This window comes from Amycolatopsis thermophila, assembly GCF_030814215.1.
Lineage (GTDB): Bacteria > Actinomycetota > Actinomycetes > Mycobacteriales > Pseudonocardiaceae > Amycolatopsis_E > Amycolatopsis_E thermophila.
Genome location: NZ_JAUSUT010000001.1, coordinates 3,040,501 through 3,095,433 on the forward strand (window position 1 = coordinate 3,040,501; position 54,933 = coordinate 3,095,433).

61 protein-coding genes, 2 tRNA genes and 3 pseudogenes (2 of these 66 cut by a window edge) are annotated in these 54,933 nt (G+C 68.9%); 40 read left to right on the plus strand and 26 right to left on the minus strand.

Features of this window, described 5'->3' with window-relative positions:
• Positions 1-598: the beginning of an RNA polymerase sigma factor gene (locus tag FB470_RS15110; protein ID WP_306999282.1), read on the minus strand. It extends 659 nt beyond the left edge of the window; 598 of the gene's 1,257 nt are visible here — the first part of the coding sequence; its start codon is at positions 596-598; its stop codon lies beyond the left edge, outside the window.
• 41 nt (positions 599-639) lie between these two features.
• Entirely contained in the window at positions 640-1,062 is a 423-nt protein-coding gene (locus FB470_RS15115; RefSeq protein ID WP_306992141.1) for a YciI family protein, read from the minus strand.
• Between the two features lie 124 nt (positions 1,063-1,186).
• Here FB470_RS15115 and FB470_RS15120 point away from each other — a divergent pair, with 124 nt between their 5' ends.
• Together FB470_RS15120 and FB470_RS15125 are read left to right on the plus strand one after the other, a co-directional pair.
• Positions 1,187-2,122, plus strand: a complete 936-nt coding sequence (locus FB470_RS15120) for a ribonuclease Z (protein ID WP_306992143.1) — start codon at positions 1,187-1,189, stop codon at positions 2,120-2,122.
• 366 nt (positions 2,123-2,488) lie between these two features.
• Entirely contained in the window at positions 2,489-3,337 is an 849-nt protein-coding gene (locus FB470_RS15125) for a mechanosensitive ion channel family protein (protein WP_306992145.1), read from the plus strand.
• 78 nt (positions 3,338-3,415) lie between these two features.
• On the opposite strand, the pseudogene FB470_RS15130 reads toward FB470_RS15125, so the two are convergent.
• Together FB470_RS15130 and FB470_RS15135 are read right to left on the minus strand one after the other, a co-directional pair.
• Positions 3,416-4,324, minus strand: a pseudogene (locus tag FB470_RS15130) (IS5 family transposase).
• A 35-nt stretch (positions 4,325-4,359) separates the two neighbouring features.
• A complete protein-coding gene (locus FB470_RS15135; protein WP_306992146.1) occupies positions 4,360-4,752 on the minus strand; it encodes a DUF6401 family natural product biosynthesis protein in 393 nt (130 codons plus the stop codon).
• 157 nt (positions 4,753-4,909) lie between these two features.
• On the opposite strand from FB470_RS15135, the gene FB470_RS15140 reads away from it, so the two are divergent.
• From FB470_RS15140 to FB470_RS15155, 4 genes are all read left to right on the plus strand, one after another.
• Positions 4,910-5,209: a hypothetical protein gene (locus tag FB470_RS15140; RefSeq protein WP_306992147.1), complete on the plus strand. Its 300-nt coding sequence runs from the start codon at positions 4,910-4,912 to the stop codon at positions 5,207-5,209.
• Entirely contained in the window at positions 5,206-6,081 is an 876-nt protein-coding gene (locus FB470_RS15145) for an alpha/beta fold hydrolase (protein ID WP_306992148.1), read from the plus strand. Before FB470_RS15140 ends, FB470_RS15145 begins: the two co-directional genes overlap by 4 nt.
• 177 nt (positions 6,082-6,258) lie before the next feature.
• A complete protein-coding gene (locus FB470_RS15150) occupies positions 6,259-7,440 on the plus strand; it encodes a sensor histidine kinase (protein WP_306992150.1) in 1,182 nt (393 codons plus the stop codon).
• A complete protein-coding gene (locus FB470_RS15155; RefSeq protein WP_306992151.1) occupies positions 7,431-8,090 on the plus strand; it encodes a response regulator transcription factor in 660 nt (219 codons plus the stop codon). The genes FB470_RS15150 and FB470_RS15155 overlap by 10 nt, the downstream gene beginning before the upstream one ends.
• A gap of 3 nt (positions 8,091-8,093) precedes the next feature.
• Here the strand turns inward: FB470_RS15155 and FB470_RS15160 are convergent, their stop codons facing one another.
• The 3 genes from FB470_RS15160 to FB470_RS15170 are packed head-to-tail and all read right to left on the minus strand — an operon-like array spanning position 8,094 to position 9,633.
• A complete protein-coding gene (locus tag FB470_RS15160) occupies positions 8,094-8,447 on the minus strand; it encodes a hypothetical protein (RefSeq protein ID WP_306992153.1) in 354 nt (117 codons plus the stop codon).
• Positions 8,448-8,496: 49 nt separating this feature from the next.
• Positions 8,497-8,940 (minus strand): hypothetical protein, encoded by a 444-nt coding sequence (locus FB470_RS15165; protein WP_306992155.1) that lies wholly within the window; start codon positions 8,938-8,940, stop codon positions 8,497-8,499.
• A 60-nt stretch (positions 8,941-9,000) separates the two neighbouring features.
• On the minus strand, positions 9,001-9,633 hold the full coding sequence (locus FB470_RS15170; RefSeq protein WP_306992157.1) for a TetR family transcriptional regulator: 633 nt from the start codon (positions 9,631-9,633) through the stop codon (positions 9,001-9,003).
• Between the two features lie 132 nt (positions 9,634-9,765).
• On the opposite strand from FB470_RS15170, the gene FB470_RS15175 reads away from it, so the two are divergent.
• The 3 genes from FB470_RS15175 to FB470_RS15185 are packed head-to-tail and all read left to right on the plus strand — an operon-like array spanning position 9,766 to position 12,163.
• On the plus strand, positions 9,766-10,818 hold the full coding sequence (locus FB470_RS15175) for a ferredoxin reductase (protein ID WP_306992159.1): 1,053 nt from the start codon (positions 9,766-9,768) through the stop codon (positions 10,816-10,818).
• 11 nt (positions 10,819-10,829) lie between these two features.
• Positions 10,830-11,957, plus strand: coding sequence for a fatty acid desaturase family protein (locus FB470_RS15180; protein ID WP_306992161.1), 1,128 nt, complete (start codon positions 10,830-10,832; stop codon positions 11,955-11,957).
• An 11-nt stretch (positions 11,958-11,968) separates the two neighbouring features.
• Entirely contained in the window at positions 11,969-12,163 is a 195-nt protein-coding gene (locus FB470_RS15185) for a hypothetical protein (protein WP_306992162.1), read from the plus strand.
• A gap of 27 nt (positions 12,164-12,190) precedes the next feature.
• Here FB470_RS15185 and FB470_RS15190 read toward each other — a convergent pair whose 3' ends face one another.
• Together FB470_RS15190 and FB470_RS15195 are read right to left on the minus strand one after the other, a co-directional pair.
• Positions 12,191-13,822 (minus strand): class I adenylate-forming enzyme family protein, encoded by a 1,632-nt coding sequence (locus tag FB470_RS15190; RefSeq protein WP_306992163.1) that lies wholly within the window; start codon positions 13,820-13,822, stop codon positions 12,191-12,193.
• Positions 13,823-13,880: 58 nt separating this feature from the next.
• Positions 13,881-14,702 (minus strand): hypothetical protein, encoded by an 822-nt coding sequence (locus FB470_RS15195; protein ID WP_306992164.1) that lies wholly within the window; start codon positions 14,700-14,702, stop codon positions 13,881-13,883.
• A gap of 353 nt (positions 14,703-15,055) precedes the next feature.
• On the opposite strand from FB470_RS15195, the pseudogene FB470_RS15200 reads away from it, so the two are divergent.
• The 3 genes and pseudogenes from FB470_RS15200 (at position 15,056) to FB470_RS15210 (ending at position 17,373) form a co-directional block, all read left to right on the plus strand.
• Positions 15,056-16,085, plus strand: a pseudogene (locus FB470_RS15200) (calcium:cation antiporter).
• Positions 16,086-16,198: 113 nt separating this feature from the next.
• Complete coding sequence (locus FB470_RS15205; protein WP_306992165.1) at positions 16,199-16,429, plus strand: hypothetical protein; 231 nt, start codon at positions 16,199-16,201, stop codon at positions 16,427-16,429.
• Between the two features lie 380 nt (positions 16,430-16,809).
• Positions 16,810-17,373: a GIY-YIG nuclease family protein gene (locus FB470_RS15210; RefSeq protein WP_370876473.1), complete on the plus strand. Its 564-nt coding sequence runs from the start codon at positions 16,810-16,812 to the stop codon at positions 17,371-17,373.
• Between the two features lie 73 nt (positions 17,374-17,446).
• On the opposite strand, the gene FB470_RS15215 is transcribed toward FB470_RS15210, so the two are convergent.
• Both FB470_RS15215 and FB470_RS15220 read right to left on the minus strand, forming a co-directional pair.
• Positions 17,447-17,896: a hypothetical protein gene (locus tag FB470_RS15215; protein WP_306992167.1), complete on the minus strand. Its 450-nt coding sequence runs from the start codon at positions 17,894-17,896 to the stop codon at positions 17,447-17,449.
• 227 nt (positions 17,897-18,123) lie between these two features.
• Complete coding sequence (locus FB470_RS15220; protein WP_306992169.1) at positions 18,124-18,423, minus strand: hypothetical protein; 300 nt, start codon at positions 18,421-18,423, stop codon at positions 18,124-18,126.
• 403 nt (positions 18,424-18,826) lie between these two features.
• On the opposite strand from FB470_RS15220, the gene FB470_RS15225 reads away from it, so the two are divergent.
• Positions 18,827-19,219 (plus strand): hypothetical protein, encoded by a 393-nt coding sequence (locus tag FB470_RS15225; protein WP_306992170.1) that lies wholly within the window; start codon positions 18,827-18,829, stop codon positions 19,217-19,219.
• Between the two features lie 403 nt (positions 19,220-19,622).
• On the opposite strand, the gene FB470_RS15230 is transcribed toward FB470_RS15225, so the two are convergent.
• Positions 19,623-20,120 carry a hypothetical protein gene (locus tag FB470_RS15230; RefSeq protein ID WP_306992171.1) on the minus strand — a complete coding sequence of 166 codons (498 nt, stop codon included), beginning with the start codon at positions 20,118-20,120 and terminating at the stop codon, positions 19,623-19,625.
• Between the two features lie 623 nt (positions 20,121-20,743).
• Here FB470_RS15230 and FB470_RS15235 point away from each other — a divergent pair.
• Together FB470_RS15235 and FB470_RS15240 are read left to right on the plus strand one after the other, a co-directional pair.
• Positions 20,744-21,421, plus strand: a complete 678-nt coding sequence (locus FB470_RS15235; protein ID WP_306992172.1) for a DUF5343 domain-containing protein — start codon at positions 20,744-20,746, stop codon at positions 21,419-21,421.
• Positions 21,418-22,005, plus strand: coding sequence for a Swt1 family HEPN domain-containing protein (locus FB470_RS15240; protein ID WP_306992173.1), 588 nt, complete (start codon positions 21,418-21,420; stop codon positions 22,003-22,005). Before FB470_RS15235 ends, FB470_RS15240 begins: the two co-directional genes overlap by 4 nt.
• Here the strand turns inward: FB470_RS15240 and FB470_RS15245 are convergent.
• Complete coding sequence (locus FB470_RS15245; protein ID WP_306992174.1) at positions 21,986-23,476, minus strand: helix-turn-helix domain-containing protein; 1,491 nt, start codon at positions 23,474-23,476, stop codon at positions 21,986-21,988. The two genes, FB470_RS15240 and FB470_RS15245, sit on opposite strands and share 20 nt — an antisense overlap.
• A 158-nt stretch (positions 23,477-23,634) precedes the next feature.
• On the opposite strand from FB470_RS15245, the gene FB470_RS15250 reads away from it, so the two are divergent.
• Complete coding sequence (locus FB470_RS15250; RefSeq protein WP_306992175.1) at positions 23,635-24,165, plus strand: winged helix-turn-helix domain-containing protein; 531 nt, start codon at positions 23,635-23,637, stop codon at positions 24,163-24,165.
• Positions 24,166-24,289: 124 nt separating this feature from the next.
• On the opposite strand, the gene FB470_RS15255 is transcribed toward FB470_RS15250, so the two are convergent.
• The 5 genes from FB470_RS15255 to FB470_RS15275 are packed head-to-tail and all read right to left on the minus strand — an operon-like array spanning position 24,290 to position 28,038.
• Positions 24,290-26,359: an FtsK/SpoIIIE domain-containing protein gene (locus tag FB470_RS15255; protein WP_306992176.1), complete on the minus strand. Its 2,070-nt coding sequence runs from the start codon at positions 26,357-26,359 to the stop codon at positions 24,290-24,292.
• A complete protein-coding gene (locus FB470_RS15260) occupies positions 26,356-27,045 on the minus strand; it encodes a hypothetical protein (RefSeq protein ID WP_306992177.1) in 690 nt (229 codons plus the stop codon). Before FB470_RS15260 ends, FB470_RS15255 begins: the two co-directional genes overlap by 4 nt.
• On the minus strand, positions 27,042-27,359 hold the full coding sequence (locus FB470_RS15265; RefSeq protein ID WP_306992178.1) for a hypothetical protein: 318 nt from the start codon (positions 27,357-27,359) through the stop codon (positions 27,042-27,044). Before FB470_RS15265 ends, FB470_RS15260 begins: the two co-directional genes overlap by 4 nt.
• Positions 27,356-27,721, minus strand: coding sequence for a WhiB family transcriptional regulator (locus tag FB470_RS15270; protein ID WP_306992179.1), 366 nt, complete (start codon positions 27,719-27,721; stop codon positions 27,356-27,358). The genes FB470_RS15265 and FB470_RS15270 overlap by 4 nt, the downstream gene beginning before the upstream one ends.
• A complete protein-coding gene (locus FB470_RS15275; protein ID WP_306992180.1) occupies positions 27,718-28,038 on the minus strand; it encodes a helix-turn-helix domain-containing protein in 321 nt (106 codons plus the stop codon). Before FB470_RS15275 ends, FB470_RS15270 begins: the two co-directional genes overlap by 4 nt.
• A gap of 295 nt (positions 28,039-28,333) precedes the next feature.
• Here FB470_RS15275 and FB470_RS15280 point away from each other — a divergent pair, with 295 nt between their 5' ends.
• The 4 genes from FB470_RS15280 to FB470_RS15295 are packed head-to-tail and all read left to right on the plus strand — an operon-like array spanning position 28,334 to position 31,521.
• Positions 28,334-28,702, plus strand: coding sequence for a helix-turn-helix domain-containing protein (locus FB470_RS15280; protein WP_306992181.1), 369 nt, complete (start codon positions 28,334-28,336; stop codon positions 28,700-28,702).
• A 3-nt stretch (positions 28,703-28,705) separates the two neighbouring features.
• The gene (locus tag FB470_RS15285; protein WP_306992182.1) at positions 28,706-30,289 is read left to right on the plus strand and encodes a transcriptional regulator; all 1,584 of its coding nucleotides are present in this window, start codon (positions 28,706-28,708) and stop codon (positions 30,287-30,289) included.
• The gene (locus FB470_RS15290) at positions 30,286-30,633 is read left to right on the plus strand and encodes a signal peptidase I (protein WP_306992183.1); all 348 of its coding nucleotides are present in this window, start codon (positions 30,286-30,288) and stop codon (positions 30,631-30,633) included. Before FB470_RS15285 ends, FB470_RS15290 begins: the two co-directional genes overlap by 4 nt.
• A gap of 24 nt (positions 30,634-30,657) precedes the next feature.
• Positions 30,658-31,521, plus strand: a complete 864-nt coding sequence (locus FB470_RS15295) for a hypothetical protein (RefSeq protein ID WP_306992184.1) — start codon at positions 30,658-30,660, stop codon at positions 31,519-31,521.
• Between the two features lie 16 nt (positions 31,522-31,537).
• Here FB470_RS15295 and FB470_RS15300 read toward each other — a convergent pair whose 3' ends face one another.
• Positions 31,538-33,103 carry a tyrosine-type recombinase/integrase gene (locus FB470_RS15300; protein ID WP_306992185.1) on the minus strand — a complete coding sequence of 522 codons (1,566 nt, stop codon included), beginning with the start codon at positions 33,101-33,103 and terminating at the stop codon, positions 31,538-31,540.
• 80 nt (positions 33,104-33,183) lie between these two features.
• Positions 33,184-33,256, minus strand: a tRNA-Arg gene (locus FB470_RS15305).
• Between the two features lie 186 nt (positions 33,257-33,442).
• On the opposite strand from FB470_RS15305, the gene FB470_RS15310 reads away from it, so the two are divergent.
• The 6 genes from FB470_RS15310 (at position 33,443) to FB470_RS15335 (ending at position 39,674) form a co-directional block, all read left to right on the plus strand.
• Entirely contained in the window at positions 33,443-34,096 is a 654-nt protein-coding gene (locus tag FB470_RS15310; protein WP_306992186.1) for a response regulator, read from the plus strand.
• 41 nt (positions 34,097-34,137) lie between these two features.
• Complete coding sequence (locus FB470_RS15315; RefSeq protein ID WP_306992187.1) at positions 34,138-34,830, plus strand: response regulator transcription factor; 693 nt, start codon at positions 34,138-34,140, stop codon at positions 34,828-34,830.
• 68 nt (positions 34,831-34,898) lie between these two features.
• The gene (locus FB470_RS15320) at positions 34,899-36,257 is read left to right on the plus strand and encodes a sensor histidine kinase (RefSeq protein ID WP_306999283.1); all 1,359 of its coding nucleotides are present in this window, start codon (positions 34,899-34,901) and stop codon (positions 36,255-36,257) included.
• A 64-nt stretch (positions 36,258-36,321) separates the two neighbouring features.
• A complete protein-coding gene (locus FB470_RS15325) occupies positions 36,322-37,128 on the plus strand; it encodes a DeoR/GlpR family DNA-binding transcription regulator (RefSeq protein ID WP_306999286.1) in 807 nt (268 codons plus the stop codon).
• The gene (gene galT, locus FB470_RS15330; protein ID WP_306992188.1) at positions 37,125-38,210 is read left to right on the plus strand and encodes a galactose-1-phosphate uridylyltransferase; all 1,086 of its coding nucleotides are present in this window, start codon (positions 37,125-37,127) and stop codon (positions 38,208-38,210) included. Before FB470_RS15325 ends, galT begins: the two co-directional genes overlap by 4 nt.
• A 75-nt stretch (positions 38,211-38,285) precedes the next feature.
• Positions 38,286-39,674, plus strand: coding sequence for a S1C family serine protease (locus tag FB470_RS15335; RefSeq protein WP_306992189.1), 1,389 nt, complete (start codon positions 38,286-38,288; stop codon positions 39,672-39,674).
• A gap of 458 nt (positions 39,675-40,132) precedes the next feature.
• Here the strand turns inward: FB470_RS15335 and FB470_RS15340 are convergent, their stop codons facing one another.
• Positions 40,133-40,714 carry a dihydrofolate reductase family protein gene (locus tag FB470_RS15340; protein WP_306992190.1) on the minus strand — a complete coding sequence of 194 codons (582 nt, stop codon included), beginning with the start codon at positions 40,712-40,714 and terminating at the stop codon, positions 40,133-40,135.
• Positions 40,715-40,886: 172 nt separating this feature from the next.
• On the opposite strand from FB470_RS15340, the gene FB470_RS15345 reads away from it, so the two are divergent.
• Both FB470_RS15345 and FB470_RS15350 read left to right on the plus strand, forming a co-directional pair.
• Complete coding sequence (locus tag FB470_RS15345) at positions 40,887-41,387, plus strand: MogA/MoaB family molybdenum cofactor biosynthesis protein (RefSeq protein WP_017984989.1); 501 nt, start codon at positions 40,887-40,889, stop codon at positions 41,385-41,387.
• Positions 41,387-41,563 carry a hypothetical protein gene (locus FB470_RS15350; protein ID WP_306992191.1) on the plus strand — a complete coding sequence of 59 codons (177 nt, stop codon included), beginning with the start codon at positions 41,387-41,389 and terminating at the stop codon, positions 41,561-41,563. The genes FB470_RS15345 and FB470_RS15350 overlap by 1 nt, the downstream gene beginning before the upstream one ends.
• Before the next feature lie 992 nt (positions 41,564-42,555).
• On the opposite strand, the gene mscL is transcribed toward FB470_RS15350, so the two are convergent.
• From mscL to FB470_RS15370, 4 genes are all read right to left on the minus strand, one after another.
• Positions 42,556-42,990 (minus strand): large-conductance mechanosensitive channel protein MscL, encoded by a 435-nt coding sequence (gene mscL, locus FB470_RS15355; protein ID WP_306992192.1) that lies wholly within the window; start codon positions 42,988-42,990, stop codon positions 42,556-42,558.
• 24 nt (positions 42,991-43,014) lie between these two features.
• The gene (locus tag FB470_RS15360; RefSeq protein ID WP_306992193.1) at positions 43,015-43,491 is read right to left on the minus strand and encodes a hypothetical protein; all 477 of its coding nucleotides are present in this window, start codon (positions 43,489-43,491) and stop codon (positions 43,015-43,017) included.
• Positions 43,492-43,627: 136 nt separating this feature from the next.
• A complete protein-coding gene (locus FB470_RS15365; RefSeq protein ID WP_306992194.1) occupies positions 43,628-43,942 on the minus strand; it encodes an FmdB family zinc ribbon protein in 315 nt (104 codons plus the stop codon).
• An 89-nt stretch (positions 43,943-44,031) separates the two neighbouring features.
• Positions 44,032-44,625 carry a 5-formyltetrahydrofolate cyclo-ligase gene (locus FB470_RS15370; protein ID WP_306992195.1) on the minus strand — a complete coding sequence of 198 codons (594 nt, stop codon included), beginning with the start codon at positions 44,623-44,625 and terminating at the stop codon, positions 44,032-44,034.
• 24 nt (positions 44,626-44,649) lie between these two features.
• Here FB470_RS15370 and FB470_RS15375 point away from each other — a divergent pair, with 24 nt between their 5' ends.
• The 11 genes and pseudogenes from FB470_RS15375 to FB470_RS15425 all read left to right on the plus strand — a co-directional run bounded on the left by FB470_RS15375 (position 44,650) and on the right by FB470_RS15425 (position 53,017).
• On the plus strand, positions 44,650-45,552 hold the full coding sequence (locus FB470_RS15375; protein ID WP_306992196.1) for a UTP--glucose-1-phosphate uridylyltransferase: 903 nt from the start codon (positions 44,650-44,652) through the stop codon (positions 45,550-45,552).
• Positions 45,552-46,817, plus strand: coding sequence for a molybdotransferase-like divisome protein Glp (gene glp / locus FB470_RS15380; RefSeq protein ID WP_306992197.1), 1,266 nt, complete (start codon positions 45,552-45,554; stop codon positions 46,815-46,817). The genes FB470_RS15375 and glp overlap by 1 nt, the downstream gene beginning before the upstream one ends.
• Before the next feature lie 9 nt (positions 46,818-46,826).
• Positions 46,827-47,486: a GNAT family N-acetyltransferase gene (locus tag FB470_RS15385; RefSeq protein ID WP_306992198.1), complete on the plus strand. Its 660-nt coding sequence runs from the start codon at positions 46,827-46,829 to the stop codon at positions 47,484-47,486.
• 142 nt (positions 47,487-47,628) lie between these two features.
• Positions 47,629-48,414, plus strand: a complete 786-nt coding sequence (gene sepX, locus FB470_RS15390) for a divisome protein SepX/GlpR (protein WP_306992199.1) — start codon at positions 47,629-47,631, stop codon at positions 48,412-48,414.
• Positions 48,415-48,480: 66 nt separating this feature from the next.
• Positions 48,481-48,556: transfer RNA gene (locus tag FB470_RS15395), tRNA-Ala, on the plus strand.
• 245 nt (positions 48,557-48,801) lie between these two features.
• Positions 48,802-49,019, plus strand: a pseudogene (locus tag FB470_RS15400) (metal-sensitive transcriptional regulator).
• A gap of 72 nt (positions 49,020-49,091) precedes the next feature.
• Positions 49,092-49,412: a rhodanese-like domain-containing protein gene (locus FB470_RS15405; protein ID WP_306992200.1), complete on the plus strand. Its 321-nt coding sequence runs from the start codon at positions 49,092-49,094 to the stop codon at positions 49,410-49,412.
• Positions 49,409-50,836 (plus strand): MBL fold metallo-hydrolase, encoded by a 1,428-nt coding sequence (locus FB470_RS15410; RefSeq protein ID WP_306992201.1) that lies wholly within the window; start codon positions 49,409-49,411, stop codon positions 50,834-50,836. The genes FB470_RS15405 and FB470_RS15410 overlap by 4 nt, the downstream gene beginning before the upstream one ends.
• On the plus strand, positions 50,836-51,444 hold the full coding sequence (locus tag FB470_RS15415) for a rhodanese-like domain-containing protein (protein WP_306992202.1): 609 nt from the start codon (positions 50,836-50,838) through the stop codon (positions 51,442-51,444). Before FB470_RS15410 ends, FB470_RS15415 begins: the two co-directional genes overlap by 1 nt.
• A gap of 40 nt (positions 51,445-51,484) precedes the next feature.
• Entirely contained in the window at positions 51,485-52,267 is a 783-nt protein-coding gene (locus FB470_RS15420; protein WP_306992203.1) for a sulfite exporter TauE/SafE family protein, read from the plus strand.
• Between the two features lie 96 nt (positions 52,268-52,363).
• Positions 52,364-53,017: a class I SAM-dependent methyltransferase gene (locus FB470_RS15425; protein ID WP_306992204.1), complete on the plus strand. Its 654-nt coding sequence runs from the start codon at positions 52,364-52,366 to the stop codon at positions 53,015-53,017.
• Positions 53,018-53,301: 284 nt separating this feature from the next.
• On the opposite strand, the gene FB470_RS15430 is transcribed toward FB470_RS15425, so the two are convergent.
• Entirely contained in the window at positions 53,302-54,132 is an 831-nt protein-coding gene (locus FB470_RS15430) for a DUF4097 family beta strand repeat-containing protein (protein WP_306992205.1), read from the minus strand.
• A 149-nt stretch (positions 54,133-54,281) separates the two neighbouring features.
• Between FB470_RS15430 and FB470_RS15435 the strand changes: the two genes are divergently transcribed.
• Positions 54,282-54,933 carry the 5' portion of an ATP-binding cassette domain-containing protein gene (locus tag FB470_RS15435; protein WP_306992206.1) on the plus strand. The gene runs 290 nt beyond the window's last position, so only the first 652 of its 942 coding nucleotides appear in the window; the start codon lies at positions 54,282-54,284; its stop codon lies beyond the right edge, outside the window.

Consider the following 54,933-nt stretch of genomic DNA (forward strand, 5'->3'; position numbering starts at 1 on the left):
AGTAGCCCTCGTTGAAGATCAGGTACACGACCTCGAGAACCGACCCCAGCCGCTCCGCCAGCTCGGCGCCGACCGGCACCTCGTACGGCACCTTCTTCTGCGCGAGCGTGCGCTTCGCCCGCACGATCCGTTGCGCCACAGTGGATTCCGGCACCAGGAACGCGCGGGCGATCTCGTCGGTGGTCAGTCCGCCGAGCAGCCGCAGCGTGAGTGCCACCCGCGCCTCGGTCTTGAGCACCGGGTGGCACGCCGTGAAGATCAGCCGCAGCAGGTCGTCGGGCACCTCGTCCGGCTCGACCGCGATCGCGTCCTGCGTGGTCTCCAGGTCGAGGCCCAGCTCCTCGTGCTTGCGCTCGGCCATCTTCAGGTGCCGGAAGTGGTCGATCGCGCGGCGCTTGGCGATCGTCATCAGCCACGCGCCCGGGTTCGACGGCACCCCCGCGGACGGCCACTGCTCGAGCGCGGCCACCAGCGCGTCCTGCGCCAGCTCCTCGGCCAGCCCGACGTCCCGCACCATGCGCACCAGCGCGGCGATCAGTTTGGCCGACTCGATGCGCCAGACGGCGTCGATCGTGCGATGTGCCTCGGTGACCGTCACGGTCACCGAGCACACCACCTCACCCCGCCGACGGCAAGGCCCTACCGGCCCTGCTGCTGCTCGACCTGCTGGCGCAGGCGCGCCTCGTGCTCCCGCAGCTCCGGAGTCATCGCGTCACCGAAGTCCTCCTCCGAGGCGACCTGCCGGATCTCGATCGTGGTGTTCTGGAACGGCGCGCGCTTCATCCATTCGATGACCTCTTCGCGGGAGGACACCTCGAGGATCCAGAATCCCGCGATCAGCTCCTTGGTCTCGGTGAACGGGCCGTCGAGCACGGTCGTGCCCTGGTCCGAGTAGCGCAGCCGCACGCCCTTCGAGCTGGGCAGCAGGCCCTCACCGGCGAGCATCACACCCGCCTTGACCAGCTCCTCGTTGAACTTGCCCATCTCCGCGAGATCCTGCTCGGTCGGCATCGCGCCGCCCTCGGTGTTCTCGTCCGCCTTGACCAGGACCATGAACTTCATGTCGTCTCCCTGCTTTCCGTGGTCGTCCCCGCGGGACTGTCACCATGGCATCGATCGGGCACCGGGCGTTTCGACAAGACGGGACAATTTTCTTTCGGGAATTCGCGGGCCGTAGGGTCGGCACGTGTCCGTGCGTGAGCTCGTCGTGCTGGGGACCGGGAGCCAGGTGCCGACCCGGACCCGCAACCACAACGGTTACCTGCTGCGGTGGGACGGCGAAGGACTGCTGTTCGACCCCGGCGAGGGCACGCAGCGGCAGATGCTGTTCGCCGGGGTCGCCGCCAGTGCGATCACGCGGATCTGCCTGAGCCACTTCCACGGCGACCACTGCCTCGGCGTGCCGGGCGTGGTGCAGCGGCTGTCCCTCGATGGTGTCCGGCACCCGGTGGTCGCGCACTTCCCGGCCTCGGGCGCGGAATTCTTCGCGCGGCTGCGGCACGCCAGCGTGTTCCACGAGACCGCGGAGCTGGTCGAAGCGCCGGTCGCGGAGCCGGGTGTGATCGCGACGGGTGTGTTCGGGCGGCTGGTGGCGCGGCGGCTGGAGCATCCGGTGGAGTCGTTCGGGTACCAGCTGGTCGAGCCGGACACCCGGCGGATGCTGCCGGAGCGGTTGGCCGCTCTCGGCGTTCAGGGACCGGTGGTGGGCCGGCTGCAGCGGGACGGCGCGGTCGACGTCGACGGGCGGCGCGTGGAGCTCGACGAGGTGAGCGCGCCGCGCCGGGGCCAACGGTTCGCGTTCGTGATGGACACCCGGCTGTGCGACGGGGTGTTCGAGCTGGCCGACCGTGCCGACATGCTGGTGGTCGAGTCGACCTTCCTGTCCGCGGACGCCGCGTTGGCCACCCGGTACGGGCACCTGACGGCCGCCCAGGCCGGGCGCGTGGCGGCCGAGTGCGGGGTGCGGAAGCTGGTGCTGACGCACTTCTCGCAGCGGTACGGCGACGCCGGCCTGTTCCGCGCCGAGGCGGCGGAGGCGTTCGGCGGGGAGATCGTGGTGGCGGAGGACATCAGCCGGATCGCGGTGCCGACGCGACGCGCGGCGCGGCTGGTGGCGGAGTAGCCGGCGCTGGGCTCGCCCCGGGAACCGTTCTTCGCCGGGTGTGCTGGTCGGCACGTCGTGATCCGGGCGGCGCGTGCACCGGCCGGCCCGGCAATCACCGGGTCCGCGTACCCGGCGGGCCCCCTGACCTGCGGAAGCAGCGGCGGTGGCCGTGTTCCCGGCTGTCGGCGCGGCCTTCTCGACGAGCGTGGAACCGCCGGTCGGCGACGGTCCGGGACGCCGGCCGGTGTGGGACCTGCATCACACATGTGGGGGATGTTCGCAGCTCACCAAGGTGTGGCTGCCGGAGGCGTGGGTAGCCACTTGGTCGAAAGCGCTTCAGAAACGGGGCGCATGGTGCTCCTGCAACGGAAGGGAGAAAGGCCAGTGGCAACATCCAACCTGGCGGCCGTCGACTTCGGCCAGGGTGTGTCCAACGCCTGGAGCGCGGTGGCGACATTCGTGCCGAAGTTCGTCGCGTTCCTGGTCATCCTGGTGATCGGCTGGTTGATCGCCAAAGCTCTGAGCAAGATCGTGGACAAGGTGCTCGAGAAGGTCGGGTTCGACCGGGTGGTCGAACGCGGCGGCATCAAACAGGCGCTCGCCAAGAGCAAGTACGACGCCTCCGACATCATCGCCAAGCTCGTGTACTACGCGGTGCTGCTGATCGCCCTGCAGTTCGCCTTCGGGGTGTGGGGTCCGAACCCGGTGAGCGGCCTGCTCACGGGCATCGTCGCGTGGCTGCCGCGGGCTGCGGTCGCGATCATCATCGTGGTGGTCGCCGGTGCCATCGCCCGCGCGGTGAAGGACCTGATCAGCGGGGCCCTCAGCGGGCTGTCCTACGGCAAGACGCTGGGCACGATCGCCGCGGTCTTCATCTGGGCGCTGGGCATCATCGCCGCCCTGAACCAGATCGGTGTCGCCACGACCGTCACCACGCCGGTGCTGGTCACCGTGCTCGCGATGGTCGCCGGTGTCGTCATCGTCGGTATGGGCGGCGGCCTGGTGAAGCCGATGCAGCAGCGCTGGGAGCGCTGGCTGGGCCGCGCCGAGGAGCAGATCCCGTCGGCCCGGGCGCACGCCGAGGCCTACCAGCGGGGTCGCGAGGACGCCACGCGCGCGAGCACGCCGAGCTCGCCGAGCTCGGAGGCGGCCACGCAGGAGATGCGCCGGCCGACCGGCAGCATGGGGTCGGAGACCGGCGCGACCATGCGTCCGCCGGAAAGCTTCCGGTGACGGGAGCACAGGGAGACACGGCCGGTCCGGAGACGGACCGGCCGTTCTCTGCGTCCTCCACGCCGGCGGCGAGGACGCCTAGGGCGTGTCTGACAATGTCTTGGTCCAGGTGATGACGTCGTGGATGAGGATGGCGGCGCGGTAGAGGGTGGCGAGTTTGTCGTAGCGGGTGGCGATGCCGCGCCAGTGCTTGAGCTGGTTGAAGCTGCGTTCGATGACGTTGCGGCCACGGTAGTCGTGGGTGTCGAAGGCGGGCGGTCGTCCACCACGGGAACCGCGGCGTTTGCGGTGCCCAGCCTGGTCGGCCGGTTCGGGAATGACCGCGCGGATTCCCCGCCGGCGGAGGTGTGTGCGGATGGCGCGGGAGGAGTAGGCCTTGTCGCCGCGCACCCGGTCGGGGCGGGTCCGTGCTCGCCCGCCGCCCAGGCGGGGCACCCGCAGGTGGGCCATCAACGGCTCGAACATCGGCGAGTCCCCGGCCTGGCCCGGTGTCAGCAGCGTGACCAGCCCATGCCCGTTCCCGTCGACCACACGGTGGATCTTGGTAGTCCAGCCGCCGCGCGAGCGGCCGATCGCGTGATCAGGCGGCTCGATCCCGGGTTTCGTGTAGTTCGATCCAGCCCCCTGTGTGGCGGGTGATGTTCGTGGCGTGCTGATGGGCCCGCGCGATGCTGGAATCCACCGAGACCGCCCAGTCGATCAGCCCCGCCGCGTCCGCGAAGGCCTGCAGGCGCTGCAGCACCACCTCCAAGTGCCCTCTCGCGCCAGCCGGCGGTGCCAGGTCCAGATGGTTTGCCAGGGCCCGAACACCGCCGGCACGTCCCGCCACGCGATCCCGCACCGATACCGGTAGATGATCCCCTCCACCATCGCCCGCGCATCCGAAAACGGCCGCCCCGGCCTGCCCGTACGCGCCGGCAACAAGTCCTCGATCAACGCCCACTGCTCATCCGAGAGCAACTCAAACCGCGACACAACCAGCAGCATCCCAGCCAACAAACGAGATCTTTGTCAGCCATGCCCTAGTTCAGTTCGAGCTGGAAGCCCTCGCGGTAGTGCGGGTCGTCCATCGAGCTGGCGAGCGAGCAGACGGCGAGCAGGCGGAAGGTGAGCCAGTCCACCGGGCCCGATTCCGGGCCGTGCGGCACGGTCAGCCGCCACCCTTCCTCGCGCGCGTGGTCGAGCAGGCCGCGCGCGTAGCCGGCGAGCAGCACGACACCCGCCACGGCGGCCGAGCCCTCCACCCCGGCGGCCAGGATGTCGCGCACCGCCGCCGAATGCTGGTCGACGACCGCGGCCAGCCCGGGCGCGGTCGCCACGGCGGCGACGAGCCCCGCGGCACCGAGCTGGCTGTGCAGGTGATTCAACGTCCGGCGGGACGCCCGTTCCGCCCAGACCGCGGCCAAACCCAACATGGCTCTACGGTAACTCCCGGCCGCCACGCCGTTCCCCCGATCGGTGCCGAAAGTCACTCTGTCTTTTGGTTTAGCCCACAAGATCGTATTTCCGGACGAGACCGGTTTTCGTCGGATCCCGGCGCTATCGTCGCATCAGATCACGAGGGGGACTGGGATGTTCGACGCAGTACGCGGTGCGCCCGTGGGGCGCTTTCCACGACACGCCAACGGTTTCGCGCGAACCTGCGCGCGGCCCGGCCGGGCCGGGCAGGCCGCCGGGCGCGCGGCGTCGCACGTCGGCCGGGCGCGCGGCGCGGGCGCCCACATCCGCTGGACGTCAGCACGCGGAACGGTTTCGGGGCGGTTCGGCGACGTCCGCACGCAGCAGGTCGGCGGTGGCACGGGCAAGCCCGTCCTCCTGCCGGTGCGGGCGGCCCTGATCGTGATCGCGACGTTCGTGACGGCCGGCCGATGAGGGCCCGCGTCGGTGGGTTCCGGTCGGCGGCCGGGCGGGCGCGGTACGACGCCGTGTACGACGAGGGGTTGCGCGCGATGCCCGAACCCGCCGCGGTGCACGACGTGCCGACCGCGTTCGGCCGGGTGCGCGTGTACCGGTTCGGCGCACGCGGAGATCCGCTCGTGCTGCTGCCCGGCCGCGGCGGCACCAGCGTCATGTTCCGTACCGGCATCCCGGCGCTGGCCGGGCACCACCGCGTCCACACCGTCGACCTGCTGGGCGAGCCCGGCCGCAGTGTCCAGAGCGCGCCGATCCGGGACGCCGCTGATCACGCGCGCTGGCTCGACGAGACCCTCGCCGGGCTCGGGCTCGACCGGGTGCACCTGTACGGCGTCTCGTTCGGCGGCTGGCTCGCGTGCAACCAGGCGGTCCGGCGGCCGGGCCGGGTCGCGTCGGTGACGCTCATCGATCCGGTGGCCACGTTCGCCCCGATGCCTCTCGGGCTGGTGCTGCGGGCGGTCCCCGTGCAACTGCCCTACGTCTCCAGCTGGGCCCGCCCGCGGTTCCTCGCCTGGATCGACGGTCAGCGCGACGCCGACCCGGCCGACCACGTCGAGGGCAGGCTGATCAGTGCCGGGCTGCAGCACTTCCGGATCGCGCTGCCCGTGCCCAGGCCGTTCCGGGACGACGAGCTGCGCGGGATCGCCGCCCCGGTGCTGGCGATCATCGCGGGCCGGAGCGTCGTGCACGATCCGTGGCGCGCGCTGGCCCGTGCTCGCTCGCTGCTGCCGAGGGGCGAGGCCGAGCTGTGGCCCGAGGCGACGCACGCCGTGCCCGGTCAGGCCGTCGGCGAGCGGGCGCTGCGCTTCCTCGCCGAGAACAGGGGGTGAGGATGGACGTCGTCATAGGTGGGTCCAGACCCACTCCGCGGCCGACCCGGGCGACTTCCCCCGTTCCGCGGTGCACAGTGGAATCCGGTCGAGCGGGTCGTGGAGAAGGGGAGGGCCGTGCGGCGGACGCGATCGTGGTTGGCGAGTGCCGGCGTGGGTTTCGGGCGGGCATGCGTCGTGGCGGTCGTCGCCATGCTGGTCCCGGCGGTGGGGGCGGCGGCCGTGCTGGTGTGGCTCTGGTGGGGTGGAACGGCGTGGTCGTGGATCGCGCCGGTCCTGTGGGCGGGCATCGGCACGCTCGCGCTGGCCCGCCCGGTCTGCCGGATGGTCCGCGCGCTCGTGGCACGGTGGACGGGCACCGTCATCCCGGGCGGGTACCGGCAGGCGGAGCCGGTGGTGCGGATGTCCACCGGGTACTGGTGGAACGGCCGCTCGTACGAGAAGAGCCGCCGCGACGCCCAGCAGGACCAGCGGCTGTGGCTGTGGTTCACCGACCCCGCCACCTGGCGGGACCTGCGGTTCACCGCGATCGCGCCGGTGACCGTGGGCGTGGTCGCGTGCGTCCCGCCCACCGGGTTCGCGGCTGCGGTGCTCGGGTTCGCCCGGTCGATGCCGCTCGTCGGGGTGCTCGGGCTGGTCGTGGCCGTGGCGACAGCTCCCTACGCCTGGCGGCCCGTCGAACCGGTCGCGACGCGGTTCCTGCGGGCGTCGCCGGCGATGGCGCTGGCCGAGCGGGTGGACGAGCTGACCGCGCAGCGGGCGGACGCCACGGTCGCGCAGGCGGCCGAGATCCGCCGGATCGAACGCGACCTGCACGACGGCGCGCAGGCACGACTGGTCGCGCTCGGGATGTCGCTGGCGACCGCGGAGAAGCTCATGGACGCCGATCCCGAGCGGGCGAAGGCCCTGCTGCGGGACGCGCGGGCGGGGGCGGCGACGTCGCTGACCGAGCTCCGGGAACTCGTCCGGGGCATCAACCCGCCGGTGCTGACCGAGCGCGGACTGGTCGACGCCGTGCGCGCGTTCGCCCTCGACTGCCCGTTGGAGGTGGCGGTCCGCGCCGGCGGGGTGCCCCGCCTGGACCCGCCGATTGAGTCCGCGGTGTACTTCGCGATCGCCGAACTGGTGACGAACGCGATCAAGCACGCGCACGCGAGCCGGGTGGACGTCACCATGGCCAAGGAGGACGGCGGCCTGGTGGCCGAGGTGACCGACGACGGCCGGGGCGGCGCCGCCGAGCGCGACGGTGGCGGGCTCGCGGGGGTGCGCCATCGGCTGGCGGTCTTCGACGGCACCTGCGAGATCACCAGCCCGTCGGGCGGTCCGACGCGGGTGAGGATGATGGTGCCGTGCGCGTAGTGGTCGCCGAGGACCTGTACCTGCTGCGGGACGGGATGGTCCGTCTCATCGAGGCCTACGGCCACGAGGTGGTGGCCACCGCGACCACCGGACCCGAAACCCTGGACGCGCTCCGGCGGCACCGGCCGGACGTGTCCGTGGTCGACGTCCGCATGCCGCCGGCCCAGTCGGACGAGGGCCTGCGGGCGGCGCTGGCCGCGCGCCGCGAAGTGCCGGGCCTGCCCGTGCTGATCCTGTCCCAGCACGTCGAGCAGCTCTACGCCCGCGAACTGCTGGCCGACGGTACCGGCGGCATCGGCTACCTGCTCAAGGAGAGCGTCTTCGACGCCGACCAGTTCATCGACGCACTGCACCGCGTCGCGGGCGGCGGCACGGCGATGGACCCGGCGGTCATCGCCAAGCTGCTCGCCGGCGGCCCCACGGACCGGCGGCTCGACCGGCTCACCGAGCGCGAGCACGACGTGCTCCGCCTCATGGCCGAGGGACTGTCCAATCAGGCCATTGCCGGCCGGCTCTTCCTCAGCGACAGCGCGATCAGCAAGTACACGACGTCGCTGTTCGGCAAGCTCGGCATCACCGACGACGGCAACACCAACCGCCGCGTGCTCGCCGTGCTCGCCTACCTCAACGGCCCGGCCCGCTCGGCCTGACCGTCACCGCCGCCGTCCCGGCGGGCGGGGTTCCTCCAGCAGCATGGCCCGCAGGAGTTCCCGCGCCTGGCGGCGGATCTGCACCGAGTCGCCGTGGCCGCCGATGGTCCACAGCAGCTCCGCCAGCGCGCAGCCGGCCGTCTTCTGCAGCGAGCCCAGGTACTGGGCCAGGTGCTGCGCCCACCGGCCGTGCAGGGTCACCAGCAGCTCGTCGCCGAACTGGTTGCGGAGCGTGATCGTGTCGCCCTCGCGCGCCTCCGTCCAGAACGGCAGTGCGCCCGCGAGCGAGCGCCACTGGTCCGCCAGCTCGGCGATCCGTTTCCGCTCCAGGCGGTCTTCCTCGTCCTGCCGGTTCATCGTGCACTCCCTACCCTCCGTGCACGACGCTAGAACAGGTGTTCGATGATCACAAGCTCGGGGTGGGGGCGGTCTCAGCGGCGGTTTCCGCCTCCGCGGGCCGCACCCGGACCTCGAAACCGTAGCCCGGCGACGGCGGGAAACCGGCCTCACCGATCGCTTGGATCGATACGCTGTCACCGGGGAAGAGGTATCCCGATCCCTTGACCGGACCGGGATTCGTGCCGCACGGGAACATCGCCGTGTGCCAGTCCTCGCGCGGCGAACGGTAGCGCACGCCCATTTTCGGCGTGCTCAGCATGTGCGCGGCCGGGCACGAGCCGGACAGGGTCAGTTCGATCGAGTACGCCTGGTCGCCGTCCTTGGTCACGCTGCCTTCGACCTGCAAACCCCAGCCGTTCCCGTAGTACGACGTCAGGAAGGCCGGCTCGGCGGCGGCGGGCGCGGAGGTCAGCAGGGACGCGGCTGCGGTCAGTGCGGCGATCTTTCGCATGAATCGACGGTGACAAGCACCCCCGGGGCGCGCAAACCGCAGGCGTCCCTCGAATGAGGGTCACCGCCAGTGCGCCGCACCCAGGGCGATCAGTTTGAGTCGTTTCTCCGCGGTGGCCAGAACGCGCTCGTCCGATTCCGGGTTGTGCGGCACCGTTTCGATGAGTTCGAGCGCGGTGGCCAAGAGCATCGTGACGATGAGGTCGGCCAGCATGCGCAGGTCCTCGTTGCGCCACGCGCGCAGGCAGTCGAACCGGGCGAGGTCGATCGCCAGTTCCCCGGCGAACAGCCGCAGCTCGGTGCGCGCGGCCTGCGGGACCGCGCCGGTGCCGCCGTGCCGCTCCCGGCTGAGGAAGCGGAAGTGGGCTTCGTGCCGGCGGGTGAACTCGTGCAGCGTCGTGACGACTGTGTGGGCGACGTCGTCGAGGTTGGTGCCCGACTCCCGCGCCGCGTCCAGCATCCGGCGCAGGACGTCCATCGCTTCGGCGAGCAGGACCAGGCCGAGCTCGTCCATCGAGGTGAAGTGCCGGTAGAACGCGGTCGGCACGATGTCGGCCTGCTTGGTCACCTCGCGCAGGCTCAGCACCGCGAACGGGCGGTCGGCGAGCTGGGCGAGCGCCGCGTCCAGCAGCGCCTGGCGGGTGCGCTGCTTGCGCTCCTGCCGGCTCACCGGCTTCACGGACTCTGCCGACACGTCCTCGATCTTAGATCCGGATCCGGATGCGACCTCCGTCACGCCCGCGCCTCCTCGGTTGACAGCGACCCCGCCTGCTACGCCACCATTGAGTGTACAAGTGTTCTCCGAAACGATTCCCGGGGAGGAACCATGCGGCTCGCCGCGTTCGCCGAGGCGCTGCTCACCCCGCACGGCATCGACCGCTACCTCGAACTCGTCCACCCGATGCTCGTGCGCCGCGAGGTCCGGGGCGAGATCACCGCGGTGGCGCACCAAACCCCCGACACGGTCACCCTGACCCTGCGCCCCAGCTCCGCGTGGCGCGGTTTCCGGGCGGGCCAGTACGTGCGGGTGTCGGTGGACATCGACGGCGTCCGGCGCACCCGCTGCTACTCGCCCGCCGGTTCGCAGCACCGGGACGGGCAGCTCGAGCTGACGGTCAAGGCCGATCCGCGCGGTCTGGTGTCCCGGCACCTGCAGCGCGCCCGGCCCGGTCAGGTGCTCGGGCTGTCCCAGGCCGACGGCGCGTTCACCCTGCCCGAGCCGCGGCCGAAGCGGTTGCTGCTGATCAGCGGCGGCAGTGGGATCACGCCGCTGATGTCGATGCTGCGCACGCTCGCCGACGAGGGGCACGACGGCGAGGTCGTGTTCCTGCACTACGCCAACACCCCCGATGACGTGCTCTACGCGGGGGAGCTGGCCCGGCAGGCGCCGAACGTGCGGGTCGTGCTCGCCTGCACCCACGCGGACGGCGGCGAGCTGAGCGGGTTCTTCTCGCGGGAGCACCTCGTTGCGGCCGCGCCCTGGTACGCGGACGCGCCCGCGTACGTGTGCGGTCCCGCGCCGTTGATGGACGCGGTGCGGGCCGTGTACGACGCGGAACAGTTGAGTGAACAGCTGGTCACCGAAGAGTTCACGCCGCCGGCGTTGGTGATCGACGAGTCCGCCGCCGAGGGCACCGTGCGGTTCCGGCACAGCGGCGTCGAGTTCCCCAACTCCGGCCGCCCGCTGCTGGACCAGGCCGAGGAGGCGGGGCTGCGGCCGGAACACGGCTGCCGCATGGGCATCTGCTACTCGTGCACGAAGGTCAAGGCACGCGGGCGGGTGCGCAACGCGAAGTCGGGCGAGGTGTCCGGCGAAGAGAACGAAGAGATCCAGCTCTGCATCTCCGTCCCCGCCGGGGACGTGGAGATCGACGCGTAGAGGAGACCCCCATGACCGGCCTGCAGGACCGGCTCACGCCGGAGCAGATCGAGGAGTTCGGCCGCGAGATGGACGCGATCCGCCGGCGGATCGTCGCCGACCTCGGCCAGGACGACGTCGACTACATCATGAACATCATCAGGACCCAGCGCGGTCTCGAGGTCGCTGGGCGCGCGCTGTTGTTCGCCGGCTTCTTCCCGCCGGCGTGGCTCGCCGGGGTGGGCGCGCTGTCGCTGGCCAAGATCCTGGACAACATGGAGATCGGCCACAACGTCATGCACGGCCAGTACGACTGGACGCGCATCCCGGAGCTGAGCTCGCAGAAGTTCGAATGGGACACGATGGCGCCCGCCGAAAACTGGCGGCACTCGCACAACTACATCCACCACACGTTCACCAACGTGCTGGACAAGGACCGCGACATCGGGTACGGCATCCTGCGCATCGACCCGGCGCAGAAGTGGCACCCGTACTACCTGGGCAACCCGGTGTACGCGACGGTGCTGGCGTTCGTCTTCCAGTGGGGCGTGATGCTGCACGACCTGGAGTTCGACCGGGTCGTGCGCGGCGAGCGGAAGTGGTCGGACCCGGAGCTCAAGGAGATGCGGGCCCGGATGGTGCCGAAGGCGGTGAAGCAGGTCGGCAAGGACTACGTCCTGTTCCCGCTGCTCACCGGCCCGTTCGCGCCGCTGACGTTCCTGGGCAACGCGACCGCGAACCTGACCCGCAACCTGTGGGCGTTCGCGATCATCTTCTGCGGCCACTTCCCGTCGGACGTGGAGAGTTTCACCGAGGAGGAGACCGAGAACGAGTCGCGGGGCCAGTGGTACCTGCGGCAGATCCTGGGTTCGGCGAACATCACCGGCGGGCCGCTGTTCCACATCCTGAGCGGGAACCTGTCGCACCAGATCGAGCACCACCTCTTCCCGGACCTCCCCGCGCGCCGCTACCCGCAGATCGCCGGCGAGGTGCGCGCGATCTGCGAAAAGTACGGGCTGCCGTACAACACCGGGCCGCTGCACAAGCAGCTGTGGTCGGTGGCGAAGAAGATCGTCAAGTTCGCGTTGCCGCCGCGGCCCCGGCGGGAGACCCCGGCGCCCGATACGCTGGCGGGTGACAGGTCTCGAGTGGCGGCGTGAAGGGCTGAGTGATGGTCGACCCCATCGAAAGCGGGAAGGACACCGTGCAGGTGCTGACCGAATCGGCAGCCACCCACATGGGCAACATCGCGACGATCATCACCGGCGCGGTGCGCGACATAGCCCGCGAGACCGGCGACTGGCTCACCGACCTGTTCGAAATGCGGGAAGCAGCCCGCCGGGCGCACGCCGACGAGCGGGAGTAGCGGTTCGGGCGACCGCGGTGCCAGGCCTCACGAACTCCGCAAGGCGCGGCGCAGCAACTTGCCCGACACCGTTTTCGGCAGCTCGTCCAAGAACTCCACCTGCCGCGGGTACTTGTACGCGGCCATCCGCGAGCGGCAGAAGGCGATCAGTTCCTCCGCCGTCACGGTGCGGCCGGGGCGCAGGCTCACGAACGCCTTGACCGTCTCGCCACGGTAGGGATCCGGCACGCCGACCACTGCCGCCTCGCGGACGGCTTCGTGTTCGTACAGCACGTCTTCGACCTCGCGCGGCCAGACCTTGTAGCCGCCCGCGTTGATCTGGTCCTTCTTGCGGTCCACGACGTAGAACCAGCCGTGGGCGTCCATGTACCCGACGTCCCCGGTGTGCAACCGGCCGCCGGGAAGCGCTTTCTCCGTCTCCGCCGGCTTCTCCCAGTACCCGGCGACCACCTGCGGGCCCGAGGTGACCAGTTCGCCCACCTCACCGACCGGCACCTCGGCCCCGTCCTCGTCCACGACCCGCACCACCGTGTCGTACACCGGCACCCCGACCGACAGCGCACCCGACGCCGGGTCGACGGGCGCCTCGGTGCCGAACGGCACCGCGTGCGACGGCGACGTCGTCTCCGTCAGGCCGTAGCAGTTGTGGATGTAGGTGCCGAACATCGCCTGGAACGCCTTGACCGTGCTCGGCGGGATCGGCGCTCCGCCCGAGTAGATCTTGGTCAGCGACGCCAGCGCATCCCGGTCGGCGCCCGGCACGTTCATCAACGCGATGAACACCGTGATCGACCCGACGGTGAACGTCGCCCGCTCGGCGCGCACCGTCTCGATCGTCGTCTCGGCGTCGAAGCGGTGCATCAGCACCAGCGGCGCGCCCGTCAACAGCGCCACCGCGATGTGCCCGATCAGCCCGGTGATGTGGAACAGCGGTGCGACACCGAGGATCACGTCGTCACCGCCCAGCCCCACCCAGTCCCGGTAGGTCTGGGCGTTGAAGACGACATTGCGATGTGTCGTCATGGCGCCTTTCGGCGGCCCGGTCGTGCCGGACGTGTAGGTCAGGAACGCGATGTCGTCCGGCCCGAGCGTCACCTCCGGCGCAGCCACGCCACGGAAGCGCGCGAGCATCCCGGCGAGATCGGTCGTTCCCGGACAGGAACCGGGTGGCGCGGGTGCGGCGCGGTACTCCAGCTCCGACGTCGTCAGCACGGTGCGCACCGTCGTGCCGGGCACGACTTCCGCGGCTACCTCGTCCCACAGCGACCGCAAGGTGACCAGCACCGTCGCGCCCGAGTCGGCGAGCAGCTGGCCCAGTTCGCGTTTCCGGTTCATCGGGTTGACCGGCACCGCGATCCCGCCGGCCTTCCAGGTGCCGACCTGTGCGATCACGAACTGGGGCACGTTCTGGGCGTAGATCGCGACCCGCTCACCCGGACCGAACCCGGCGTCGGTGATCCCGGCGGCGAAGGCGTCGGTCAGCTCGTCCAGCTCACGCAGCGAGATGCGGCCGCCGAAGTACCGGAGAGCGTCGCCGTCCGGGTTCCGCGCCACGGTGGCGCGGAACATCGCCAGCGCGCTGTCGTGCTCGACGGTGATCCCCGCCGGCTGTCCCGGCGCGTAGCGCGCCAGCCAGAGCTTGTCGTCGTAGACGCCCATCGACGCCGATGATCCGCCCCGCGCCGGGCGAGGTCAAGACGCGGTCCGGTGTGGACGGTCAGTGGCGGTGGCGGCCGTCGCGGTGGCCGCGATCGCGGTCCCGGTCCCACCGCGGCGGCTGGTAGTCCGGCAGATCGAACTCGGGCACCTGCGGCATCTGCACGCGCGGGACCTTCGGCTGCGGCGGCGTCTGCTTCGGCGCCGCCCGCTGCGTCGTCTTCTCGGTGGTCGAGGCCGCGGGCTTGGTCGTCGGCGGCGCGGCCTGCTTCGTCTCGGCGATCGGCAGGATCCCGCTGAACTGCCCCTCGGTGGCCAGCACCTCCGCCTGCTCGCCGGGCTCGCTCACCTCCGGCTCCTGCGGCGCGGCGTGGCCGCCCGCGAGGCTGACCGGCTCGGGTGCGCTGCCGGGTCCCGTGATCCACCCGCCGACGAGCATCGCGCCGGCCAGGGTGATGCCGGCGCCCGCGGTGGCCAGCACCAGCGGCCGGTGCCGTCGCGGCTTGACCGGGTTCGCGTCGGCGTCGACGGACACGATCAGCGGCGTCTCGTCGGGGGCCTCCTCGACCGTCTCGCCGGCCGGGCAGGCCTGGAAGACGATCGTGTCGGCGGGCGAGACGTCGGCGACGGGACCCTCGGCGGGCGGCGGCGGGACTGGGGTGTTCGCCAGCGCGGCCGGCGTGGCCTCGCCGCTCATCCGGCCGGGTGCGGTGGTCCGCCCGGCGCGCCCGCCCTGGTCGGTGCCGCGCAGCGTCGCGCCGACGGTCCCGGCCGAACCGAACGAGCCGGTCCCGAGCGCGCGCACACCGGCCGCGCTGGTCAGCGGCGGCCGTTCCAGGCGGCGCGGGGACTTCGAGTCGAGCACCGAGATCGCGGCGACCATGGTCGGCATCGTCGTCTCGGCGGGTGACGGCTCCGGAACGCGCGCCCGTGAGTGACGCGGCCGGACCGGGCGATCACTGCGAGCGAGCAGATCGGCGACGGTGGTCGTCCCGGTTCCGGTTCGCAAGCTGTGCGCACCCGTCGTCACAGGGCGTACCTTTCTCGTCACTCGTCCGGAGTCGATCTCGCGTGGCGCCTCGCGCTTTCTATCGACAGCGACACCAAGATCGGTACCTCGGTGTGACGCAGGTCGCTCTATCGCGTGATCAGGACTCCCCTGGGGGGACAGGGCACCACATCCCGCCGCCGCGCGCAAGCCCGGTTCGGGCCGGGCCGCTGTGGCGGGGTGAGGCCGTGGCTGCCCGCATTCGATCCTGGCTGACCGACTGGACCGTCCTGGGCCCGCTGCTGGCCATCGTCGCGCTTCTGCTCAGCTGGGGCCGGAGGCTGCCGTTGCCGCTCGTCATCGTCGTCGCGCTGGACCTGGCCGCGGCCGTGCTCGCCGCGGTGCACCACGCCGAGGTGGTGGCGCACCGCATCGGCGCACCGCTCGGGTCGCTCGTGCTGGCGGTCGCCGTCACGGTGATCGAGGTCGCGTTGATCGTCACCCTGATGGCCGATGGTGGTCCGAAGGGCGCCACCCTCTGTCCCTGCTGATCGGCACGCTGCGCGACCGGATCGCGGTGTTCAACGCCGAGGGCGCCGGCGCCGCGCTGGCGACGGTCGCGACGCTGGCCACGCTGAGCCTGGTCCTGCCGGCGTTCACGACCAGCCGTCCGGGGCCCGGAGTTCTCGCCGGCGCAGCTGGCGTTCGCGGGCGCGGCCTCGCTGGTGCTGTACGGGTTGTTCGTCGCCATGCAGACCTACCGGCACCGCGACTACTTCCTGCCGGTGAAGCAGGACGCCGAGGAGTACGCGGAACCGCCCAGCACGGGGACGGCGTGGTTCAGTCTGGCGTTCCTGCTGGTCGCCCTGGTGGCGGTGGTCGGTGACGCGGAGGCGGTCTCCCCGGCGATCGAGAGCGCGGTCGACCAGGCCGGGTTGCCGCACGCGGTGGTCGGTGTGGTGATCGCGCTGCTCGTGCTGCTGCCGGAAACGCTGGCCGCGGTGCGGGCCGCCCTGCGCGACCGGATCCAGATCAGCCTGAACCTCGCGCTCGGATCCGCGATGGCGAGCATCGGCCTGACATCCCGCGATCGCGATCGCGTCGATCTGGCTCCCCGGGACGCTCGTGCTCGGGCTCGGCCGCACCCACCTGGTACTGCTGGCGCTGACCGTGGTGACCGGCGTGCTGACCGTCGTGCCCGGCCGGGCGACCCCGTTGCAGGGTGGCGTGCACCTCGCGCTGCTGGCGGCGTTCATCTTCCTGGCGATCAACCCCTGAGCGGCGTCGCTGCCATGGACGTGCCCGGGCGCCGTTCGGGTGCTGTCACGTTAGGCCGTTTGCCGCCATGTGGTTCAACGGGAGGAGGTATGAACCACATGGGAGGAGTACTGGTGAAGAGGGTGTTCACGACAGGCGCGGTCGTCCTGGCCTCGCTCGGGGTCCTGCTGGGTAGTGCCGGCACGGCGTCCGCACAGGACCCGTACGGCAAGTACCCGACGAAAGCCAAGTGCGAGGCGGTCGGCAAGCCGCAGGTCTACGTCGGCGGCGCGCGGGGTTACGAGTGCGTGCACCACCCGTCCAGCCCGGCGAGCCAGCGGTGGTGGCTGTACGTGATCGACTGAGCGACCTGCGCCCGGCGGCGCGGTCGGATGACCAGCGCCGCGCAGGGGCGGGGTGTCCGCGGCAGGATTCGAACCTGCGACACCCGGTTTATGGCGGAGGATTTGCCGTTGATACTGGTCGACTGGCAAAGCTTCGCATGACCTGCCCAAATTAGTGTATGCAAATGCCGGTTGATGTACGTCTTGGGCGATCGCCGTTCATCGATTGTCCAGGGTAAACCGTGGGACTCCAGGAGCACGGTGTGCTGCAAGCGTCCGAAGCGGGGGCAGCAGGGTCATCGAGCTGCCGGCCTGATCGCCATCGCCGAGGATCGACCGACAGGTGAGCAAGGGACATCGGGCATGATCGCTCTAGCCATACTCACCGCGGAGGTTGATAGATGAGCGCGGCGGCAGCAAGTCACCCCGGTCTTCGCGAAGTCAAGCAGGACCTCTTGTCCACTCCCGTGCTCCTCGGACCGGCGGTCACATGCCTCCCTAACAAGCCAGGGCTGTACGCCTGGTGGGCCAAGCCCGAGGTACTGCCTGAGTTCCCCGGGATGCCCAACCCGATGGATCCTCACGTGCGGCTGCTGTATCTGGGCATCACGACCCGCACGCTGCGCGTCCGCATCGCACGAGAGCACCTGCGCCTATCCCGGCGATCGACCCTTCGTCGCACGTTGGCCGCACTTCTCATGGCCCATGAGTCGTACCGGACAGAGCTGGTCAAGGGGCACGTCGTACTAACGTCGGCGGATGAGGAGCGGCTTACGGCCTGGATGCAGGCACATCTTAGGCTGACCTGGGCTGCCGATGACGACCCCGCGCCTACCGAGAAGGCGCTTATCGCCGAACTTGGCCCTCCTCTCAACCTCACTGACGCATCGCCGGCCGCCCACCGGGAGCTTCTCAAGAGCGCTCGAAGCGCGTACCGCGCGAGTGCCGACAGTGTCGGCAAATGACTCGCGAGAACCAATTTCCAGGCAACATCTGCTGTCGCTGTACGTCGAAATGGGGCCGAGCAACCACGCCAACCTAGGCCGAATCGTGGCGGGGCTGTTCGGCTCCCCTCGCCGAACTGGGGGCGGCGTGCTTCCAGGCCCTGCGCGCCCGGTGCCGCGTTCGCTGCGCACGTCGTGCTTGACGGCTGAGCTGATCGAGCGCGTCGAGCAGCCCCTGAGCAGGATGACCCTCCTCGATCCAGTTCAGCGCGAGGTCAGCCCAGTCGTCCGATGGCCCTTCCAGCGCGAACCGCAGCACCAACTCCCAAGCAGGTGCAGCGTGAGCCCTGGGATGCTCACTCGTCACGCGGTTGATCTCCCGGTACGACTGCTCGAGTACGGGGAGCATCGGCATGAGCGCATCCTCCAGGGGGTGCGGGGTAGCTCCAATGCGGCCGACGACCCACCGCCCGTCGTGGGCCAGTCCGAGGTGAAGCCCATGCTGGCCGATCGACGCCACGGGTTCCCAGTCGTGGTCATCCACGAGCTGACTCTAGTCGAGCTGCTCCCCGACGGTCCGGGAATCAGACATTGAAGCGGAACAAATCGCGACCTGCGGGAACGTCCTGATCAGGGGCCTAACCTGGGGGTTCCTCACTCGTCAGCGATGGTCGTTTGCCGTCCTCAATGACTGTCCTGACGAACGGTCGACGAACACGGCGACGGGTTGACGTCGGGTGGGCGCACCCCTTCGCGCCGCCCTCAACGAGGTCAACCAGTCACTGTGTAGCCCACGGCACGCAGCAGGTCGCTGAGCCAGACCAAGTGGTAGGCAACAGGCGGTTGCTGGCCCTCCACGAGTTGCCGAATGTGCTGATCGGACTCCGACAACTGACCAATGGTGAGCTCCTTTGGTTCTGCATAGACGTTGTAGAGCACATCGGGCGGGATCGACCAGAAGTAGTCTGCGTCCACCTCCACGGTGTCCCCATGCACCTCCCTGACGTGCTCGAGGAGCGTCTCGGCTGCCGCAGCCAACTGGTCAAGCCGAATCACATTTGCAGTGCTCAACCGAAATCTCGTTCTCTCGAACCAACGTCCCCTTGACCTTATTCGGGTCGCTCGCGACCAGCGGCGGAGCGACGAAACGGCTTCTGGCCTGCTATGGGAGCAGTCGTTGATCATCGTCGTCTGCTGTGCTTCGCGGCTGTCGTGTTGCACGAATGTGGCATGAGAGTCGGGGCTGGACTGCACGGGGTGTGGACAGCTGTCATCTCTGCCGCCGCCGCGTTGCGTGGGTTTCGCTCGGTCAAATCTGGCAAGGCCATCGCGAGACAAGGCGATGGTTGAGGGAGCGTGAACGGGACGCCGAGTTGTGGCGACGAGAAGACCAGCATCGTTTCGCTAGCAAAGAGGGAACTTTATTCGGGAATTCCTCACCTCGGCCGATTGGTGGCGCACCATTGTGGATAATATGAATGCTCAGCTGGCCGAGTTCGCCGACGATGAAGTTCGAAACAATGACTATTTGACCTGGGTGAAAGATCGCGGGTTTTCTGACATCTACGACGTCCAGCAGTCCGTTTTTCCGGCAGGCATGAATGTTCGCCTAATATGTCCACCCTCGATAGCGGAAGCGGTCGTGAAGCTCGTGGGACAGATCCATTCCGCCCAGGAAACTGCGCTAAGCGGCCATGCGCAGACAGCGAACGACTTCGCATCCAACGCGGAGTTGCTCTGGAGTGAGGCGTTCGCTCTGATGGCGGCAGATCTTGATCAATCTTCGTCCCGCGTGGATCCGCGACCTGCGTGGGCTAACGACCTGTTCCGCCCGAAACGAGCGCTTGGTGGTCAGCCCGGCGCCTGATGGCGTCTCGATCACGCCGTGTTGGGGCCGCAACCTCTGGGTCCATCCGCCGGCCGAGCTTGCCAACCTTGCGGCCCCAGTGCGGCGTGATAGCCATCAGATCAGGCGACGGGATGACCACCAAGCGCCCACCCTGCCAACGCAACGTGGCCTGCGGTCCCTGGTCATCCCGGAGCCTGCCTGCCCGGCGAGGACATCTCTGTTCTTTCTCTTGCGGCGGCTGTGGGGCCGCCCGGCCTTCGTCGAACCGCCACGCGGGACCGGCTTCAGCCGCACGCCCGCGTCTGGCGGTTCGACAGGATGAGGGCCGGATCAGCGGCCCCGCAGGGCCGCCTTGAACAAGTAAGGAAACCTTGAACACGCCCGCTCCGGGTATGGGCCTCGGCGGATCCGGGACTGCTGCCTAACCCGGGCTACGCGCGGAGCCGTACCGCCGCGCTCGCCTTGTCGTCATGCCGTTTGGCTCGGGGAACTGGCGCGCGTCGGGGTCCCGGTCGCGTTCCCACTGCTGGCAGCGGTCGAGGATGGCGGAAAGCTCGCTGGGACCGGCTTGGGCGATTGCCGGCCAGTCGGTGAGTCCAACGTGGGTCATCGTGTTGTACGCGCCATCAGTAGCGAGGACTGCCCAGGACACCTCGGACACCCGCCGACGTTCGACGAGCGCATGGTGAGCGGCTTCCGCTGATGCTTCCGCGATCCAGAACCCCCGGGGTCGGTTCCGGCGCTCCCCCTGCTGAGTCTGCAACTGGCGCAGCAAAGCATGGTGAGTCTCGTCGTATCCCCCCGCCAACCGCTGCCGATACTGGCGCCGCGGGGCGAGGTCCAGTTCATCCATCCGCTCGTCCGTGAGGACCCCATCGGCGGCCTCACGGCGCGCGAGATCGCTGACTACCTTGGCCACGAGCGGATCAGCACGACCCAGGAGGACTACATGGAGCGCGGAGTCGTGGGGGAGAGCGCCGGCCCCGCGCTGGCGGCTCGTCCTGCCGTCGAGAAGCCCAAAAACGAGGGTTAAGCATGGGGCCGAACAGCACAAAGCCCCTGGTCAATGGATCTACCAGGGGCTTTGTGCCCCCGGCAGGATTCGAACCTGCGACACCCGCTTTAGGAGAGGGCTGTTCTGCTGGCTTCAGCCGCTCTACCTGGACTTCTGTTGTCGCAATCTCCGCACCACGTCCCGTCATCGTCGCTCGCGTCCGTGGTTCGCACCATGATGCGCACCACGGGGCGGATGCAGCGCGTGGACGGGTCCTTGGAGTTCTGGGATAGCACGCGGCGAGGTTGTGGCACCCGCATCGCTCCAGGGGGTGGGGCCTGGACGCGGCCTCGTGTGCTTTCGCGACGAAGCAACGAGGGCTTGTCGACCTTATTTGCCGGCTGCGGATGTCCTGACTCTGATCCTGAGAAGACGCTGGGTTGCGGGCCAGCTTGACAGTCTTCTTCCCGCGGTTCCCGCAGCCCTATCGGTCGTTGCCAGTTGTAACACGACCTCCTGTCAAACGTATATCTTGTACGTTCGTGCGAGTGATCACCGACCACTCGTTAGCAACTTGTGATCTTGGGGAGGAAACTGTGGCAGAAACGTTGCCTTATATGAACTCAACTGGACTAGTATCCAAGATCCTGGACAAGATCAAGGAGGCGAAGACTCCTGATCGGTTCTCGCAAGATTTCCTTGGAACGGTTCTCGGCTTCTCTAGTGGAAGTGCGAAGCCGTTCATTCCGCTCGCAAAACGATTGACGCTTATCAGGTCGGACGGAACGCCGAGTGAGCTCTATCGCAAGTTTCGTGGGAGCGAAGACGAGTCCAAGGCGGCAATTGCGCAGGCTATTCGCATCGGCTACGCCCCCTTGTATAAGCGTAATGAATTTGCCCATGAGCTGGACAAGAAGAAGCTGGACGGGCTCATTCGCGAGATCACTGGCATAGAAGATGGAAACAGCGTCCTGCGTGCTATCACTGGAACTTTTGAAGCCCTTAAGCAGTATGCCGACTTTGATGCGGTGACGGCCGATAAGGTGTCGACCCATTCAGTGGAGGACGCGGAGGATTCAAGCCGGGTGTCGGAGAATTTAGGAAAGAGCGAAAGTACCCCTACGCCGCTCCGCTTCGGATACACGATAAATATTAATCTTCCCGACACCAATGATATCGCGGTCTTCAACGCCATCTTTAAGAGCATGAAGGAGCATCTGCTGTGAGTGCTCACGAGAGACTTCAGTTGATGCACATTAGTCGGCAGATATTCCAGGTGGAGCTGGAAGATATTGCCACAAGGTATGGTCTCGACCCGATTTCTTCGCCCGAATCAAAATCTGCCGAGGAAGAGGAGGAAAGTTACTATCTTCAGTATCCGGCTGAGTTGCGTCGTCAAGCCGTGGTGATGTCGCAATACTACCGGATCTTTTACTGTCTTGAGAATTCCATCCGTGATCTTGTCGAGTCGCAACTGGAGGAAGCATACGGCGAGAACTGGTGGGAGGATCATGTGCCGAATAATATCAAGTCATCAGTTGAGGGGAACAAGAACCGCGAGCAGGACAACGGTGTGACCCTGCGCTCTTCACATCCCATTGACTATACGACTTTCGGCGAGCTGGGCGAGATCATAAAAAGCAATTTTGACATCTTTGGTGCAACGTTTAATAGCAAGAGAGGACTAGAGAAAGTGATGGCAAGCTTGAATCTGCTGCGAGGTCCAATCGCGCATTGCACTCAACTGGCCGAAGATGAGGTATTGCGTCTTCATTTGACTGTTAGGAGCTTCAATCGTCTGATGGAATAGATTTGCTGCTGCGTAGGCGATCTAGGCCAGAAGTGAATGCGAAGAAACCTTCGTTGTTCCAGGACTGCATGCTTTCTGGGCATGTCATAAAGTCGGTGTTGCTACTTGTGTAGATTTTTAGTCGTCTGGCTTCCCAGTTCGCCTCAATGTGTCCACCAAACTGCGACCAGAAGTCCATGTTGCTGATCGTGAGCAGAAATCCAAACTCGTAGTTTCCGCTTACCAGGTTAATTCCGAAGCCGGTGCACTCGACCCGCAATCCATCGGTCGTTAAGAGTGACCGCATGGGTTTTGACAGGCGAGCTAGATGCATAGGGAGAGCAGCCCGCGGTGCGCTGACGGTGTTGTCGAGTTCTGTGCGGCCGAACAGTTCCTCTTCAAGTTCGCGCAGCAGTGAGTTGCGAAGTGACGTGTCGGCGTGCACGTCAGTCATGGGCTGATGAAAGCCTTTGGGAATCACCGTCAACTGTCTCGCAGCATTTACGACGAGATGTGAACGCTCCTGAACGAGCAGAGCGAAATCGGCTGTACCGTACGTATCGGCTGATCGGGCAATGGCAGACAGCGCTAGGACGCCTCCGGCGCAAAGTCTGGACGATAGGTCCACCGCTGACGCGAGTGACGGTAGGTATTTGTCTCGTAATGGAAGTGAACCCGTCTTGACGGGCTGACCGTCCGCCAGGGCGTCGAGTAGTTCATTTTCAAGGAGATCCAGTGTCAGCGCGTATTCGAGGAAGGGTGCAACTCCAACGGTGCCACGTATTGCGCTGGCGCGGATGTCCACGTCGAGCAGGCGATAGGTCTGCTCATTGGTGAGGCGGACACCAGCGGCTTCTACCTCCGCGAGTCGTTCCAGGGCAGCTGCGGGCACAGGATCAGCGGTCGGTTCAGAGGTGGTCGGAGCGAGGGCTAGCGCGTCGGTGGTCTCGTTGAGTGGGATGTGGAGGTCGAGCCAGTCCGGTCGCGTGAGGATGCTGGTTTCGAGAGCCTGACCGCCGAAGCGGGCTGTGTAGAGGCTGTAGTCCGGATCGCTGCCGTAGTAGGCGCGGAGCGCGGCGACCACGTCGGTCCGGCTCACGCGGTCGCGTCGGGCCTGGCGGGTGGGTAGCTCGCGACGCGTCTTGGGCAGGCGTGCCGTCACGCGCCGGGCGCTCGTTCCGGGCTTCCAGTTGAGTCGTTCGTCGAGCCAGGTGCAGGCTGCCTCGACGTCTGGGCTGAGGGTGTCACGGTCCGACACGGGGTCACCGTCGATCAGTGCGCGCAGTTGCTCTGGTGTATGCCGGAGGAGTCGCGCTAGCTTCGGTCGCAGGTACGGGAGTGGGGCGTAGTCGCCGGCCTCCCAGCGGATGACCGTCGAGCGGTCGACGTTGAGAGCGGCAGCCAGGCTTTCCTGCGTGTACCCGGCTGCCTTGCGCGCCGTTGCCAGCTCCGCCCGTCTCATCACGACCCCTCCCCATGCCAGTCCGGCCACGATAGCAACGATCGGAGCGTTTCCGCAGGTAAAGCGCAGGAGTGCAACATTCGTGCACCGAGACTCCGACGTTTCTGCTCTGTCCCGTGCCTTCTTCTCCGGCTTGAGTCGGACGTGTGATGACGCGGTGGGAGTCGGCGGGACGAGGTGATGAGCAGGTGGCAGATCCGATTCTGCTCGTGCGGCCGGTCGCGGGTTCGGTTGGTGAGCGCGAGCGCCTGGTGCACGTGGTGGGGCGCTCCGGGAAAAGCGACCGGCCGGGGGTGCTGAGAGCTTTGTGCGGCGCAGAGTTCCACGCGGATGAGCTGGACTTGCTTGACCGCGTGACCGGGATGCCCTGCGAGGACTGCTTGCGACTCGTCCCGTTGCCCCAGCCTGTTGAGCGCAACGAGGTCGCCGGTGAGCCGGCCTTTCGGCCCGAGCCAACGGGCTACGTCTACGAGCAGTTGGCCGACCACCTCGCTCAGCTCATCGAGACAGGCAGGCTCAGGCCGGGTACGCCACTACCCGCAGAACGCAGGCTTGCACAGCAGTACGACGTGTCGCTCGGCACTGCCCGGCACGCTACCCAGCTTCTCCGGGCCAGGGGACTCGTCGTGACGGTGCCCGCGAAGGGCACGTTCGTCGCCGACGCCGTGCCTGAGGGAGGGAATCGGCGAGACCTCGGCGATCAGTCCGAAACGCCGTGATCGGGCAGCCCACGAGCAACCGCCGATCAGCTTCCCTGCGGGGCATCCGCCCTGGTCAGGTCGGGGAAGAGCGGAAGGGAGCGGGGTGGGGAGAACTCCCCACCCCGCTCTCATGTCCCCGCGCCTACTCGGAACCGCCCCGGCGGCTTAGCGCCTCCCCAACGTCTTCCGCACGAATCACCTGCACGCCGCCTGACTTGCGCGGCCCGAAGCCGTGTTGGGCGAGCGTCGCCTTGAGGTCCGAGAAGGTCCAGCCTTCGTACTCGGCCGGGTTGTGCTCGGCGAGGCGGGCGAGCACAACCCTGGTCGGCACTCGTCGCTCGCTGCGCATCACCGTCGCCACATCCGCCAGGTGATCGACTGGCACGGCCTCGATCGCTGGGCGAGCTGTGATCTCGCGGCCGTGCTCGCGCACGATCGCCAAGGCACGGTGAATCACCGGTGTCACCATGTCGACCTCGTCCTCAAAGGGCACGTAGAACGTGCGGATCAGCTCGAAGGCTGCATCGGTCACGCCAACCGCGACGCAGGTTCCGCGGTCGGTCTTCATGCGGAGGTCGGTCGCGCGGATGCCTGCCCGGTACTTGCCCGCACCGAGCAGACCGTCATTGGCGATCTGGTCGGCTACTGAGAACGCCACGCCGCACGAGACGTTCCGGGTGACTTCTCTAGGAATCGAGTCCTTGGTAGGCGATTGCGTCGCCAACAGGAGCACGATCCCGTACTTCCGGCCTCGCTTGATCACCCTGACCGCCAGCTCGGCCGCGCGCTTGCCGAACTTGGGGTGCTGGAACAGTTCGTGGCACTCGTCGATCGCGCACACCAGCGGGTGCAAGCCCAAGCCAGCCTTGTCCGCAAGCTTCCGTGACACCTTGGGTGGTCGGCCGGGTTGCTCGCCGAGCACCTTGCCGCGCCGCTCCATCTCCGTCGACAGATCTTCGAGCGCGGCCACAGCGGCTTCGGCCACTGCGTCGTCCATGCCCATCCGATAGCGGGTCGCGCGCGGGTCGAACGGGTCGAAGTCCGGCGACTCGCCCATGACGAAGATCCACAGCTCGGCTGTCGGATCGAGCGCCGCACCCAGCAGCAGCGTCCGGAGCGCCGCGGACTTGCCCTGTCCCGGCCGTCCGCCGATCAGCCAGTTCGCCTCGATCAGCGGTGCGTTGACGACCACGCCGCGCTGGGTGAGGCCGAACGGGACGCCGTCGAACACGTCGAGCTGCCCGCCATGTTGGAGCGGCCATTCCCCGGCTCCGCCAGCGAGTGCACCCTTGTCGGCCACCCACAGGTCAAGCACGCCGGCCTCGTCGCCTTCGGTCGGCCAGGTCTCCAGCTTCGCCCGTCCGAGGTTCGCGGCGAGCTTGTCGCGCCGGTCGGCCACCATGTCAGCCGTCGTCCCCAGCGGAAGCCGCACCTGCACGAACGTGCCGTTGCCGTCCCGCCGGGCAGGGATGCTGTAGAGCAGCTCACCTCCGTTCTTGAAGAAGGAGTTCAGCGGTGCGATGCCCAGATGCCCGAGTGCCTTCGACACCATGCGTTCGTCGATCCACGAATCCGCGTCGTCGCGGTCGGGCCTGCTGAGCCAGCTCGCGCCAGGCTCCTTATCGCGGCCCTCCCAAGCGGCCGCGACGATCCAGACAACCGGACCGACGAGGAGCAGCGCAGACGCAGCGGTCTTCGCCACCTCCCAGCCAGTACCTATCAGGTTCAGCAGTTGCGCGAGCCAGGGCCACATGTCCTCGCGCGCCATCCACGAGTCGACGCACCACAACAAGAGGCCAACCGGCGCGACGATGGCCGCCAACACGGCGCAGCGGTGCAGGACGATCGCGAGGCGGCCCCAACGAGCCTTCGAGTCTGCGCGGATCAGTTCCTGAGCTTGCCGCCGCGCTTCCGAGTCGCCGGCAACCCGTGCGGCGCGGGCATCAGCTCGCAGGTCGCCGTACGTTGCCCACGTCCATGCCTTCGCCATCCAGCGCCCATGGCCCCGCAGTACGAACCAGGCCAGGCGCAGAAGGTCCCGCGGCAGCTTCCGGAAGCGGTATGCGGCTACCGCTCGCACGTGAGCAGTCCCCGGCGCACCCCACCACTTGGCGAGCGCCGATCGTGGCCCAGAGCCGGGCTCTTCGTCGGTGACAATCTCCGCCTCGAACACCTTCGGTTCGAGTGCACCGCGTTCATGGCGATCGTTCATGACAGGGCCTCCTGTCCTTCGACCTCGGCCCTGAGCGCGTCCGCCACACGAGGCGACAACCCGCGTGAACATCCCGTGGCTTGCCGCACCCACGCGGGCGTCACCTCGACCCCGGGTGACCACGCCTCGCGTGCATCGGACAGGTAGTCCGCGAAGAGCTTCCGACCCGCGCGCCGCTGAGGCGGTCGCCTCTCGTCGACAGCGCGCGGCTTGTACTCGGCAGACACCGTGGCGGCTTCGATCAGCTTCTCGCGCAGGTCGGTCACGGCCTCGGCTGCCGTGAACACCAGCAGCGGCGGCACGGAGTGCAGCACGATTCCGGACCACGAACCTGCCGCGAACGAGGACCAGGTGTTCATGACATACGTGGCGGCGAGCGTGAACCACTTCGCACGCCGCACCCACGAGCCCATGCGGACGCCGTGCCGGGCCGTGACCTGCTCGGCACGCAGGATCGCGATCAGCACCAGCGAGACGGTGGGATCGAGCAGCCAGGCGGCCAGCCATGTCAGCGACCAGGCAGGCGCGCCCGCGGCGGCGAAGTGCTGGACGTTGGTCATCGTGAAGGCCAGTCCGAGGGTGATCCCGGTCCAGCACAACCGGTCCACCTGGACACGGACGCGCTCGATGTCGTGGCCGGCGGGTGGCCGCCCGTAGGCGGCCACCCTGTTCAGCTCGCGATTCATCGACGACCACCCCGGACGTCCACGGTGACGACGGTCAACGCCTTCGTCAGTCCGTGGCCCGCGAACAGCGCCGGAATTCCGAGCACGGCCAACAAGAGCCCGTGGTTGCCCGGTGCGGCCACGACGACGACCCACTGCACGCCCACGATCAGCGCGGCCGTGAACAACACCCGGCCGAAGAGCGACAGCAAGCGGCTGCTCGCTCGGGACGCTTCGAGCGTGCGCCGCCTCTTCCACGAACGGATCCGCCACAGGAGGAACCAGCCGGCCAGAATGCCCAAAGCCACGAGGACTTGCGTTGGCGTGAGGTTCATCGCTGCTCACCTCCGTTCCGGGCAGTGCGACGTGCGCTCCAGATCGCATACAGAGCCCGGCGGTCGTCTTCCGACAACGCTCCCCAGACTCCGAGCGTGAACGGGCCGGCGGTGCGCAACTCCAACTCCAGACAGGCCAGCTTGGCTGCACAGCCCGCGCAGATCACCGCGGCCAGCTCGCGGTCGGACAGGTCATCGCCGGTCCACTCCGGGGCGCTGCCGGACGAGTAGAGCCACATGCACGAGCCGTCGCGGCGCACGATGTCCTCGAGCACGTCGTCCGGGACGTCGGCGTAGCGGTCAAGCTCGACTGCGAGTGCCGTGAGGTAGTCCGCGAAATCCTCGAAGGCGTCCGGGTTCACCACGACTCACCTCCGGTGAGCCGGGCAACCTCGCGGGCCGTGCGGCGTTCAGCGGCGATGCGGCTGGGATCGACGACGCCACCCGTCGCGTCCACCTCCGCGATCAGTCGATCAAGCGCGACTGCCGGGATGATGTACCGAGAGCGAAGCCGGACCGCGGGGAAATCGCCGTCCCGGATGATCCGGTAGAGCGTCGACGGCCCGACGCGGAGGAGCCTGGCTGCCTCCCGGACCGTGTAGAAGGCCGGTCGCGAATCGCGGTTATGAGTGGTTTCTGGAACTGCATTCTGAGAGCGTTCCGTGTTGGTGTTTTCCATGACTTCGATTCAAGGAAAAACCACGGTCGCCAACCATGCATGACCAGTGCACTGCAAATGCAGAACCAATGCAGGAGTAATGCAGGTTCCTGTTTTCCGTCGGATTTGAGGCGGGTTGGAGCTCGTTCGACGACTCGGTCGGAACGAACTCCTAACACTGATGGCGATGATTTCATCGAAATATCAATGAAGTCAGCGATGGTGCGAGCAAGGCTTGCCTAGCTGCGGCGTGATGCCGCTGAAACCCTTGGAGATCCGCTAACGTCGGCGCTGCAGCAGGAGCGCGGAGGAGCACGTGTCGGAGGATTGGGCCGCAGTAGCGAAGGCCATCAACGAGCGAATGAAAGAACTCGGGTGGCAACAGCAGGAATTGGCGGCTCGGTCACACGTATCTTCGGCCATCGTCCGCGAGATCCAGCGGAACACCGTGAACCGGAAGCGGAGTCCGCGCACACTGGAATCTCTTTCGGTGGCCCTCGGCTGGCATCCGCGGCATTTGGAAGCTGTATTGCGTGGCGAGCGTCCACCGGCGCGAAAAGAATTGACGGAGCAAGATCTCTCCGGCCGGCTCGATGCCTTGGAACACCGACTGGACGGCATCACCGAGCAGCTAGCCACGGTCATCCGGCTGCTGAAGGCATCGCGACCGTCGGAGGACCGGTAAGGCATGCGGACGGACCCGTGGACCGGCCGGACGGCGTGCGCGCTCCAGAAGGCGTTGCGGCTCAGCAACGAGCTGTTCGCCGAACACCTCGGGATCGGGGTCCGCACTGTCGCGTCATGGCACCAAAAGCCCGACCTGAAGCCAAAGTCGGAGATGCAACAGCTCCTCGACACGGCTTACGAACGAGCATCGGCAACCGTCCGCGCGCGCTTCGCTGAACTTCTCGGTCAGGGCCTGGCCGTGCCGGCGGCAGATGCGGTGGCGGATGACGACGCCAGGGAGGCCGCCGAGCTGCGGCTTACTGGTGATCCACACATTGCAGTGGCGCTGGAGTGGCTGGACGGTCACGCAGGCTGGGAGGCGGGCACCAGTCGGCGCAAGGTGGCTGCCGCGCTTGCCAACGTCGACGTGCGAGGTCTGCGCGATCGGGGAGCGCGCCGCGGAGGTATAAGCCAGACGGATGTCACGCGCGCGCTGCACGACTACTACGGGACCGCCGAGAACGGGTACGGCAGGTACAGCGCGAAGTTCGGGAACGAACAGACCGCCGCGACAACGATCCTGACCCGCGAAGATTGGCTTGACCTCGGCGCTCCTCTGCTGACCCGTGCCGATGGCCTAAAGCTCGATCAAGCGCCGTCCGAAGCAGCCGCGAGCCTGAACGAACAGGCACTCAACGCCGCCATCCAGAGGCTTGCCGAGACCCTGGAACTCGGGACCAAGCTTGTGAACATGCCGCTCTACCGACTGAGGACTGCGAGTGCCGGGGAGGACGGTATCGCCGGGACAGTCGGGATCGCGCCGTTCGTGCACTACGCGCTGACGATGGACCTACTCGAAGGCGAGCTACTGGACGCGCTCGCGACCGGTGCTGGTCCTGGCCGTCTCCCACTGCGGGAGCACTACCTACCCGACCTGGACGCGGTAACCCGGCTTGAGAACCGGCTATGCGCGGGCGGAGTGCTAGCCCTGTGCGCCATCGCCCGCCCGGCCAGCCTGCACGGTGACGCGGACTACCTGATCCTGATCCAGCAGCGATCCGGCAACGTGGTCAACGCCAACCGCCAGCTCGCCGTGATCCCCAAGGGCTTCCATCAGCCGGCCGCCGACCTCCGCGCAGACACGCGCCTTGGTGGAACTCTGCTGCGCGAGATGGAAGAGGAACTGTTCGGCCGCGATGACGTCGACAACACCCTCGGCGACCAGCGGGCGGCCGATCCCATGCACCCTAGCCGCCAGTCCGAGCCAATGCGGTGGCTACTGGAACGCCCGCTCGGCGAGCGCCTGCGCATGGAGTGCACCGGCTTCGGCCTGAACCTGGTGAGCGGGAACTACGAGTTCCCCAGCCTGATCGTCATCGAAGACGAGGACTTCTGGCTCCGCTTCGGCGGCCAGATCGAGGCCAACTGGGAAACGTCCAACCTGCGTCGCTACTCGACGCTCGATACCGATCTCTTGGCCGAGTTGCTGGCCGATGTAGCTTGGAGCAACGAAGGGCTGTTCGCCGTGCTGCAGGGGTTCCGACGCCTCGCCGAGCTCGGTGGACACCGCGTGAAGCTACCGCCCGTGGAATGGGAGTTGACGTGACCGAAGGCTGGCACACCGGCAACGCCGTCGAAGACGGCGCGGACACGCGGGGCTGGATCGTCGGTCACTTCATCGACCCGTCGAAGGGCGTGCGATCGACCAAGGATGTCGAGGTCAAGTGGGCGACACACCCCAAGGGTGACAAGCGGCCGGAGTGGACTTCTGATGACCAGCGAACGACGCTCGTCATACTTGTCAGCGGGCATTTCCGGGTACAATCTAGCGAAGGTTCAGCTGTTTTCTCGAGGCAGGGTGACTATGCGATGTGGGGGCCGGGGGTCGACCACACTTGGGAAGCGTTGGATAACTCTGTCGTTCTGACTGTACGCTGGCCTTCTTCTTAAATACCGGATGCTTGGACTTCTGGGGTGCGTCAACAATTGAGTTATCCAACTGGCCGTTCGGCTAGCAATGTCGGCTCGGAGAAGAAATCCATTCCAATGGGGCGCAAATTGCGCTGGTCGTTCGCGATTGTAATTACATTTGCCGCGGTTATCGTTGCCGTCACCAGTTACTGGTACACTCCTTTACGGATCTGTCGGGATGTGATTAATCCCGCGGCGGGGCAAGCACCGAGAAGTTGTAGTCCTTGGACGAGTCTGGACCTTCTGCCTGCGCTGATTCCATCTCTCTTTCTTGTGTTTCCTGAACTTGGGGAACTCACCGTCATGAATGTCTTCTCGTTGAAGCGGAAAGCTGAAGAACAGCAGGCCGAGATCAATGATACTGTGCAGAGGCAGAATGATCTGGAGTTCCGTTTCTTGGCGCAGGTGGCCAACATGAACGCAACTCAAACGGTGACCCAGCATTTCTATCCAGCCTCCGACGCGGCGAACTTGTCGGAGCAAGTTGACGACGAAGAGTCTGCCGAGCCGTTAGAGTTTGCGGAGGAACCATTTGGCGGATATCTATTCGGATGGGCGGCTGACGACTCTGTTGATAGTGATCTGCCTAGTACGCGATCGGCCGTTCAGTTGCTCCATGAATGGGATAAGATCGACATTCGCTCGAACCCTGGCCGCGAGATATACAGCAGATTTTTATCATCGGCCGAGCGAAAAAAGATCGACGACTTCCGTTTGCGCCATCGAAACACCATCGACACCATACGTTTGATTCGTAACAGCATCGCTCACGGCCGTTCAGTTCCGAAGGATGATCTGAATGGCGCGCTGGAAGCTGCTGTGAAATTGAACAGAATACTGGATGATTTCGGCATTCCGCCTTTCTGATTTGCCTCACGCTCTTTCAATGCGTCTTCCTTGATTCTATTTCGGTGACGGTCGCAAAACCGTTTGCGCTGTTCGCGTTTGCTACAACGGCAGGTCGACCGCGGCTGGCTATGACCAAGCCTGCATCCTTCAGCGCCGCGATCGCTCTGTGCGCTGTGCCTACGCTGACGTGGTAGCGGCCGGCGATTTCGGTCACGGGTGGCAATCGGTCACCGGTCCGGAGTACCCCGGCTGTAATCGCTCCGCGGAGGTCAGTCGCGATTTTCTGGTAGGGGTTCGCAGTCTCGGGCTCAAGCGTCGATCGGGGGTTGCCCTCGATGTCGAGCACGATTGGCGCTTGGGGCATCCGAGCGGTGAAGTTGCCCGCCGCCTTCTGGTCTGCCTCGGCCACCCAGGCCGAGTACACGCGGAGCGTGGTAGCGCCCCCGCCGCCGTGGCCAAGTCGGCCGGCGACCGTGCGGACGTCGACACCGGATGCGATCAGCTCGGTAGCCGAGTAGTGGCGGAGCTGGTGCAGGTGCATGTCCCAGCCGAGCTTTTCGCACATGCGCCGGTAACGCTGGGAGACAGACGACGGCTTCAACCAGGTCGAATGATCGACCGAAGGGGAGAAGACCCGGCCGGTCTTCTCGATGGTTGTACCGACGATCTGGGCTTCTGCCTCGCAATGCTGACGATAGGCGCGGAGCAGGCCGACTGTCTCCGCGTTCAGGGCGATACGGCGTTGCTGGTGGGTCTTGGTGTCCTTCTCCCACGTCTTCGCGCCGTCCTGGGCGATGCTGCTGCGGATCCAGATCACTGCGTTGTCGAGGTCGAGGCGGTCCCAGCGTAGTGCGCACAGCTCACCGCGGCGTGCGCCGGTGGTCATCGCGAGCCAGACGAACATGCCCCATCGGAGGTCCTTGAACGCCTCGTTGACGATCGCGGCTGCCTCGTCTGGCGTCGGTGGCTGCGGGTCCGGGGTGGCGTTCGATGGTGCGTCGGCCTGGTCGAGCGGGTTGACGGTGATCCACTTCCAGCGCATCGCGTCCTTGAGCGCGCCGCTCAGGCACCAGTGGATCTTCCGGATCGTGCCATCGGAGAGCGGCTTGCACTTGTGCACTCGGCACTTGTCCGTGCACTCGTGCTCACCTGCTACCCCGTGCTCGATGAACCTCCGGCCGCCGCAGTGGGTTCGGCACGTTCGGAGGATCTTGTAGAAGGAATCGAAGGTCTCGCCGTCGAGGCGCGATAGGGGCTGCTTGCCCAGCAGCGGCCGGATGTGCGTCCGGATGACGCTCTCGTACCGCTGCCTCGTCGTGGTGTCGACGTGCAGCAGCTCCAGGTACCGGTCCATGAGCTGGTTCACCGTCGCGCTCGTGCGCGGGTTACGGCGCTCGTTGACCTCGTTGACCAGCCGGATGCGGACCTTCTCGGCTTCCTTCTCAGCCTGCGGTCCGGCCGGCACGGTCTCGCGGAGGTAGTGGCGCTTACCGCTCAGCGGGTCGACACCGGCGTAGACCTTCACGCGCAACGCGCCGCTCGGCAGCTTCTCCACCTGGCCTCGCGAGCGCTTCTGAGCACGGCCCCCAGCAGTGGTCATGGTGCGAGGATACGTGGTTCGCACCACAAGCGGCACCACGTGCAAGCGGTTTGATCAGCAAAAACCGCCTCTGAGCTGTGTGCCCCCGGCAGGATTCGAACCTGCGACACCCGCTTTAGGAGAGCGGTGCTCTATCCCCTGAGCTACGAGGGCTGGCTGCCCCAGACTAGCGGGTCCGGCGATCCCGCAGGACCGTGACCTAGGCCTCGGCCGTGATCGGCCCCGTCGATAGGTGCGACCACCGGGGTGAGCAGCGTATCGACTCCTGAGCTACCACTGGGTAACCTTCCGTGATCGGGACGCGGACACCCCGCTCCACCGACCGTTCGGAGGGCTTAGTTGATCAAGCTCATGTTCGCCGACGACGAGGATCTCGTGCGCGCCAGCCTCAGGGGCATGATGGCCGGCGCACCCGACATCGAGGTGGTCGGTGAGGCGAACGACGGCCGCTCGGCGGTGGAGACCGCGCGGCGGCTGCACCCGGACGTCGTCCTGCTCGACATCAAGATGCGCGCCCCCGACGACGGCATCCGCGCCCTCCGCGCGATCCTCGAACTCCCCAGCCCGCCGGCCGCCGCGATGCTGACCACCTTCGACGTGGACGAGTACGTCAGCCTGGCCCTGCGCCTCGGCGCGAACGGCTTCCTCCTCAAGGACATCGAGCCCGCCGCGCTGCTCCGGGCCATCCGCGACCTCGCCCGGGGCGGCGCCGTCCTCGATCCGGGCGTCGCGGCGCGCATGGTGCGCGCCCACCGCGAGGGACAGCGGGCCGCGCAGCCCGCGCGCAAGTTGCTCGCCTCACTGTCCGAGCGGGAGCGCGAGGTCGTGGGCCTGATCGGGCAGGGCCTGTCCAACGCCGAGATCGGCGGCAGACTCCACCTGTCCGAGGCGACCGTCAAGGGCTACGTCTCCGCGGTCCTGTCCAAGATCGGCGCCGCCAACCGGGTCCAGGCCGCCCTGCTCGCCTACCGCGGCGGGCTCCTCGACCAATGACTTCTTAGGCGGGTCTCAGCACTGTCGGCAACACTGTCTACATGCGCATTCTCGTTGTCGACGACGATCGGGCGGTCCGGGAGTCCCTCCGGCGGTCGCTGGAGTTCAACGGCTACCAGGTGGAACTCGCCGGCGACGGCGCGCAGGCCCTCGAACGCGTCATCGCCGACCGGCCGGACGCCATGATCCTCGACGTCATGATGCCCCGCCTCGACGGGCTCGAGGTGGCCCGGCGCCTGCGCAGCACCGGCGACGACCTGCCGATCCTCGTGCTCACCGCGCGCGACACCGTGTCCGACCGCGTCTCCGGTCTCGACGCCGGCGCCGACGACTACCTCCCGAAGCCCTTCGCGCTCGAGGAGCTCCTCGCCCGCCTCCGCGCGCTCCTGCGCCGCGCCTCGCGCGAGGCCCAGACGCCGCCGGACGCCGAGAAGCTCACCTTCGCCGACCTGACGCTCGACCCGGGCACCCGCGAGGTCAAGCGCGGCGACCGCGACATCAGCCTGACCCGCACCGAGTTCGCGCTGCTCGAGCTGTTCATGTCCTACCCCAAGCACGTCCTCACCCGCGGCCGCATCCTCGAGGAGGTGTGGGGCTACGACTTCCCGACCTCGGGCAACGCGCTGGAGGTTTACGTCGGTTACCTGCGCCGCAAGACCGAGGCCGGCGGTGAACCCCGCCTGATCCACACCGTCCGCGGCGTCGGGTACGTCCTCCGGGAAACCCCGCCGTGAGCCAAGCCGTGACCGAACCGGTGCCCGTGATCCACGTCGACGAGGAGGCCAAGCCCGCCCCACGGAGGATGTCGCTGCGCGCGCGGGTCACCCTGCTGGCCGCGGCGTGCGTCGCGGGTGTGCTCGCACTGGTCTCACTGGGCGCCTACATCACCGTCTACAACAACCTGTACCAGCAGGTCGACGACGAGCTGGTCCAGCAGGCGAACAGCGTGATCAACGATCCGCAGGTCGTGCAGACCGGCGGGCTGCGCATCCCCACCTACATCACGCGGCTGGTCGATGTGCGCTTCGACCTGATCGTCGCCGACGGCTCGTCGGCGTTCGAGTCGCCGCCGTCGATGCGGCCGCCGATCGGGCGGGACGAGCGCGATGTCGCCGGCGGTGAGAAGCCGTCGTCGATCCGGACCGACCAGAGCACCGACTCGCGTGTGCTCGCCGTGCCCTACCGCTACCAGCCCGGCGTCGCGCTCGTGCTGTCGCAGCCGCTGGACGCGACCAAACAGACCCTGCGCGAGCTGGCGGTCGTCCTCGCGCTGATCGGCGGCGGTGGGATCGTGGTCGCCGCGCTCGCCGGGACGGCCGTGGCCCGCACCGGGTTGCGGCCGGTGGAACGCCTGACGTCGGCGACGGAGCACATCGCCCGGACCGGTGACCTGCGGCCGATCCCGATCAGCGGCGACGACGAGCTGGCCCGGCTCACGCACAGCTTCAACACCATGCTCGGCGCGGTCGCCGACTCACAGGAGCGCCAGCGGCAACTGGTCGCCGACGCGGGGCACGAGCTGCGCACCCCGCTGACGTCGTTGCGCACCAACCTCGAGTTGTTGCTGTCGGCCAGCCGTGACGGCGCACCAACGCTGTCGGAGAAGGACCGGGCCGAGATCGAGACCGACATCAAGGCGCAGCTGGACGAGCTGACCCAGCTCATCGGCGATCTGGTGGAGCTGGCCCGCCAGGACGAGCCACGCACCGAGTTCGAGCGCGTCGAGCTGGTCGAGGTCGTCGAACGCGCGCTGGACCGGGCGCGCCGCCGGGCGGGGGAGATCGAGTTCGACGTCGCGTTGCAGCCGTGGGTCGTCGTCGGCGACGCCGGCGCCCTCGAGCGCGCGGTGCTGAACCTGCTCGACAACGCGGTCAAGTTCTCGCCGGCCGAGTCACGCGTCCGGGTGCGGATGTACCCGCTGGGCGACGGGACGGCCGTCATCGAGGTCGCGGACTCCGGTCCGGGTATCGCGGACGAGGACCTGCCGCGCGTGTTCGACCGGTTCTACCGTTCCTCGGAAGCCCGCACGCTGCCCGGTTCCGGCCTGGGGCTGGCGATCGTGAAGCAGGCCGCCGAACGGCACGGCGGTACCGCGTACGCCGGCCGTTCCCCGGAGGGTGGTGCGCTCATGAGCCTGCGCCTGCCCGGCACGCCCGGCTGAAAACCGAACACCACCCGCTCCACACGTGTTGATTCGTGTAGGATTTTGTGTAGTTGTTGGGGTGATGGGAGCGGTGGTGCTGGCGCGTCAGCGGCAGGCGTTGATCCTCGAAGAGGCCCGCCGGGCGGGTGCGGTCCGGGTGAGTGACCTGGTCAGCAGGCTCGGCGTGTCCGACATGACCATCCGCCGGGACCTCGATGTGCTCGCGGGCCGGGGTCTGGTGGAAAAGGTTTACGGCGGTGCGACCGCCGTGGTGGGCCCGAGCACCGAGGAACCCGGGTTCGAGGCCAAGTCCGTGCGGCAGCGGGCCCAGAAGGAGGCCATCGCGCGCGCCGCGGCCGAGCTGGTCCAGCCCGGCACCGCGATCGGCCTGTCCGCGGGCACCACCACCTGGACCCTGGCCCGCGCGCTCGAGGGTGTGCCGGGGCTGACGATCGTCACGAACTCGATCCAGGTCGCCGACGTGCTCCGCGCGTCGACCGCGCCGGATCGCACCGTCGTGCTCACCGGTGGCGTCCGCACGCCGTCCGACGCGCTGGTCGGACCCGTTGCCGTGCACAGCCTGCGGCGGCTGCACCTGGACCAGGTCTTCCTCGGCGTGCACGGGATGGCCGACGGGGCCGGGTTCACGACCCCGAACCTGACCGAGAGCGAGACCGACCGGGCCCTCGTGGAGGCCGGGCGCCGGCTCGTCGTGCTCGCCGACTCGTCCAAATGGGGTGTTGTGGGCATCTCCACCATCGCCGAACTGGACGAGGCCCACGTCGTGGTGACCGACGACGGCCTCGGCGAGGCGGCGCGCGACGTCCTGACCGAGCATGTGGGTGACCTGAAGGTCGCACCCGTCAACGAGGACACGGAGGAAGAGTGAGGCGGACGCTTCGCCACCTTGCCGACGGCAGGGAGATCATCTACTTCGACGAGGGCGAGGACACCCCGCCGCGCACCGCGGAGGACACGCGGGACCTGCCCGCCGTGGCCGCGAGCTCGGAGATCCGCCTCGACCCGCTGACCGGGGAGTGGGTCGCGATGGCCGCGCACCGGCAGACCCGCACCTACAAGCCGCCCGCCGACCTCTGCCCGCTGTGCCCGAGCAAGCCGGGCAAGCCGAGCGAGATCCCCGAGTCCGACTACGACGTGGTCGTGTTCGAGAACCGGTTCCCCTCCTTCGAGGAGGGCGCGAGCGGAGAGCGGTCCACTCTGGACGGTCTCGGGCTGGTGGCCACCGCGCCGGGCAAGGGGCGGTGCGAGGTCGTCTGCTTCACCAGTGACCACAATGGATCGTTCGCGAAGCTGAGCCCCTCGCGGGTCCGCACCGTCGTCGACGCGTGGGCGGATCGCACCGCCGCGTTGTCCGAGATCGACGGGCTGGAGCAGGTCTTCCCGTTCGAGAACCGGGGCGAGGAGATCGGGGTGACGCTGCACCACCCGCACGGGCAGATCTACGGCTACCCGTTCGTCACCCCGAAGACCCGCCGGATGCTCGACGTCGCCCGCGCCTACTCCGACGAGCACGGCCGGCACGTCCTCGGCGACGTCCTCGCGGCCGAGCGCAAGGCCGGCACGCGCGTCATCGCCGAGGGCCGGCACTGGACCGCGTTCGTGCCGCCCGCCGCCCGCTGGCCGGTGCACGTGCAGATCGTGCCGCACCGCCAGGTTCCGGACATCCCGGCGCTGACCGGCGCCGAGCGCGACGACTTCGCTGAGGTCTACCTCGACGTCCTGCGCCGCTGCGACGGGCTCTACGACCGCCCGCTGCCCTACATCGCCGGGTGGCACCAGGCGCCGGTGCGGATCGACCGCGAACTCGGTTGGCTGCACCTGGAGCTGTTCTCGATCCTGCGGTCCGCCGACAAGCTGAAGTACCTCGCCGGGTCGGAGTCGGGCGAGGCGGTGTGGATCAACGACGCCACGCCGGAGCAGATCGCGGAACGCCTCCGCGCGGTGGGCTGAGTCCGGCGGCATACTCATGCGTGACCCTCAGCTTGGGCTCAGCCGGCTCTCAGGACCGACACGCATGGTAGGGACATGACCGAGAACGACCCCAGCGCACCGCACGACGACGCGCAGCAGTCGCCGGAGGACGCGAAGACGCCCCCGCGCGGAACGCCGCTCGGCTCGGGGCCGCAGCAACAGCCGAGTCCGTGGTCGGCGCAGGGCGCCGCGCAGCAGGCCGCTCCGCAAACCGGGCAGCAGCAGGCCGCGCCGCACAGCGCGCCCCAGTCGGGGCAGCAGCAGACGGGCGGGTATCCGTGGACCCCGCCCGGAGCGCAGCAGCAGTCGCCGTACGCGACCGCGACGATGCAGACGCCGGCCGTTCCGCAGCAGCGACGCGGCTCGGGCAAGCTCGTGGCCGGGGTCGCCGTGCTGGCCTTGCTGGTCGGTGGTGGGGCGGGTGCCGCCGGGGGGTACCTGACCGCGCAGAACAGCGGGGGCGGCTCGTCGTACAGCGCGCTCGACCAGCCGGTGCCGGCGCAGCAGACGGCGACCGCGCCGGCCGGGTCGGTCGAGGCGGTGGCGCAGAAGCTGTCGCCGAGCGTGGTGGAGTTGCAGGTGTCGGGGCGCAGCGCGCAGGGCGAGGGGTCCGGGTTCGTGCTGTCCACCGACGGCTACATCCTGACGAACAACCACGTCGTCGAGGTCGCCGCGGACGGCGGGCAGATCCAGGCGGTGTTCCAGGACGGCACGAAGGCGGCGGCGTCGATCGTCGGCCGCGACCCGACGACGGACGTCGCCGTGGTGAAGGTCAACGGGGTGAAGAACCTGACGCCGGTGACCCTGGGCAACTCCGACAACATGAACGTCGGCCAGTCGGTGGTGGCGATCGGGTCGCCGTTCGAGCTGGCCGGGACCGTGACGTCGGGCATCGTCAGCGCGCTGCACCGCCCGGTGCGGGCCGGTGGCAGCGAGGGCGACCAGACGACGGTGATGAGCGCGATCCAGACCGACGCGGCGATCAACCCGGGCAACTCGGGTGGCCCGCTGGCGAACCTGCAGGGCCAGGTGATCGGCATCAACTCGGCGATCTACAGCCCGCAGTCGTCGTCGGGAATGGGCCAGTCCGAGGCGACGAACGCCGGCATCGGGTTCGCGATCCCGATCAACCAGGCGCGGCGCACGGCGCAGGAGATCATCGACACCGGCAAGGCGACGCAGACCTACATCGGCGCGAACGTGAGCGACGCGCCGCAGGGTGGCGCACTGATCGCCGGTGTGCAGGCCGGCAGCCCGGCCGAGCAGGCCGGACTGAAGCAGAACGACGTCGTGACCAAGGTCGACAACCTGGTCATCAACGACGCCGACGGCCTGATCGCGGCCGTGCGAACCCGCGCCCCGGGCGACAAGGTGCCCTTCACCCTGAGCGACGGCCGGACGGTGCAGGTCACCCTGGGTGGCCAGCCGGTGCCGACGAACTGACGTTCCCGGGCCGGCCGCGCGGGGTGGTCAGCTCCAGTTCAGCCGGGATGGTCCGGCCGGCCAGAGGTGCCGATCGCCTCGGGTGGCGCTTCGGCGGGGGAGGTCCGGTCACCCGAGTGGTGAGGCCGGCCTCGGAGAGTTTTCCGGCGACTCGGGGTGGCCGGAGGGGCGAGATCCCGGGCGCGGGGCGGCAGGGAGCGATGCGTTTTCCAGCCGCGTGTGGTGATCGGGAGGGAAGACGGTTTCCCGGTCACTCCCGGTGGCCGGTGGGGGTGAGAGATCCGGCCGCTCGGGGTGGCCGGAGGACATGAGAGACGCTCGGCCGCTCGGGGCGGCCGAGACCACTTGACCGGCTCCACGGGGTTCGAGCCGGTGTCCAAGCCGCGTGCGACCGGATCTGTACCGGTCGCGCGCGGTTTCTCTGTCCGGTGCTCTCGGGCCGGTGATCGTCGAGGCGCTCAGCGCACGTCCCGGCGGACTCGGTAGCGCAGGTGGGTCACCCCGTTGCCGTCGAGGCGGCGCATGAGCTCCAGTTCGGTGCGGGTTCCGGTGCCGAACAACCGGCGGCCGTCGCCCAGCAGGACCGGCACCAGGTGGATCTCCAGCTCGTCCAGCTGACCGGCCGCGAGCAACGCCTGCGCTGCGCCCGCGCCGTGCACCATGACGGCGCGCTCGCCCGCGGCGGCACGGGCCTCGGTGGCGCACGCGGTCACGTCTGTGAAGAACCGCGCGCTGCCCGGTGGCTCGTCACCCGGATCGATGTGGTGGGTGAGGACGTGGATCGGTACGCCGTCGTGGTGGTCGCCCTGCCAGCGGCCCGCCAGCTCGAAGGTGCGCCGCCCCGAGATGACGGCCCCGGTGGCCAGCGCCTCGCGGAACACCTGTCCGTCCGGCCCCGGTCCCATCCGGCCGTCGAGCCAGTCGAACAACCGGCCGCCGCCGCGACCGAGCTCCTGACCAGGGCGATCGTCGGGGCCGGCGATGAAGCCGTCCAGCGACATCGACATGTAGAGGCGGATCGGCGGGATGACGTGTGTCATGAGTTGTCCCTTCTGGCGGTCGTCTCAGAATCACGTCGAACGCCCACAGCCTCCTTCGACACCTCGGCCGGGTGAATTCGGAACGTCCCACCCGTCCACATCGGACAGCGGCGCCCGCGGTAGTGGCGACGTGCCCGTCGGACACCGGTCACAACCGGATACCGTGTGCCTCATGGAACGCAGTGCACAGCGGCTGGGCCGCGCGCTCGTGGTGATCGTGGACGACCGCGCGGCGCACGGCGAGCATGAGGACACCTCGGGCCCCCTGGTTCAGGAGCTGCTGGAGGAAGCCGGCTTCATCGTGGACGGCGTGGTGCTGGTGCACGCCGATACCGTGGCTATCCGCAACGCGCTCAACACCGCCGTCATCGGTGGTGTCGACCTCGTCATCACCGTGGGCGGCACGGGTGTGTCACCGCGCGACGTCACCCCCGACGCCACCATCGGCGTCCTGGACCGCCCCATCCCCGGCATCGGCGAGGCCCTGCGCTCCTCCGGGCTGGCCGCCGGCGCGGTGGACGCGGGCATCTCGCGCGGCCTGGTCGGCGTCTCGGGCAGCACGCTCGTGGTCAACCTCGCCGGCTCGCGCGCCGCGGTGCGCGACGGCATGGCGACGCTGTCCTCGCTCGTGCCCTACGTGATCGACCAGCTCTCCGGCCTCGACGAGTCCTGATGCCCGAGGACGACCGGGAGCACCGCCCGCCCCGAGACCGCGACCGGCGCAAGCTGGACGCGATCTTCGGGGAAGTGCTCCCGGACACGACGTCCGACGAGCGGGAGCCGGAAGGCCCCGCCCGCGACGAGGACGCCTGGTACCGGGAGAACCGGCCGCCCCACCACGGCGGTTGAGCGCATCTCACCAAGCGCGAGGGCTGTTCTCGGCGGGTGCCGAGGGCAGCCCCCGCGCTCTGGCCTGCTGTCGGGCGAGACTTTTCGGCGACGAGCTGCACTGCTGATGGCGGGCAGCGTGGGACACACCTGAGGGGGACGCGCCCACCCGGGCAGAGCCCTGGGGTGTCGCGCAGGGCGCGGCGGCCGGAGGGGGCAGTGCGGGGTAGCGCTGCTGGGGCGGGCAGCGTGGGCCGTTCCTGAGGGGGACGCGCCTACCCGGGGCAGAGCCTTGGTGGGTATCGCGCAGGGCGGGGCGGGGCGGCTCGAGCGAGCAGCGCGGAGCAGCGCCGCTGATGGCGGGCAGCGTGGGCCGTTCCTGAGGGGGACGCGCCCGCCCGGGCAGAGCCCTGGGGTGTCGCGCAGGGCACGGCGGCCCGAGGGGGCAGCGTGGGGTAGCGCGGCTGGGGCGGGCAGCGTGGGCCGTTCCTGACGGCGACGCGCCTACCCGGGATGGAGCCTTGGTGGGTGTCGCGCAGGGCGTGGCGGCTCGAGCGGGCAGTGCGGGGTAGCGCCGCTGGGGCGGGCAGCGTGGGCCGTTCCTGACGGCGACGCGCCCATCCGGGAGAGAGCCTTGGTGGGTGTCGCGCAGGGCGTGGCGGCTCGAGCGGGCAGTGCGGGGTAGCGCCGCTGGGGCGGGCAGCGTGGGCCACTCCTGAGGGCGACGCGCCTACCCGGGCCCGAGCCTTGGTGGGTGTTTTGCAGGGTGCGGCGGCTCGAGCGGGCAGCGGGGGGCAGCACGCTGGGCGGGCAGCGTGGGCCACTCCTGACGGCGACGCGCCCGCCCGGGACAGAGCCTTGGTGGGTGTCGCCCAGGGCGCGGCGGCTCGAGCGGGCAGAGCTGAGCAAACTCTGCCGGCGAGGCGGGGGCCAGAGCGGCGCGTGCACCTGAGCCACAGCCTCACGTACCCCCGAGCCCGCAAAAAGCCGTGCGCGGGCCCGGAGCACCACCGTCAGTTCTGGCTGTCGACGCGGCTGCCGACCTGCCCGTCGGAGCTGCCCTGCTGCCGCAGCAGGTCGCGGATCTCCTTCAGCAGCTCGACGTCCGTCGGCTCGGCGGGACCGGCCTCCTGGCCGCGCTTGCGCCGGTCCTGGATCTTCTTCATCGGCAGCACCAGCAGGAAGTACACCACCGCCGCCACGATGACGAAGTTGATCGCCGCGTTGATGACGCCGCCGAAGTCGAGGAACGTCGAGTCGTTCTCGCGCAGGACGTTGAACCCCAGCCCCTTGGCGGCCTCGGAACCACCGATGGCGTTGATCAGCGGCTTGATCAGCCCGTTGGTGAACGCCGTGACGATGGCCGTGAACGCCGTTCCGATGACCACCGCGACCGCCAACTCGATGACGTTGCCGCGCATCAAAAAGTCTTTGAAGCCCTTCAGCATGTGCACTCCTCTCGTCGGAAACGGCTAACGGAGGGTAACCGCAACCGGATTCCGGAGTGACAGCGCCGCCACCTCCCTGGCCGTCTCCTCGGGCAACGACAGGACGACGAGTGGACCGTTCCCAGCACCGGGAAGACGCCCCGCGGAGGCCGGCGGCGGGCGCACGGTGAGCACGATTGCCATACTGGCCAGCACTTTCCGCAATTGCTCCGTTTGGTCGAGCGTCACCACGTCGACGCGCATGCCGGGGCTGAGCAGCTCGGCAACGCCGGTGTCGGCCAGACGGACGGGCACCGCGGCCGAGGAAAGATCACCCGTGAAGGGGAGCGGCGCGGACGGGGGCGGCGGCTCGGCGCGGGGCTCGGCCGCGTCCGGGCGCGCGGCCATCACCGCCGCCGTGATCAGCAGGCTCGCGGCCACCAGCTTGCGCAGCCGGTGCCAACGGCGCCCGCCCCAGCGGGTTCGCAGCCGGTTCCAGCGGCCGCGCGGATCGAAGCGCATGGCGGAGCACCCCCAGTGGTCGAGTGCGACGGCGGTGTGCCGTCGACGAGATCGACGCTAGGGGTGCTGACACCCGGCGGAACAGATGCGGATCTGGCAGCTGTGGATAACTGGGTACTTGTGGATAACCCGGCCGTCAGGAAGCCGCGGCGGCCGTTGTCGTCGTACCGCTCGACGAGGATGAGGACGACGAGGCGGAGCTGCCGCTCTTGCTCTCGCTGGAGGTGCTCGACGAGCTGGACGAAGAGGAGGACGACGTCGATGACGAAGACGACGAGCGCGAGTCGGTCCGGTAGAAGCCGGAGCCCTTGAAGATCACGCCGACCGCTCCGTAGAGCTTGCGCAGCGGGCCGGTGCACTCCGGGCACTGGGTCAGGCTGGCATCGGAGAACGACTGCACGGCCTCGAAACGGTGGCCGCACTCCTTGCAGGCGTACTGGTACGTGGGCACAGGTGCTCCTTCGCGCATTGGCACTCGATCCGCAAGAGTGCTAACGCAATTGTGCTGGAGACCATTCCCTCAGCGCAAACAAGGGTTGGTCACAGTGGCAGCCGCACGTGCCCGCGACCAGGGGTGAGAGCGCCGGTCATGAGCACGTCGTGGTCCTCGGACGGCAGGTGTTCGACCAGCTCATCGTCCCGGACGACGGCCACCAGCTCGGCGTCCGGCGCCGCGTGCACCAGGGACCGGTCGTAGTGCCCCGCGCCCCGGCCCAGCCGCACGCCGCGGTGGTCGACGGCCAAGGCCGGCAGCAGGACGAGGCCGGCTCGGGAAAGCGCGTCCGGGCCCAGCAGGGGCCCGGTGGGTTCCAGGATGTAGCGGAACCGGCCCGGTGACAGGCTCGCGGTGCCTGTGTACTCGGCCCAGTCCAGCGGTCCCGGCTCGGTGGGGATCGCGGGGAGCAGCACTCGTGCGCCGCGCCGGCGCAGCAGGTCGAGCAGGCTGGTCGAGCCGGGCTCGGTGCCGAACGGGACGTAGCAGCAGACGGTGTCCGGCAGTGACATCACGGACACCGCCTGGGCCAGCGCGCCCGCCTCGGCGACCCGTTGTTGCACGGAGACGGCGGCGCGGGCGGCGGACAGTTTTGCGCGCCACTCGGCCTTCGTCACCTCGTCATTGCGCTGCGCACCCATGTACGCAGGTTAGGCTTGGCGCCTATGACGGGCGCCTTCGACAACCACTCGTTCCGAACCGCCATCGTCCCGGCCGCCGGCCTGGGCACGCGGTTTCTGCCGACGACGAAAGCCGTTCCCAAGGAACTGCTGCCCGTGGTGGACACCCCGGGCATCGAGATCGTCGCGAGCGAAGCCGCGCAGGCCGGCGCGAAACGGTTGGTGATCGTCACCTCGCCGGGCAAGGAGTCGGTGGTGAGCTACTTCCGCCCCTCGCCCGAGCTGGAGGCGAACCTCGAGCGCAAGGGCAAGACCGCCCTGCTGGAGAAGGTCCGGCGCGGCCCGGAGCTGATCGACGTCGAGGTCGCGATCCAGGAGGAGGCGCTGGGCCTCGGGCACGCGGTGGCGCAGGCCGAGCCGAACCTGACCGACGAGGACGAGGCCGTCGCCGTGCTGCTGCCCGACGACCTGGTGCTGCCCGCCGGGGTGCTCTCGAAGATGGCCGAGGTGCGGGCCCGGTACGGCGGCAGCGTGCTGTGCGCGTTCGACATCCCTAAGGAGCGGATCTCGCCCTACGGCGTGTTCGACGTGACCGACACCACGGACCCGGACGTCAAGCAGGTCCACGGGATGGTCGAGAAGCCCTCCCCGGAGGAGGCGCCCTCGACCTACGCCGCCGCCGGCCGCTACCTCCTCGACCGGGCGATCTTCGACGCCCTGCGTCGCATCAAGCCCGGCTCGGGTGGTGAACTGCAGCTCACCGATGCCGTCGCACTGCTGATCGAGGAGGGCCACCCGGTGCACATCGTCGTCCACCGCGGCGGCCGGCACGACCTGGGCAACCCCGGCGGCTTCCTCAAGGCGGCCGTGGACTTCGCCCTCGACGACCCGGACTACGGGCCCGAGCTGCGGACGTGGCTGACCGAACGACTCGGGACCGATAGCTGATGACCGAACCCACCCCGGAGCTCGACCAGGCCGAGCAGGACCTCCGCTCGGTCGACGAGCAGATCGCCCGTGTCCTGCAGGCCGCGGTGCGCCCGCGCCCCGTCCGCGTCGCGATCTCGGAAGCGCAGGGTCTGCTCTGCGCCGAGGAGGTCGTGGCCGAGCACGCGCTGCCCGGTTTCGACCAGGCCGCCGTCGACGGGTATGCGGTGCGCAGCGTCGACGTCCGCGCCGACGGCGACGAGCCCGTGCAGCTCCCGGTGGTGGGGGAGATACCGGCCGGTTCCCGGCAGCCCCGGCGGTTGCAGCCCGGGCAGGCCGTCCGGGTCGCCACCGGGGCGCCGCTCCCGACGCTGGCGGACGCGGTGGTGCCCACCGCCTTCACCGACGGCCACCCGGCCAAGGTGACGATCCACCGCTCGGTGCCTTCGGCCGGTTACGTGCGCCGGACCGGCGAGGATGTGCAGATCGGTGACGTGGCGGTCCGGCAGGGCGACACCATCGGCGCGGCCCAGGTGGGCCTGCTCGCGGCGGTCGGCCGGTCGAAGGTGCTGGTCTACCCGCGTCCGCGGGTGTCGATCGTGTCCGTGGGCGACGAGCTGGTCGACATCGACCGCACCCCGTCGACCGGCCAGGTCTACGACGTGAACTCCTACGCCCTCGCCGCCGCGGCGCGCGATGCCGGTGCCGAGGTCAGCCGGGTCGGGATCGTGCCGAGCGACCCGAAGCGGCTGCGCGAGGTCGTCGAGGGGCGCCTGCTGATGTCCGAGGTCGTGGTGGTGGCCGGCGGAGCCGGTGGCACCGCGGGTGACGAGGTCCAGGCGGCCCTCTCCGACCTGGGGCAGATCGACATGACCCGGGTCGCGATGCACCCGGGGTCCGCGCAGGGCTTCGGGCGGCTGGGCCCGGACTCGGTGCCGACCTTCCTGATCCCGGCCAACCCGATGAGCGCGCTCGTCGTGTTCGAGGTGCTGATCCGGCCGCTGATCCGGGCCGCGCGCGGCACCCGCAACCCGCATCGCCGCACCGTCAGCGCGCGGCTGCTGTCCCCGGTGTCCTCGACGAAGGGGCGACGCGGCTTCCTGCGCGGGCAGTTGCTGCGGGACGAGAGCACCGGCGAGTACCTGGTGCAGCCGCTCGGCACGTCCGGCGCGCACCTGCTCGCGTCCCTCGCCGAGGCGAACTGCCTGGTCAACGTCGACGAGGACCTGACCGAGGTGCCGGCCGGTGAGCAGGTCAAGGTGACCTTCCTGGCCCAGCGGGGTTAAAACTGACCGGTGCAGCCAGCAGCGTACGACCTGGAGTCCCGCCACCCCGGCTGGCCGGCGCGGCTGGGCCCGCTCCGCGTTCCGGCCGGTGAGATCGCGGTGCGGCCGATCCGGCTGCGCGACGCGGGCGACTGGAGCCGGATCAGGCTGCGCGACCAGGAGCACCTCGAACGGTGGGAGCCGACCGGACCCGGGCCGTGGCACGACCGGAACAGCTTCTGGTCGTGGCCGCCGCAGTGGACGGCGCTGCGATCGCTGGCGCGGCGCGGGCAGTGCCTGCCGTTCACCATCACGGTGGACGGCGAGTTCGCCGGTCAGATCACGATCGGTAACGTGATCCGCGCCTCACTCCGCTCGGCGTGGGTGGGCTACTGGGTGTCCTCGTCGGTCGTCAAGGGCGGCGTGGCCACGGCCGCCGTCGCGCTGGTCGTGGACCACGCTTTCGCGGTAGCCGGGTTGCACCGGATCGAGGCGACCGTGCGGCCGGAGAACGCGCCGAGCATCAAGGTGCTGACCAAGGCCGGGTTCCGCCAGGAAGGCCTGTTCAAGCGGTACCTGGACGTGGCGGGCGACTGGCGCGACCACTACTGCTACGCGATGACGGCCGAGGAGGCGGGGCCCGGCCTGGTGGCCCGTCTGGTCGCCGCCGGACGCGCCGACTACCTGTGACCGCCTTTGTTACCTAACCGCGAGTTTTTCACTAGATCCGGTGACCGTTTTTCTTCGCTCGGACGGCGTGGCTCCGTCCGATCTGTTACTCCTGTGACTAGCGTGACGACATGTAGCAGTGAACGGGGGAGGTGAGAGGGGATTGCCCAGCTCGCTGATCATCGTCGCCTTGGCCGCGGCCTGGCTCGTCGTGCTCGTGCCCATGGTCGCCCGCAAACGTCAGGCGGTCACGCGGACGGCGGACGCCGAACTGGCCGCCCGAGTGGTCCGCAGCGGGGGCGGCGCAGACGACGCGGAGGAGGAGTTCGCGATGCCCGAGTCCACCCAGCAGAGCGCCGAGGCCGACGACCACGTCGACTACGACCACGTCGACGACGACGTCGAAGAGTTCGACGAGGAGCCGGCCCGCCCGTCGCGCGGGTACGAACCGCCCTCCGAACGCCGCTACCGGCCGGGTCGCGGCGGGTTCGACCCGGAGGCCGCCGAGATCGCCGCGCGCGCCAAGTACGCGTTCCGTCAGCGGGTCGTCCTCTGCCTGTTCCTCCTCGCGATCGTCACGGCCGCGGGGGCGGGTTTCCTGACCCCGACGCTGTGGGGACTGCACGCCGTCGTCGACCTCCTGCTCGTCGGCTACCTCGTCTACCTGCGCCGGCAGGTGCGCATCGAGGCCGAGATCCGCCAGCGGCGGATGGCCCGGCTCGGTTCCCGCCCCGCGACGCGCCCCGTGCGGCGCGAGCGCCCGGAGGAGGAGGACTTCGAGGTCGTCTCACCCCCGCCGCGCGAGGTGCCCGGCGTCGAGCGCAGGCCGTCCCCGGCGTCCCGTCTGCGCGGGCAGGCAGTGGTCGTCGACCTCGAGGACGAGGACCCCGCGTTCCACGACCTGGACGACCCGGACCAGCTCCCGTTCCGGCGGGCGGTCGGTGAGTAGACCCCCTCGTTGATCGCCTCCGGGCGGTTGCTATGCTTCTGGAGCTTCCTTCGGGAAGTCCAGCAAGGGGCTGTAGCGCAGTTGGTAGCGCGTCTCGTTCGCATCGAGAAGGTCAGGGGTTCGATTCCCCTCAGCTCCACCACATTAGTCGTCGTACGACCGCTCCTTTCGAGGCCGTTTCCGCTGTTGAGGCGGGAGCGGCCTCTTTGTCGTTTCTGGGCTGGGGAATGCGGAAGATCGGGATGAGCCGGTCTGCTCCGGCGAGCTTGACCCGGCGAACCGGCCGCGTCTGCTGAGCGGGTGAGGCCGTCGGATGCGGTACGTCACGCACTACCCGGAATACCCCAGGGGGTTTGCTACGTTGGGGTCAGCGAAGGGTGATGGTGGCTGACGCGGCTGCGCCGGTCCACCGGCAGTTGCGCGCGTGATCGAGCAAGGGCGCGACTGCTCTGAGGTCCTCACCCGCTCGCCGCCGTTTCCCGTGCTCTGACCCGGGCCGGGTTCAAGATCGTGGCCAGCGGTACTGCCAGCAGGCCCGCGACGACGGCGACGAGCCGCCGATAACCGAGCAGGAGCTGGAGCGGTTGTTCCTGGCGCTGTCCTGAGCGACCTGTTCCCGGAATGTCCCCGCGGGGACGTCTGTCCCCTGGATACCCCCGGGGGTTTAGGAGGATTGCATGTTGGAGCGGACGCCCGAGATCGGGGTGGACGAGTTCGCCGCCGCGTGGCGGCAGGAGACCCCGTTGATCGATGTGCGATCGCCGGACGAATACGCCGAGGCCCACGTGCCGGGCGCGGTCAACGTGCCGCTTGCGGACGTGCTGGCCGCGCCGCAGCGGTTCGCCGACCAGGACCTGTACGTGATCTGCAGGTCCGGCGGACGCAGCGCGACCGCGGCCGACGCGGTGAACGCGGCCGGCGCGCGAGCGGTCTCGGTCGCCGGCGGGACCGCGGGATGGATCGACGCCGGACACGAGGTGAAAGGGAGTTCGCAGTGACGACAGCGACGAACGCGGAGCAGCAGGACCGGCTGGCTGGAGACCTGCAGGTCGAGGTCATCGAGACCTCCTCGTTGGGTGATCGCAGCTACCTCGCCAGCGATGGCGAGGTCGCGGTCGTGATCGACCCGCAGCGCGACGTGGACCGCGTGATCGCGGCCGCCGGCCGGCTCGGCGTGCGCATCGCCGTGGTCCTGGACACGCACGTGCACAACGACTACGTCTCGGGCGGTCTGGAGCTGGCCAGGCTCACCGGCGCCGAATACGGGCTGTCGGCGGCCGACCAGGTGCCGTTCGACCACCGCCCACTGTCCGACGGCGACGTGGTGGAGCTGTCGCCGCGGATGCAGGTGCGGGCGATAGCCACCCCGGGCCACACCTTCCACCACCTGTCCTTCGTGCTCGAAGGCGAGCAGGGCCCGGTCGGCGTGTTCACCGGCGGATCGCTGCTGTACGGCACGACGGGGCGCACCGATCTGCTGGGCCGGGACCACAGCGAGGCGCTCGCCCGCCACCAGCACGCCTCCGCGCAGAAGCTCGCGGCTCTGCTGCCGGATGGGGTGCAGATCTGGCCGACCCACGGATTCGGCAGCTTCTGCTCGGCTACCCAGGCCACGGGCAGTTCGGCGACGCTGGGGCAGCAGAAGGAGTCCAACCCCGCGCTGACGCTGGCCGAGACCGATTTCGTCGAGCAGACCCTGAAGGGCCTCGACGCCTACCCGGCGTACTACGCGCACATGGGCGTGCGCAACGCCGAAGGGCCCGAGCCGATCGACCTGCGCGAACCTGCGCGGGCCACGCCGGAGGAGCTGCGGAAGCGGCTGGAGGCGGGCGAGTGGGTCGTCGACCTGCGCTCCCGCAAGGCCTACGTGGCCTCGCACCTGGCCGGCACGGTCGGCCTCGGCCTGGACGGGCCGATGGTGACCTGGCTCGGCTGGATGATCGACTGGGGTGCCCCGATCACACTGCTCGGGCAGTCCCGTGGGCAGGTCGCCGAGGCCCAGCGCGAGCTGGCCCGCATCGGCATCGACAAGTTCGCGGCGTCGGCCGTGGGAACCCCCGAGGGCCTGGCGGCTGATCCCGCCCAGTTGCGCAGCACGCCGACCGCGACCTTCGCGGACCTGGCCGCGGCGCTGAGCGGCAGCACCGGCGGTTTTCCGGCACCGGACGTGGTGCTCGACGTGCGCACCAACAACGAGTACGCCTCCGCCCACGTCTCCGGCGCTGTGCACATCCCGCTGTACGAGCTGGTCCAGCGGCGCGGCGAGATCCCGGACGGCACGGTGTGGGTGCACTGCGGCAGCGGATACCGCGCCACCGCGGCGGCGTCGGTGCTGGAGTCCGCTGGGCGCACGGCCGTGCTCATCGACGACCACTTCGGCGTCGCCGCCGAGGCCGGCGTGCCCGTGACCGGAGGATCCTGATGACTCGAGACAACGAGATGACCGAAACCCTCCCCAAGACCCTCGGTGTCGGCCAGGTGCGCGAGAGCCGCGCCACGGACCCGCAGGTCCGGCTGATCGACGTGCGCACCCCCGGGGAGTTCGCCGCAGCCCACATCCCCGGGTCGTACAACGTCCCCCTGGACCTGTTGCGCGAGCACCGCGCCGAGCTCACCGCCGACCACGGCGACCCGGTGGTGCTCGTGTGCGCTTCGGGCGCCCGCGCGGAGCAGGCGCGCTCCGTGCTGGAAACAGCGGGTCTGGAGCGGCTCAGCGTGCTCCGCGGCGGCGTCACGTCCTGGGAGCAGGAAGGCGGGGAGCTCAACCGCGGCCGCGGAACCTGGGCGATGGAGCGGCAGGTGCGCCTGGCGGCCGGACTGCTCGTGCTCACCGGCGTGGTCGCCAGCACCGCCTTCGACCCGCTCAAGTGGGTCGCCGGGTTCGTCGGTGCCGGCCTGACCTTCGCGGCGATCACCGGCACCTGCGCCATGTCCCGCGTTCTGGGGCTGCTTCCGCACAACCGCACGTGCTCCGGGGACGGCCGAGCACTGCTCGCGGCCCTCACCGGTGACGGTGCCGCGGCGAAGTAGCCGGGCTCGACGGGAGCGCGCTCCGGGATAGGTGGTTTTCGTGTACTTGGCCGTGGTCTTCGGCGCCGTGATCGGCCTCGTGCTGGGGCTGCTCGGCGCGGGCGGGTCGATCCTGGCCGTTCCGGCCCTCGTGTACGGCGTGGGGCAGCCGCTGCAGGCGGCGATCCCCACCTCGCTGGTCGTGGTCGCGCTCTCGTCGCTCGGCGGGCTCGTTCCGCGCGAGCGGCGCCGAGCGGTGCGGTGGCCCGTGTCGCTGGTCTTCGGCGCCGCGGGCGTTCCCGCCGCCTTCGGTGGGACGGCGCTCGGGCGGCTGTTCCCGCAGAACTGGCTGCTGCTGGCCTTCGCGGTGCTCATGGTCGTCGTGGCGGTGCGGATGTTGCGCGGTGGCGACAACCCGACCGGGGCGTGCCGCACGCGCGACGGCGGGATCCGTTGGCGCAGCTGTCTGCCCAAGGCCGTGCTCGCCGGGGCGTTCGTCGGTGTGCTCACCGGGCTGTTCGGGGTCGGCGGCGGTTTCGTTGTCGTTCCGGTCCTGGCCCTGCTCCTCGGGCTGGGAGCGCAGGAGGCGGTGGCGACCTCCCTGGTCGTGGTGCTTATCAACGCGGTGGCCGGATTCGCCGCCCACTGGGGCGCGGCGGCCGAGATCGACTACCGGGTGCTGCTGCTGTTCGCCGGCGGGGCGCTGCTGGTGTCCACAGTGGCCGCCGCGGTCTCGACGCGGCTGAATCCTGCGACGGTGCGCCGGTGGTTCTCCTACGTGGTACTGGCCGTGGCGGTCTTCGTCGCCGCGGCCGCGCTCGTCAACCCCTCGGCCCTGGGCTGATCCCGGTGGACGGAAGGAAACGGCACGTTCGGCCGCTGACAGCCCTGCAAAGCAACGCCCGCCCCGACCGCGGCGGTCCGATGTGGAAGGTTCGTCATGTCCACTGATCTCGGCCGTGCCCAGCAGGAGCACTGGCAGTCGGTCTACCGGTCCGCGCCGTACATGTACGGCGACCAGCCCTCCGAGCCGTGCCGCAGCGCGGCGGAGCTGTTCCGCGCCGAGCAGGCGCGCACGGTGCTCGAACTCGGAGCCGGCCATGGCAGGGATGCGCTGTTCTTCGCAGAACGGGGCTTCCACGTGCACGCCGCCGATTTCAGCTCGACCGGGATCGAGCAGTTGCGAAGGCGCGCGGAGCGCGAGGGAGTGGCGGAGAACGTGACCACGCTGGTGCACGACGTCCGCGACCCGATCCCGATGCCCGAGCGCAGTGTGGACGCCGTGTTCGCGCACATGCTGCTGTGCATGGCGCTGTCCACCGACGAGATCCACACGGTGGTCCGCGAGGTCGGACGCGTGCTGCGGCCGGGCGGTGCGTTCGTCTACACCGCGCGCCACACCGGCGACGACCACTTCGGCACGGGAACGGCCCACGGCGACGGCATCTACGAGCAGGGCGGGTTCGCCGTGCACTTCTTCGACGACGAGCTCGTCAGCTCGCTTGCGCGAGGGTGGGAGCTGCGCGAGGTGCACGCCTTCGAAGAAGGCGAACTGCCGCGACGCCTCTGGCGCGTCACCCAGATCAAGCGCTGAGCCGGTTTCCCGCGCAATGGCGCGGAATCCGCGGAGCCGACGCGTGCCGGTATCGGGCTGGACGCAACTGCCTATCCCTCGGACCGCGTCGACGCCTGTCGTGGTACAGGAGGATCTCGGTCTCCGGCGGTGTGCTCTGCACTTTCGAGTCTGGGACGTTCCTTGTCGTGATCGGTCTGGTTCACGTCGTGGTGCGGGTCAGGATCCTGCACATCTTTCGGAAGTCGCACCGCGGCGCGGTGGGACGCGCACGACGGCCGCAACCACGTGGTCACGGTGGGGGGTCAGGCGGGGTGGATCGTGATGTCGCCGCCGTGGCTGCGGGCTCGCACCTTGATCGTTCGCGCGGGGTGCGAAGGCGCCGTCACCGTGTTGCGGACTCGCCCGGCTGAGGTGTGCGCGTCCAGCTCGATCGCGGAGCCCCCGGGGGCCCCGACCGCGACCCCGCCGGTAGCGGTGTACAGGTCGGCCGGGCCGCTGCCGAGCTCGCCGACCCGGATGGCGCCGTTCGCCGTCCTGGCGTCGACACCGGCACGCGCCACGCCGACCGTGATGTCCCCGTTGATCGCGTCCACCTGGAGATCACCGGCGACCTCGCCGATCCAGCTGTCCCGGCCGATGTTCTTCACCACCGCCCCGCCGCCGACCCGGCCGATCCGGATGTCCCCGTTGCCGCTGACGTCGGCCTGACCGGTCACGTCGTCCACGACCACCGTGCCGCCGGTGGTCTTCAACCGCACATCGGCCGCCCGCTCCACCCGGATGTCCCCGGTCGGCGTCTTCAGCCGGCACGAGCCGACCACGCCCTCGACCACACAGTCACCGTTCGCCGTGTCGCCCCGCACGTCCGAACCGGCCGGCAGCTCCACCAGCACCTCGACCGAGCCGTACTTGCTGCTGAACACCGTGCGCAGCTTGGGGTGCCGCACCAGCAGCTTCCCGTCGGCGAACGACACGACGGCCTGCTCGGCGGCCTTGACGTCCAGCTCCCAGGACGGATCGGCCGGGCGGACCTCGACCACGGTGTCGGTGCGGTCGCCGGCCCGGAACCGGACGTCGCCGAAGATGATGTCGACGGTCGCCGAGATCGGCCGAGGCGTGTCGAAGGTGGGCATCGCGGTACCTCCCGAGGAGTCGAACTGCTGATGCCGACGACGATCGCCCACGTGCCTGACACCCGGCAGCCACTGTGCCCAACACCGCCACGGCAGCCGTGTCAGCCCGGTGACTGCCCCGTGTCAGAGCTGCCGAAGACAGTGTCGGCATGACGGATTTCGCGATCACGGCTTCCGGACTCCGGAAGTCCTACCAAGACAAGGTCGTGCTCGACGGCATCGATCTGAACGTCCGCGCGGGAACGGTCTTCTCCCTGCTCGGGCCGAACGGCGCCGGCAAGACCACGACGGTGAACGTGCTGACCACGTTGTCGAAGGCCGACGGTGGGACGGTCCGCGTCGCGGGGCACGACATCGCCACCGAGGCCAAGGCGGTGCGCGCGGCGATCGGTGTCACCGGCCAGTTCGCGGCGGTGGACGAGCTGCTGACGGGGCAGGAGAACCTGCAGCTGATGGTGGACCTCAACCGGGTTCCCGCCAAGGACGGCCAGCGGGTCGTCACCGAGCTGCTGGACCGCTTCGACCTCGTCGAGGCGGCGCGGAAGCCCGCGTCGACCTACTCCGGCGGCATGCGCCGGAAGCTCGACCTGGCCATGACGCTCGTCGGCAACCCGCGGATCATCTTCCTGGACGAGCCGACGACCGGTCTGGACCCGCGCAGCCGCCGCACGATGTGGTCGATCATCCGCGACCTCGTGGCCGACGGCGTGACCATCTTCCTCACCACCCAGTACCTCGAAGAAGCCGACCAGCTGGCCGACCGCGTCGCGGTGCTCGACCAGGGCCGCCTCGTCGCCGAGG

Excerpts from the sequence above, each read along its gene's own strand:
- FB470_RS15115 (WP_306992141.1), bottom strand. The coding sequence starts at position 1,062 with ATGAAGTTCATGGTCCTGGTCAAGGCGGACGAGAACACCGAGGGCGGC.
- FB470_RS15135 (WP_306992146.1), bottom strand. The coding sequence starts at position 4,752 with ATGTTGGGTTTGGCCGCGGTCTGGGCGGAACGGGCGTCCCGCCGGACG.
- FB470_RS15140 (WP_306992147.1), top strand. The coding sequence starts at position 4,910 with ATGTTCGACGCAGTACGCGGTGCGCCCGTGGGGCGCTTTCCACGACAC.
- FB470_RS15145 (WP_306992148.1), top strand. The coding sequence starts at position 5,206 with ATGAGGGCCCGCGTCGGTGGGTTCCGGTCGGCGGCCGGGCGGGCGCGG.
- FB470_RS15160 (WP_306992153.1), bottom strand. The coding sequence starts at position 8,447 with ATGAACCGGCAGGACGAGGAAGACCGCCTGGAGCGGAAACGGATCGCC.
- FB470_RS15165 (WP_306992155.1), bottom strand. The coding sequence starts at position 8,940 with ATGCGAAAGATCGCCGCACTGACCGCAGCCGCGTCCCTGCTGACCTCC.
- FB470_RS15175 (WP_306992159.1), top strand. The coding sequence starts at position 9,766 with ATGCGGCTCGCCGCGTTCGCCGAGGCGCTGCTCACCCCGCACGGCATC.
- FB470_RS15180 (WP_306992161.1), top strand. The coding sequence starts at position 10,830 with ATGACCGGCCTGCAGGACCGGCTCACGCCGGAGCAGATCGAGGAGTTC.
- FB470_RS15185 (WP_306992162.1), top strand. The coding sequence starts at position 11,969 with ATGGTCGACCCCATCGAAAGCGGGAAGGACACCGTGCAGGTGCTGACC.
- FB470_RS15190 (WP_306992163.1), bottom strand. The coding sequence starts at position 13,822 with ATGGGCGTCTACGACGACAAGCTCTGGCTGGCGCGCTACGCGCCGGGA.
- FB470_RS15195 (WP_306992164.1), bottom strand. The coding sequence starts at position 14,702 with ATGGTCGCCGCGATCTCGGTGCTCGACTCGAAGTCCCCGCGCCGCCTG.
- FB470_RS15210 (WP_370876473.1), top strand. The coding sequence starts at position 16,810 with ATGAGCGCGGCGGCAGCAAGTCACCCCGGTCTTCGCGAAGTCAAGCAG.
- FB470_RS15225 (WP_306992170.1), top strand. The coding sequence starts at position 18,827 with ATGAATGCTCAGCTGGCCGAGTTCGCCGACGATGAAGTTCGAAACAAT.
- FB470_RS15255 (WP_306992176.1), bottom strand. The coding sequence starts at position 26,359 with ATGAACGATCGCCATGAACGCGGTGCACTCGAACCGAAGGTGTTCGAG.
- FB470_RS15260 (WP_306992177.1), bottom strand. The coding sequence starts at position 27,045 with ATGAATCGCGAGCTGAACAGGGTGGCCGCCTACGGGCGGCCACCCGCC.
- FB470_RS15265 (WP_306992178.1), bottom strand. The coding sequence starts at position 27,359 with ATGAACCTCACGCCAACGCAAGTCCTCGTGGCTTTGGGCATTCTGGCC.
- FB470_RS15275 (WP_306992180.1), bottom strand. The coding sequence starts at position 28,038 with ATGGAAAACACCAACACGGAACGCTCTCAGAATGCAGTTCCAGAAACC.
- FB470_RS15285 (WP_306992182.1), top strand. The coding sequence starts at position 28,706 with ATGCGGACGGACCCGTGGACCGGCCGGACGGCGTGCGCGCTCCAGAAG.
- FB470_RS15300 (WP_306992185.1), bottom strand. The coding sequence starts at position 33,103 with ATGACCACTGCTGGGGGCCGTGCTCAGAAGCGCTCGCGAGGCCAGGTG.
- FB470_RS15315 (WP_306992187.1), top strand. The coding sequence starts at position 34,138 with ATGCGCATTCTCGTTGTCGACGACGATCGGGCGGTCCGGGAGTCCCTC.
- FB470_RS15320 (WP_306999283.1), top strand. The coding sequence starts at position 34,899 with ATGTCGCTGCGCGCGCGGGTCACCCTGCTGGCCGCGGCGTGCGTCGCG.
- FB470_RS15325 (WP_306999286.1), top strand. The coding sequence starts at position 36,322 with ATGGGAGCGGTGGTGCTGGCGCGTCAGCGGCAGGCGTTGATCCTCGAA.
- FB470_RS15335 (WP_306992189.1), top strand. The coding sequence starts at position 38,286 with ATGACCGAGAACGACCCCAGCGCACCGCACGACGACGCGCAGCAGTCG.
- FB470_RS15340 (WP_306992190.1), bottom strand. The coding sequence starts at position 40,714 with ATGACACACGTCATCCCGCCGATCCGCCTCTACATGTCGATGTCGCTG.
- FB470_RS15345 (WP_017984989.1), top strand. The coding sequence starts at position 40,887 with ATGGAACGCAGTGCACAGCGGCTGGGCCGCGCGCTCGTGGTGATCGTG.
- FB470_RS15350 (WP_306992191.1), top strand. The coding sequence starts at position 41,387 with ATGCCCGAGGACGACCGGGAGCACCGCCCGCCCCGAGACCGCGACCGG.
- mscL (WP_306992192.1), bottom strand. The coding sequence starts at position 42,990 with ATGCTGAAGGGCTTCAAAGACTTTTTGATGCGCGGCAACGTCATCGAG.
- FB470_RS15360 (WP_306992193.1), bottom strand. The coding sequence starts at position 43,491 with ATGCGCTTCGATCCGCGCGGCCGCTGGAACCGGCTGCGAACCCGCTGG.
- FB470_RS15370 (WP_306992195.1), bottom strand. The coding sequence starts at position 44,625 with ATGGGTGCGCAGCGCAATGACGAGGTGACGAAGGCCGAGTGGCGCGCA.
- FB470_RS15375 (WP_306992196.1), top strand. The coding sequence starts at position 44,650 with ATGACGGGCGCCTTCGACAACCACTCGTTCCGAACCGCCATCGTCCCG.
- glp (WP_306992197.1), top strand. The coding sequence starts at position 45,552 with ATGACCGAACCCACCCCGGAGCTCGACCAGGCCGAGCAGGACCTCCGC.
- FB470_RS15405 (WP_306992200.1), top strand. The coding sequence starts at position 49,092 with ATGTTGGAGCGGACGCCCGAGATCGGGGTGGACGAGTTCGCCGCCGCG.
- FB470_RS15415 (WP_306992202.1), top strand. The coding sequence starts at position 50,836 with ATGACTCGAGACAACGAGATGACCGAAACCCTCCCCAAGACCCTCGGT.
- FB470_RS15425 (WP_306992204.1), top strand. The coding sequence starts at position 52,364 with ATGTCCACTGATCTCGGCCGTGCCCAGCAGGAGCACTGGCAGTCGGTC.
- FB470_RS15430 (WP_306992205.1), bottom strand. The coding sequence starts at position 54,132 with ATGCCCACCTTCGACACGCCTCGGCCGATCTCGGCGACCGTCGACATC.